A 53,847-nucleotide genomic window follows, 5' to 3' on the forward strand; every position below is an offset into this window, starting at 1 on the left:
TCCTGCTCGGCGTCCTGCCCGCCACCGGTTCCGGGGGCCTGATCAGGCCCCCGGAACCGGTGGACGAACAATAAAAGTGTTACCCATGTACCCGGGCAGAAGTGTTACCCATGTTTCCGGTTGCACAAAAGAACCTTTCTCGAAAGGTTTTTCCTTCCCCTTCCCCCCGGCCGCCGGAGGCATCTCTACTCCGGCTCGTCGGGGTCGTAGCGGAGGATGTCGCCGGGTTGGCAGTCCAGGGTCCGGCAGATGGCGTCCAGGGTGGTGAAGCGGATGGCCTTGGCCTTGCCGGTCTTGAGAATGGACAGGTTTTGCGGGGTGATGCCCACGGCGGCGGCCAGTTCCTTGGAGCTGGTCTTTTTCTTGGCCAGCATGACGTCGAGATCGATGATGATGCCCATGCCGCCCGCCTAGACCGTCAGTTCGTCGGTTTCGCGCAGCTTGCGCCCCTCGTCCATGATCCAGCTGACCAGGATGATGATCCCGGCGATGACCAGGTCGCGGATGTCGCCGGACTCCAGCGAAATGGTGATCAGGCGTTCGCCCGGCGGGTTGTGGATGGTAAGGATCAGGGTCAGCAGGGCCTCGTGGAACGGCATGAGGATCACGCCCGCCAGCATGGTCCAGCCGGTCCGGCGGATGTACTTGACCGTGTTGCCGGTGAAAATCTCACCTGCGGAAAACAGCCCGAACAGGCGCGCCAGCCACCACAGGCAGAGCATGGTCGGCACCAGCGGGATCAGGCTGACCGCCAGCCCCAGCCAGCGCTGGCCCCAGGGCAGCGGAAACGCCGGCGCGTGCGCCGCGTCCAGGCTGACGTTGTCCCTGACCAGCCCGATGATCGTGGTTGACCCGCCGTCCCCGAGCAAAACCTCTCCCCCGGAAAGCCACAGGGTGGCCACTATCACCGGGCTCAAGACGAACGCCGCTACGAATATGGCCCGGAACACCCGGGCAAATCTTTGTATACGCTGTTCCATGGGAAACTCCTTGCGTTTGGTGATTCCCTTTTGCGATGATTAATCATCGTTTGTCAATAACTATTTTATGTGAAACGGTGTTGTAAAATAATGACAGCCTGTGGGTGGGGCGGGGGGCCTTCTGCGGCGGGCACGGCCGACCGGCCCCGATCCGTGCGGATCGGGGCCGGTCTTGAATTGTCGTGGGGACGGTTGCGGGGATGCGGTCCGGATCAGCTGCGGTTCATGTCGTTTTCCACGACCTTGTACCGGACGCCGAGGTCCGTGCAGATCCGCTCCACGGCGATCAGGCCGCGATTGCGTTGCTCGTCCTCATCGCCGGGGCTGACGCCGACCATGATCAGCTGGGTGTCGTGGTCGTCGAGCGGGACCAGGGTCATCTCGAACCACCAGGTCCCGTCCTTTGCCTCGGCCCGGAGGAAATGCTTGGCCTCGTCCTTTTCGGTCACGGCGTAGTTGGTTTCCCCGTCCTCCCCGGCGATCCGCACGGCGGTGGTGTAGATGTCCCCGGCGCTGCGCGGGATCTCGGCGGTGATGGTCACGTTGTCGCCGTCGCTGGACGAGATGAGATAGACCACCAGCATGGCGGGGCACCCGGAAACGGCCGGGACGATCAGGAGCAGGAGACAGGCGAGCCAATGGCGCAAGGCAAACGGTGCAGGCATGGTCCCTCCTTGGCGAAAGAGGGGATGCTGCATTTCGAATACGCGTGATTCTGTATTGCCGCAAGAGGGCTGATGAAAAAAAGCGTTTCGGACACAAGGCAGGGGCCGGAGGCGCAAAAGGAAACCGGCCCCGGTCAATGAAGACCGGGGCCGGTTGGTAATGGCTAGGTTAGAAGCGCGGGGAGGCTTAGTACATGCCGCCCATGCCGCCCATTCCACCCATGCCGCCCATGCCGCCGGGCATGCCTGCGGGAGCGCTGTCCTTCGCGGGCTTGTCGGCGATGGCGCACTCGGTGGTCAGGAGCAGACCGGCCACGGAAGCGGCGTTCTGCAGGGCGGTGCGGGTGACCTTCTTCGGGTCGATGACACCGGCCTTGATCAGGTCCTCGTAGTTGTCGGTCGCGGCGTTGTAGCCGAAGCCGCCCTTGCCTTCCTTGATCTTCTCCACGACGATGGAACCTTCCAGACCGGCGTTGGCCGCGATCTGGCGCAGGGGCTCTTCCACGGCGCGGGCGATGATGTTGATACCGGCCTGTTCGTCGTCGTCGGCGGCCTTGACCTTGGCGCAGACCTTGCCGGAACGGGCCAGGACCACGCCGCCGCCGGGCACGATGCCTTCCTCGACAGCCGCGCGGGTGGCGTTCAGGGCGTCTTCCACGCGGGCCTTCTTTTCTTTCATCTCGGTTTCGGTGGCGGCACCGACGTTGATGACGGCCACGCCGCCCACGATCTTGGCCAGGCGCTCCTGGAGCTTCTCGCGGTCGTAGTCGGAGGTGGACTCGGCGATCTCGGCGCGGATCTGCTGGATGCGGCCCTTGATCTCGGCGGGCTTGCCGGCGCCGTCGACGATGACGGTGTTTTCCTTGTCCACGACGATGCGCTTGCAGGAACCGAGGTCGTTGACGGTCAGGTTCTCGATCTTGATGCCGAGGTCTTCGGAAACGACCTGGCCGCCGGTCAGGGTGGCGATATCCTTGAGCATGGCCTTGCGGCGCTCACCGAAGCCGGGGGCCTTGACGGCGACCACGTTCAGGGTGCCGCGCAGCTTGTTGACGACCAGGGTGGCCAGGGCCTCGCCCTCGATGTCTTCGGCGATGATGACCAGGGGTTTGGACATCTTGGCGCACTGCTCGAGCACGGGCAGCAGTTCCTTCATGTTGGAGACCTTCTTCTCGTTGATGAGAATCAGGGGCTCTTCCATCTCGCAGGTCATGCGCTCGGTGTTGGTGACAAAGTAGGGGGAGAGGTAGCCGCGGTCGAACTGCATGCCTTCGACGACGTCGAGGGTGGTCTCGAGGCCCTTGGCTTCCTCGACCGTGATGACGCCTTCCTTGCCGACCTTGTTCATGGCCTCGGCGATGATGTTGCCGATGGTGGCGTCGTTGTTGGCGGAAATGGTGCCGACCTGGGCGATCTCTTTCTGGTCGCGGGTGGGCTTGGCGACCTTCTCGAGCTCTTCGACGATGGCTTCGACGGCCTTGTCGATGCCGCGCTTGATGGACATGGGGGAGCGTCCGGCGGCGACCAGCTTCACGCCTTCGGTGAAGATGGCCTGGGCCAGGACCGTGGCGGTGGTGGTGCCGTCACCGGCGACGTCGGAAGTCTTGGAGGCGACTTCCTTGACCATCTGGGCGCCCATGTTCTCGAACTTGTCTTCCAGCTCGATCTCCTTGGCGACGGACACGCCGTCCTTGGTGATGACCGGGGAGCCGAAGGACTTCTCCATCACGACGTTGCGGCCCTTGGGTCCGAGGGTGACCTTGACCGCGTTGGCCAGCTTGTCCACACCCGCTTTCAGTTTTTCGCGGGCCTTGGCATCGAAAAGAATTTCTTTCGCCATGGTGTATTCTCCTTAAAAAGAATTGGAAATGGTGTTTTGTTGGAATGTGCCGCGGGGGAGCTATTCGACGATGGCGAGGATATCGTCCTCGCGCATGACCAAGTGCTCTTCGCCGTCGATGCTGATCTCGGTGCCCGCGTACTTGGCGAACAGGACGAGGTCGCCCTTCTTGACGGTGGGCTTCACGCGCTTGCCGTCTTCGTCCAGCTTGCCGGGGCCCACGGCCACGACTTCACCCTTCATGGGCTTTTCCTTGGCGGAATCCGGGATGTAGATGCCACCCGCGGTTTTCTCTTCCATTTCAAGACGCTTGACCAAAACGCGGTCATTCAGCGGTTTCAATTTCATCCTCTTATACCTCCAGAATGGATTTTCGAATTTTGCGCCGGACGACAGGTACCGCCCGGCTTGCAGTTACATAAACACGGCATGGCGGGTGTCAACCCGGACGGGTAAAAAAAATCGCGCTTCCGGACGGGGCCCGAAACCTGCGGCGTAAGTGGGGCCAGGGGAGCCCTACTTGCCGGATTCCTTGCGGAATTTTGCGAAAGGGAGGTCCATTTCCCGGATGTGCGCATCGAACCAGTCGGCCAGGGATCCGTGGATTTTCACCGGCGGGACGGACGTGCCGTTCATCAGCTCGGCCTCCACGCGGGTGATGTCGTCCAGGAACCGTTCGTGGGCGTCCTGCTGTTCGTCCAGCCCGGGGTAGTCGGCCTCGTCCATGAGGTTCTCCTCAAAGCTGAAGTGCTGCATGACCGAGTCCTTGAGATCGTTCATGATGTCGAGCATCTCATCGGTCTCGTCGTCGTCGAGCTGGCGGTACATGTCCGGCGACACCGCGTCGATGCGGCCGAGCATGGCGAAAAGGGCTTCGTGTTGGGCGTCGAGTTCGGAAATGCCCAGGGTGAGTTCGGGGGAAAATCCGGCCGGGTTCGGTTTGGCTGACATGCGTTTCTCCTGTAACGCTGGTTGCTTTTTTAGGCATCGTATACCGGGAATCCAGGAGCATGTCACGTACCCGCCGGGCTTTTTTAAGGGAAAGGGGGGGAGGCGCTCACGGCCGGTCGCGGGAGGGGGGCGGCGGGCGTCACAGAGTCGCCAGACAGACGTCACCGAATAGCGCGAAATCGTCATGCAGGCGGCGCGAAGCATCGGCCGGGCGGGCGTACAGTCCGGCAACCATATCAGGAGGAAGGAAATGGAAGATCGCCTCGCCGGTCCGCTGTTCAATCTGGATTCGCCCTTCAACGACCCTATCCGCCACACTCTTTTTTCCATGGTCAGGCGTCCCCTGGCCAAAGTGCTCCGACTCGACACGCTGAACTCGCTCTACTCGACCCTGCAGAAGGGGGAGTGCGACGGCTGTTTCGTGGACAAGGCCATGGACCTGCTCGGGGTGCGTTTCTCGGTGGACGGCCAGCCCGTCGGCCGGGTGCCGCGCACCGGGCCGCTGGTCGCGGTGTGCAACCATCCCTTCGGCGTGCTCGAAGGGCTCCTGCTCGTCCGGATCCTGCGCGAGGTCCGCTCGGACATCAAGATCATGGCCAACTTCATGCTCGGCATGATCCCGGAGATGGACGACCTGATCATCCAGGTGGACCCCTTCGGCGGGGCCGAGTCCTCGCGCAAGAACATCAAGGGGCTCAAGGCGTGCATGCGCTGGCTCAAGGACGGCGGCATGCTGGTGGTCTTCCCGGCGGGCGAGGTGTCCAGCCTGAAGGTCAAGAAGCGCCGCGTGGGCGACCCGCTCTGGAGCCCCATGATCGGGCGGATCATCCGCAAGACCGGGGCCGCGGCGCTGCCGGTCTTCTTCGACGGTCGCAACTCCGGCCTGTTCCAGACGCTCGGCCTCATCCACCCCCGGCTGCGCACCGTGCTCCTGCCCCACGAGAACCTGAAGCACGCCGCCCGCGACGTCATCGGCGTGCGCCTGGGCACGGTCATCGGCCAGGACAAGCTGGCCGAGCTTGACGGCGACCAGGCCGTGGTCGACTACCTGCGCTTCCGCACCTACCTCCTGCGCCGCGAGCGCAAGCCGCGCTTCCAGTTCAAGGGGCGCGAGTCCCAACGGCGCATGGACCCCATCGCCAATTCGCGCGGCAAGCACATCCTCGCCTCCGAGGTGGCCAGCCTGCCCGACGACAACGTCCTGCTGCACAACGGCGAATTCACCGTGTTCCACGCCGGGGCCGACGAGATTCCCCGGCTGCTGCGCGAGATCGGCATCCGCCGCGAGGAGACCTTCCGCCTGGTGGGCGAGGGCACGGGGCGGGCCATGGACATCGACAAATTCGACGACACCTACCGCCACCTGGTGCTCTGGAACCACCGGGAGCGCGAGGTGGCCGGGGCGTACCGCTTCGCCCTGACCGACGCGATCATGACCGCGCAGGGACCCGGCGGGCTGTACACCTCCACTCTGTTCAACTACCGCCCCGGCTTCCTGGAAGGGCTCGGCCCCGCCCTGGAGCTGGGCCGCTCCTTCGTGGTCCCCAAGTACCAGCGCAGCTACCAGCCGCTGCTGATGCTCTGGAAGGGGCTGGCCGAGTTCGTGGCCCGCAACCCCCGGTACTCCCGGCTGTTCGGCTGCGTCTCCATCTCCAGCGAATACTCCGTGGTCGCCCGCGAGCTCATCGTCGGCTTCATGGAGCGCCACTGTTCCCTGCCCGAGCTGGCCCGCATGGCCCTGCCCAAGCGGCCGCCCAAGGTCAAGCGCTTGAAGCGGCTGGACTTCTCCCTGCCCGAGGGGGTGTTCGACGACCCCGAGGACGTGGCCGACTTCGTGCGCGACGTGGAGGACGGCCGGTCCATCCCGGTGCTGCTCAAGCAGTACCTCAAGCTGGGCGGCAAGATCATCGGCTTCAACATGGACCCGGATTTCGGCAACTGCATGGACGGGCTCATCCTGGTGGATCTGCTCAAGTCCGATCCCAAGGTCCTGTCCCGGTTCATGGGCCGCGACGGAGTGGCCCGGTTCCACGCCGCCAACCGTTCCGTGCCGGTCGAGTCGGCGGAGCCGGTCCGGATCGGCGACGCGGCGGCCTGATCGGGATTCCGGCGGCGGGAGATCATCCGCCCGGCCGTGCCGGGCTTGGCTTTCCGGCGCGAACAGCATATATTGCCCCATGCGCAAGAACCTGATCCTCACGCCCCTGTTGATAGTCGCCCTGGTCCTCTTCGTCGGTTGCCGGCAGGGGGACGCCTTGTCGCCCGAAAAGGACGAGCCCGCGCCCGCCCCCCAGGCCGCGCAGAACGACGAAGCCGCCCCGGATGCGCCCCGCGTGCCCGACGGCTGCTCGCCCGAGTTCCGGGCCCTGTACGACAACGCGGTGGTGGAGCTGCACGGCGAAGGCTCCCTGGACATCGTCGTGGTCACCGATCCCCTGTGCTGGCACTGCCGGTTGGCCGACAAGCTCCTGCGGGAATACCCCAAGCTGTACGGCAAGTTGCGGCTCTCCTTTTTCCCGCGCCGCAGCTTCATCGGTTCGGACATGGCCGCCTGGGTCCTGGAGGACGCGGCGGGCACGGACCGTCTGCAGGAGCTGGTCAAGTTCGCCTACAGCGGCCTGAAGCAGCCCAAGACCCAGGACCTCATGGAGGCCCGGATGCTCGTCCTGGCCCAGTTCACCCAGGCCTTCCCGGAACTGCTCAAGGACACGACCATGGAACGGCTGTACGTGCGCCTGCAAAAGGAGCGCGAACCCCACGTGCTCGAGAGCGCCATGCTCGCCAAGGCGGCCCATCTGCCCGGCACGCCCATCCTGGTGGCGGGCGACAAGGTGGTCCTGGGCTTCGGCCCCGACGTCTGGCTCAAGGTCCTGGACGAAGCCCGGATGTGCAAGTAGGCGGGCTCCGGCCGATCCCCGGGTGAGGGCGGCCCGAGGCCATCGCCGATTTCCCCGTTGCACTTGCTTGCAGGTTCCTCGGCATTCCCATAGAAGGAAAACCATCGGTTTATCCGAGGAATTGTCGGAATGCCATGAAGCACGCGGCAACCACGTATCATCGTTATATCTTTCATCAGCCGATCTTCCTTCCGGAAGACGCGATGCCGGTGCGGTCGACGCGCCGCCTCAAGACAAGGAGATAGCCCCATGGCCGTTTCACATATTCCCCTGCCCACCCTCCGCGCGCGGTCCCTGCCCGCCATGCTCATCGCCCTGGCGCTGTTCGTCCTGCCGGGCGGCGCGTTCGCGGCGGGGGCGTCCGCCGAACCCTTCGACTACGCCGTGCTCAAGGGCAGGGCCCGCGCCCTGGCCGGGCAGGCGTACGCCGACCACGAGGGCGAGATCCCCGAGGCGGTCTCGAACATGACCTGGGACCAGTACCAGACCATTCACTTCAACAAGGACCACGCCCTGTGGCGCGGCCGGGATTCGAAATTCCAGGCCACGCTGTTTCATCTGGGCCTGTACTTCAAGCGGCCCGTGGCCCTCTATGCGCTGCATGACGGCAAGGCCGAACGGGTCGCCTACGACGCCGGGCTGTTCGACTACGGCAAGTCCGGCATCGACCCGGCCGGGCTCCCGGAGGACATGGGCTTCGCGGGCTTTCGCCTGCAATTCTCCCCGGACTGGGTGCGCGACGTGGTCGCCTTTCTGGGCGCGAGCTATTTCCGCGCCGTGGGCAAGGAGATGCAGTACGGCCTGTCCGCGCGCGGCCTGGCCGTGGACACCGCCCTGTCCCGGCCCGAGGAATTCCCGGCCTTCACCGCCTTCTGGCTGGAGCGGCCTAAGCCGGGCAGCAACACGGCCACGGTCTACGCGCTGCTGGATTCGCCGAGCGTCACCGGGGCCTACCGCTTCGACATCACCCCCGGCGACACGCTGGCCATGCGCGTGGACGCGGCCCTGTATCCGCGCAAGCCCATCGAGCGGCTGGGCATCGCGCCGCTGACCAGCATGTACATGGTCGGCGAGAACGACCGGCGCACGGGCTACGACTGGCGGCCGGAGATCCACGACTCGGACGGCCTGGCCCTGCACACCGGCTCGGGCGAGTGGCTCTGGCGGCCCCTGAACAACCCGCGATCCCTGCGCTTCAACACCTACATGGACGACAACCCCAAGGGGTTCGGCCTGTTGCAGCGCGACCAGAACTTCGACCACTACCAGGACGACGGCGTGTACTACGACAAGCGCCCCGGCCTGTGGGTCGTGCCGCGCGGCGGCTGGGGCAAGGGCGCGGTGGACCTGGTGGAGATTCCGACCCTGGACGAGACCTTCGACAACATCGTGGCCTTCTGGCACCCGGCCGAACCCGTGGTGCCAGGCCAGGAACTGCTCTACAGCTATGACCTCTACTGGGGCACAGCCTCGCCCGGGCCCAAGGAACTGGCCCGCGTGGTCGACACCTTCACCGGCCTGGGCGGCGCGGTGGGCAAACGGCGCACGCGCTACAGCAAGCGGTTCGTGGTTGACTTCTCGGGCGGCCCGCTGGCCGATCTGGCCAGGGACGCCCAGGTCAAGGCGTCCATCAGAACCTCGGCTGGAGAGGTCGAGCTGGCCACGGTCCTGCCGTTTCATGCCACGGGCGGCTACCGGGTCCGCTTCGACCTGGTCCCGCCCGACGAGACCGAGAACCCCATCAACCTGCGCATGATCCTGACCTCGGGCGGCAAGACCCTGTCCGAGACCTGGACCTACCAGTGGAGCCCGCCCCCGGCGAACCAGCGAGAGCTGCACAACGCCGGGCACCTGCAATAGGGCGCCGGACACAGGAAATGAAAAAGGGCCTCGTCTAGACAAGGCGTTCGGTAAAGGTGTGGACTTTTTGTCCAAGGAAATAAAACCCCCCAACTGTGCCAACAGGTTGGGGGGTTTTTTTCCCCAGCGCGGCATTATGTAGGAACAACACAAACACAATAAAAACAGCGGCCCACAGGAATGTGAGCCGCTGTTTTTTAATGTTGTCTACAACCCGGCCATCGCTTCTTCGTCAAGAGTGTGAAGAAACGCATCGGTAATCCAGGGACCGTCTTCTTCCAATTCCTCGGCGATCTCGAATAACTTGTCCTCATCAACCGAGGGGAAGGCTTCGCACAGCACCTCGTGGATATCGTAGGCCCCTTCATAGATGGGATACAAGTATCCACCTTCCCTCCCGCTCCAAGGCGAGCGGTCGACGGCCGGGGTATGGCGAGACACGAACCAGCTTTTGATGTGATCATCGGCCGTAGGGGGTGCGAAGTGCTTCAAAATCCTTTGCGGCAAGAAGCCGGCAAAGGCGGGCTCAAGCACTTCGACAAGATCGAAGTGGTAATCTGCCTCCTGGTTCGAGCAATGGGGGACCCTGTCGCCGTCTCCAGCGCCGAGATACCAATCCACGGCCCCATGGTAGTGGACATCCCTACATTCAGGGCATCTGAAGATCAACTGCCCCGGATCATGCCGATCCATGTAAAGATCGGGGGCATACCGGATCACCGCCACGCGGATAACACGTATTCCACCCGGGGTAGTAGACACTCCAAGCACTCGGGCGGGATCTTTTCTGCTGTCCTTTTCGGCGGCGTGCTTCTGGAGAAGCGACCAATTGGTGTAGCCATTTTGCTGGGCCACCTTGTCCAGCGCATGGCTGTGCGAGTAACCCAATAGTTGCTTCAACCGCTTGGCTTGCTTCTTCAGGGCCTGAACTTCTCTGGGAACAAAACGATGCATGATTCACCTTCTTCATCTGCGCCAATGAAATGCCCGTCCACAAACATCCCCTGGCTGATTCAGAAGGATGAACTTAGTCAGATGTGACGCAATGCTTTCAGGCTTCGCAACGTGGACGTGCAGGCATATGCCGATACCAAGTTGGAGAATAGCTCCCGATCCACAACCTGTCAAGACAGCCGCCCGCCAACGTTCGCAAAGCAACACCCTGTAAAAGAAAGATAAACTCTTCACCGGGATTTCAACAACTTGCGACAACATTTTGCCATCATTGACTTTTTTCAAAAACTGTGTCATACAATGGTCATCGAAGTCTCCAGGTCGAAACCATGCACAGTCAACACTTCCTGCTCGAAGCGCAGGCACGCAAAATATCCCTTCCGGAAGTCGCGGAGTGGGATGCCGAAACGGTTCGCGCCAAGTTCCAGGAACTGCGGTGGCCCGAGACCGGCGGGGATCCCGTATGCCCGAAATGCGGGTGCGTGGACTCGCACTACTACCTGAGGACCAGAGAGCAGTGGCGATGCAAGGGATGCGGCCACACATTTTCATTGACCAGCGGCACTTGGCTGGCTTCGACCAAGTTGCCTCTGAAGAAAATCCTGATCGGGATCGTCGCTCTGGCCAATGCCGTTAAGGGCATGTCGGCCTTGCAACTCATGCGGCACATGAACGTCCAGTACAAGACGGCCTACGTATTCTATCACCGCTTGCGGGAGGCCCTGTACGCCGCACGACCAGATATCGAAGCTTGGTCAGGCCAGGTCGAAATCGACGGGGCATACCTGAACCCGTCCACCAGGCTCGCCAACAAGAAGGAAGACCGCCCGGAAAAGTCCAAGCGGTCCAAGAAGCCATCCCGGTGCATTTTGGTGCTCCGTCAGCGGGGAAAAATCCGTGAGGGAGCCTTGCGCACCCTGACGTTCGTGATCGACACCGAGAACGCCGCAGACATCATGGATATCGTGGAGCAACAGCTCGTGCGGGGAACGGAAGTCATCACCGACCAGCATAGCGCCTATTCGGATCTCATGGCGTACTTCACCCATACCCAAGTCAACCACGACATCCATTTTGTCGGCCCGAGCGGTGAGAACACCAACCAGGCAGAATCCTACTTCAGCCGTCTCCGGCGCTTTGTCCGGGGACAGGTCCACCACCTCAGTGTGGAATATCTGGACTTGTACGCCAATGAAATCGCCTACCGGGAAGACATGCGACGGCTCGACAACCGGGAGACGTCTTTCGACATGATCACCAAACTGCTCTCCCTGGAGAGGGGGAAACCTCGTTTCCGGGGCTATTGGGATCGCACCAGCCGCAACGACGGCTTGGGATCGACCTTGGCCTTGGCGGCCTGACCCTTTAGCACCCATAGCGATTCGCCCGATTCCGTCTTCCCGACCTGGACCGTGATTCGGTACTGCGTCAAAGCGCACTTCACGCGTCTGCGGTAGTCCTGGAGCATCCGTTTCCGTCGCCGGACTTCATCGGTCACCTGTCGGGTGGTCAGTGGATCTTTGGCGGCCTTCAGAATATCGACGATCATCCGTTTCAGTTCCCCTTTGCCAAAACGGATCGTGTACACCTTGCGGGGCCGGGCGATTTCTTCGTCACGGGCCATACCCAACAGGACCATGGTACAGTCAAGGGTTTCGACTTCCTTCCGCTTGCGTTCAAGCTGGGCTTCCAGTTCGATGATTTCACTGGAAAGCTGCGACCGCTTCCTGCACAAGGCCACCAATACCGGCGATTTACGTGTTCTAATAGTCATGCCCCCATCGTATGACGAGGGCATGGTCTATCTCAAGATGAGCCTTGTGCGGCTCCTACATAATGCCGCCCCAGCGAGATGTCTTGCTGGGTTTTTTTAAGTTCTCAACTGGCGAAGGTGTTACAGTTGCAGAATTTCTTTATTTTAAGTATCCATCCGTCAATGGAAAGCTAATCACCAATCATTCTAGGGGCTAACCAATGAAGAGACTGCTATTCACCGTTCTTATTATTCTGCACATAACTAGCATTGCTCACGCCAGTGCTGTTGAAGACTTAAAGCAAGCGCAAGAAAGCGCATCCCAAGTGGGCGAAACCGCTAGTGAAATCTGGGATTATTCTCGCGAGTATGGACAGGCCATGGATAAGCACATGCAAGATGCTGAAAAAGCAAATATTGCGGCTGGAAGTATGGCACTCATGATGCTTGCATCTCATTTACAGTTTTCAGTTGGGACCATTGAGAAAACAATACTTCTATTTCTAGCCTTCTCCGAAGCACCGGAGAGTGTGCAAGGAAAACAAATCCTATACATTTTAAACTATCAAAAACAATCACTTAAGGGCTATCGGGAACAAATTTCAAATCTTGAAGATAGCTATGAACTGATGGATGAAAAAGGGAGAAAACTGTGCGAGAAAGGGGGCAAACAGTTAGATGGTGCAATCACTGATCTGAATCGTGCATTAGGGTGGAAATAGTTCCAAAAAACAAGCCGCACAAACTGTGAATTGTGCGACTTTTTATATTTAGTTTATTCGTTCAGCATAGGTCCACACCTATGCTGAACGCCTTGCCGTCTAGAGGCCCTTTTTCAATTCAATCCATTTGTCCACATACGGCGGATCGTATTCGGCGAACCGGTCGATGAGTTCGCCGGGGTCGGGGCTGGTCAGGGACATGCGCCGGTGGTCGGCCAGAAGGAAGCCCTCGGCGACCATGCTGTCCATGTGGTCGGTCAGGCAGGCGTAGTACCCGTTCACGTCGAGCAGGCCGCACGGCTTGGCAGGGTAGCCGAGCTGGTTCCAGGTCAAATGTTTGAGAGGCAATCCCGACCATTTGTTTGTGTGGAGCAAAATCAAAAGCAATCAAATGTCCATGTTGAGGATTCGAGCGCACACATAGTGCCGTTTTGGGTGCAAGGGGAGGGTCTGGGGTGGGATGGATATCAAAGGCAGCGGGAATTAGGGTGGTATCCCCATAATTCCTTTTTAGATGAATCCTCCAAGTCTAGATGCTCAGAGTAAAATTTTAAAAAATGGCTGACGAGAGGAATGAGGGCAACGGGATGATCGGGACGTTTTTTTTGCCAATTTGCGCAAGTTGATGGTTAGTCCATCTGATAATCACGTCCTGTCATTACACTATAAGATCGATTGAGGTCGCTGCCGGGACGTCTCCATACGCCTCCTGCGGCGTTGCGGTCTCCTGGCCTCTGTCAGCCTCCGGTGCTGCGGCCTCCGGTGCTGCGGCCTCCTGGCCGCTGTCGGCTTCCGGTGCAGCGGTGGTCTGGGGCTGGCCGGTTTCCGATGCGGCGGCCACGGGTTCGGTCACGGACTGTTTGCCTTCGGCTTCTGGCTGAGCCTCGGGCGCGGCCTTGTCCAAGCTCTTATCCAAGGCTTCCTGGGGCGAGGTTTCGTTCTCCAAAGCCTTCTGGCTTTCAGTGGCCATGGCCTCATCGGCCTTTTTCTCAATGTCTTCCCGGGCTTCTTCGAGTTTTTCGGTGTTGGTGTCCTTCACCTCGTTATCGACTATGGAATTGACAGCTTTAACGGCATCCTTAGCGTAACTCGGGTCACCAGTCAGCTCCACAAGTTTGCGGTATTTGGACAGCACTGCCTGCATTTGGTCGCGAAAGGAATTCTGCAAGGCCAGGCCTGTCTTGAGCCCTGCGATGTAGCGTGATTCCTCCCGGTAGGCGTGGACGAAATGCCCGGCCATTATATTGCTGGAATCCCAAACGGCATTGTGCGTATCAGCAGCTTCAACACTTTTGGTCGTGTCGGCCGCCTGCCGATTCACGCCCCCCAGTTTGAAGAGGGAAGTTGTTTGCTGTGCGCTTTCGATGCCAAATAGATCCATGCTGACCTCCAGGTGACAAACGACATGTTGATCATATCGACATGCGTTCATATATCTTTAGGCCGCCTGAATAAAAAGTTCGATTACAACCCTTTCTTTTTTTCAATCCACTTGTCCACCTGCGGCGGCTCGTAGTCCGCGAACAGGTCGATGAGTTTGCCGGGGTCGGGGCTGGTCAGGACCATGCGCCGGTGGTCGGCCACCAGGAAGCCCTCGCTGACCATACGGTCCATGTGCTCGGTCAGGCAGGCGTAGTAGCCGTTCACGTCGAGCAGGCCGCACGGCTTGGCGTGGTAGCCGAGTTGGTTCCAGGTCAGGACCTCGAAGAATTCCTCCAGGGTGCCGATGCCGCCGGGCAGGGCGATGAACGCGTCCGAGAAGTCGGCCATGAGCTGCTTGCGCTCGTGCATGGAGTTGACCACGTGGGACTCGGTCAGCCCCTGGTGGGCGATTTCCTTCTCCACCAGCCGCTTGGGGATGACCCCGATGACCTCGCCGCCCTCGGCCAGGCAGGTGTCGGCAAGGCGGCCCATGAGCCCGGTGGAGGACCCGCCGTAGACCAGGCCCAGCCCGCGCGCGGCCAGCTCGCGGCCGAGCGCCACGGCGGCGGCCACGTAGGCCGGGTTGTTGCCGGGGTTGGACCCCAGGTAGACGCAGATGCGTTTCAGCTCCCGGGTCATGCGACCGCCTTCATGGCCTTGCGCAGGTCTTCCACGAATTCGTCGACCATCGCCTCGGTGGTGGCCCAGGAGGTCATCCAGCGCACGGTCTGGTCGTGCTCGTTCCAGACGTAGAAGTAGTATTTCTTGAGCAGAATCTCGGTGGCCTCGGGCGGGATGTGGGCGAACAGGGAGTTGCAGTCCACGGTGCCCTTGATGGTCACGCCGTCGATGGCTCCGGCCTTTTCGGCCAGCCGTTTGGCCATGGCGTTGGCTTGCCTGGCGTTGGTCAGCCACAGGTCGTCCTTGAGGTAGGCCTCCAGCTGGGCCGAGACGAAGCGCATCTTGGAGACCAGCTGCATGGCCTGCTTGCGCAGGTAGGGGAATCCCTGGCCGATGTCCGGGTTGAGGAAGATCACGGCCTCGCCCATGAGGCAGCCGTTCTTGGTCCCGCCAAACGAGATGAAGTCCACATCGAGCGCGGTGGTCATGTCGAAGAACGAGCAGTCCAGCGCCGCACAGGCGTTGGCCAGGCGCGCGCCGTCCAGGTGCACCAGCAGGTCGCGGTCGTGGGCGAACTCCACCAGGTCCTCGATCTCCTTGAGGGTGTACAGCTTGCCCACCTCGGTGGGCTGGGTGATGGAGATGACCTTGGGCTGGGAGGCGTGCACGAAGCCGATGTGGCCGAGATAGGGGGCGATCATGCCGGGCGTGAGCTTGCCGTCCGGGGACGGGATGGGCACCAGCTTGATGCCGCCGAAGGCCTCGGGCGCGCCGCACTCGTCGTTGTTGATGTGGGCCTGCTCGGCGCAGAGCACCGAGTTGTAGGTATGGGTCACGGAGCGCAGTCCGAGCACGTTGGCCGCCGTGCCGGTGGTCACGTAGTGGATGCGCGCCTGGGACCCGAAGAATTCCTTGAACACCTCGTCGGTGTGTATGGACAACTCGTCGTCGCCGTAGGACTTGAGGTGGCCGGTGTTGACCCGGACCACGGCCTCCATGACCGCCGGGTGGGCCCCGGAGTTGTTGTCGCTGGCAAAGGATTTCAAATCGCTCATTTCTTGTCGCTCATTTATTGGTCCAGTCCGAGGAAGTCCCGGACCGCGTGGGTTTGTGTCAGGTACTCGGCCAGGGTTGCGTACCCCTTGGCCGCGGGGTGGACATTGTCGTAGTCCTCGAGGGCCGCTTTGTAGGTCCCGGATTCGCGCAGGAAGCCGATCACCGGGACGTGGGGCACGCCGAGCCGTTCGCATACGGACTCGAACCCCAGGGAAAGTTGGATGATGCGGTCGGTCCTGTCCTGGTCGCCCACGGGCATGGGGCCGATGAACAGGGTCGGGCCCAGCGCCTTGGCCTCGGCCAGGATGGCCTCGGCATTGTCGAAGGAGACCTTGGCGGGCACGTCGTTGGAGATGTCGGCCACGCCGAAGGAGAAGACCAGCCGGGAATTTTTGCCGGGCAGGAAGCGGCGCGTGACCTCCTCCTTCCAGCGGTCGCGGATCTTGGTCGTGGTGTTGGCGCGCACGCCGAGGTTGTACCAGGTCAGGTCCTGCCCCTGGCGCATCATGGCGGACGCGAGCCGTCCGGGCCAGCCCAGCCCGGCCTCGTCGCCGCAGCCGAGCGTCAGGGAATCGCCGATGAAAAAGGTGATCATGGTTCCCTCCTATTCCTTGATCCGCGCGGTCGCGGACCTGATGTCGATGGCGTAGGCGGCGGTGATGGCCAGGACCTTTTCGTTGTAGGGCATGGAGCGGCCCGCGTACTTGAGGGTGATCAGGTCGAGGGCGCGCAGCTTCTCGTCGCCGTCAAGCGGGCGCGGGGTGCCGTTGCCCATGACCGAGCGGAAGCGGTAGCCGAGCTCGCAGGCGTTGTCGTCGCTGGTCTTGAGCTCTATGTCCACGGCGGCGGAAAAGGCCATGGCTGCGCCGGAGTCGAGGCAGGCGGCCTTGCGGCCCCGCTTGCCCGAGTGGACGAAGAGGGTATCACCCTGAACCGCGAAATTCACGGGCACGCAGTGCGGGCCTTCGTCGTCGTTCAGGGCCAGCCAGACCACCTCGGCCTTGTCCAGGATGTCGGCCACCACGGCCTTGTCTTCGGTCACGCCTTTGCGCATCGTTTCCTCCGGTCTTTATTAAAAACGACAAACAGTCTAGTAATCACCCATGGACCCGATTGCAACCTCCGCACGTTCCATTTCCGTGATCATCCCGGTGTTCGGCGAGGCCGCGATCATCGACGGCACCGTCCGGCAGGTGCGCGCATCCGCCATGGGCCGCCCGGTGGAGATCGTGGTGGCCGACGGCGGGCCGGGCCACGCGACCCTGAAGGCCCTGCGCGAACCGGACGTCGCCGGAGTGCGCTGCCCGCCGGGCCGGGGCGTCCAGATGAACGCGGGCGCGGCCGTGGCCGGAGGGGACGTCCTGCTCTTCCTGCACGCGGACACCCGGCTGCCCGAGGGGTGGCCCGACGCCGTGGACCGCGCGCTCGACACCGCCTGCGACCTCGCCCGCGATTGCGTCCGGGCCGGGGCCTTTTCCCTGGCCATCGATTCCCCTCGCATCAGTCTGGCCGTGGTCGCCCGCTTCGCCAACCTGCGCTCGCGGATCGAGCGTGTGCCCTACGGCGACCAGGCCCCGTTTTTCGACGCCGGGCTGTTCCGCGAGCTGGGCGGGTTCGCCCCCATCCCGATCATGGAGGACGTGGAACTGTTCCGGCGGCTCAAGCGGCGGGGCGAGCCTGTTGCCATCCTGAAGGAGCGCGTCCTGACCTCCCCCCGGCGGTGGGAGCGGGACGGCGTGGCCCGGCGGACCCTGGGCAACTGGCGGCTGCGGCTGCGCTACGCCATGGGGGCCGCGCCCGAGGATCTGGCCCGCCGCTACCGGCCGGACGGGGAGGCGTGATGCGCGACTGCCTGCTGTTCTTCGTCCGCCATCCCGAGCCGGGGCGGGTCAAGACCCGGCTGGCCGGACCGGCCTCGCCCGAACTGGCGGCCCAATTCTATGCGGCCATGGCCGAGGGCCTGCTCGATCGGCTCGCGGGTGCGATCGACGCGGACCTGCTCGTCTGCTTCACGCCCCCATCCCGCGAAGCGGCCGTGCGCGCTTGGCTCGGAGAGGACCGCCTCTTCCTGGCCCAGCATGGCGCGGACCTGGGCGAGCGCATGGCGAACGGGTTCGCGGAGGCCTTCGCCATTGGCTACGACCGGGTGGTCCTGACCGGCAGCGACATCCCCGGCCTGACCCCCGCCATCGTCCGCTGGGGGCTCGACGCACTCACCCCGGAGCGGGCCGCCCTGGGGCCTGCCGAGGACGGCGGCTACTACCTGGTCGGCTTCCACCGCGACGGGTACGTCCCGGCCCTGTTCGACGAGGCGGGGTGGGGCGGTTCCGGGGTGTACGGGCGGGCGGTGGAGCGGCTGCGCGGGGCGGGCAGGGCTGTGGCCGAGCTCGACCGGCTGGCGGATCTGGATACCGTGGGCGGCTTGCGGACCATGCTCGATTCGCCAGACTGCCCCCTGGCCGGGCGCGCCCTGACCCTGGCCCGAAAAGTGGCCGGGCGCTGACCGGCGCGGAGAATCCACGGCATTTACAGGCGAAAGGCGACGGGTGTTGCCCTTCACGGGGATGCTGGTATACTCGCGCCTGTAATCCCCCAAAGGAGCACCCCATGACCCGACCCGAGGACAGGCCGCTGCCCATCCACTACGTACTCAGTTCCTTCGACAGGTTTTTCCGCCTGGAGGCGGCGGGCGGCATCGCGCTCATGGCCTGCACCATCGCGGCTCTGGTCTGGGCCAACTCGCCGTGGGCCGCGTCCTACGACAGCCTGTGGCAGACCCGGCTGACCGTGGGCGTGGGCGGCTGGGTGTTGTCCAAGCCCGCGCTGCTGTGGATCAACGACGGGCTCATGGCCATCTTCTTCTTTCTGGTGGGTCTGGAGATCAAGCGCGAACTGCTGGTGGGCGGGCTGTCCACCCCGAGCCGGACGATCATGCCCGTGGCCGCGGCCGTGGGCGGCATGATCGTGCCCGCGCTGATCTTCTTCGGCCTGAACGCGGGCCACGAGTCCATCGCGGGCTGGGGCATCCCCATGGCCACGGACATCGCCTTCGCGCTCGGCATCATGTCGCTGCTCGGCAGCCGCGTGCCGGTGGGGCTCAAGATCTTCCTGACCGCCGTGGCCATCGTGGACGACATCGGGGCCATCCTGGTCATCGCCATCTTCTACACCGCCTCCCTGAACCTGACGGCCCTGTTCGTCGGCCTGGCCGGGCTGGCGCTCATGGCCGTGCTCAACCTGCGCTGGCGCATCCGCCACTCCATCCCGTACCTGGTCCTCGGGGTGATCGTCTGGTTCGCCTTCCTCCTGTCCGGCATCCACGCAACCATCGCGGGCGTGCTGGCGGCCATGACCATCCCGGCCGGGACGCGCATGAACTGCGCCACCTTCGTCGCCGAACTGCGCGAGGCCGCCGAGGTCTTCGAGATGGCCATCACGCCGGGCAAGAGCGTGCTGACCAACAGGGAGCAGCAGATGGCCCTGCACGCCATGGAGCACGCCTACGAGGCCGCCACCACGCCGTTGCAGAACATCGAGCACGCCCTGCACCCGTGGGTCTCCTTCTTCATCATGCCGGTCTTCGCCCTGGCCAACGCGGGCGTGCGCCTGGACGCGGAGGTCTTCCGCGAACTGCTCACCCCGGTCTCGCTCGGCGTGTTCGTCGGCCTGGTGGTCGGCAAGCAGATCGGCGTCACCGGGGCGTGCTGGCTGGTCGACAGGCTCGGCCTGGCCGCCTTCCCGGACCGGACCACCCTGGTCCACCTGTGGGGCGCGTCCTGCCTGGCGGGCGTGGGCTTCACCATGTCCATCTTCATCGGCAACCTGGCCTTTGACGAGGGCACCTCCCTGGTGGCCCTGGCCAAAATCGCCATCCTGTTCGCCTCCCTGGTCTCGGGAGCGCTCGGCTTCCTGGTCCTCAAGTACGTGGCTCCGGCAAGTTCGGCGGACGGTCCGGAAACCATCTCCCAGGCGTAGGCCCCGTGCGGACGACGGCAAAGCCCCCGCCGGTCGATGACCGGCGGGGGCTTTTTATTGTCTCGCGCCGCGCGGCTAGCGCACGGTGTAGATGGTCGTGGTCCCGGAGACCTCGTTGCCCACGATCAGCAGGGCGGTTCCGGTGTGGCTCTCGGCGGCGGGCACGAAGTGGATGCCCTCGGGGCCGAGGTCCCCGGCCGTGCCCTTTTCCGGGTCGCCCGAGAAGTCGCGGTCCAGGCGGTAGGTCACGAAAGCGGGAGCCTTGGGGTTGGTGATGTCGAAGACCATAATCCCGCCCATGCGCTCCAGGCCCACGAACACGTAGGTCCGGCCGTCGACCATGCCGACCTCGGCGGACTCGGGTTCGCATCCCTTGTCGTCGGAGCGGTTGTCGAACTTGTTCTCCTCGTTGTTGGAGTTGAACCAGTCGGCGTGGTCGCGGGCCAGGATGCGCTCGAAGATGTCCCCGGAGTCGAAGACCAGCTTGCCGTTCTCGTCCCAGATGGAGAAGGAGCGGCCGCCGAACGCGACGATGCGGTCGTAGTCGCCGTCATGGTCCGTGTCGGACAGGTCCGGGATGGTCTTGAGCCGCCCCAGGGCCTTCTCGTCCTGCAACTTGGCCGCGTCCGGGAACGCCTTGGGATCGAGCTTGGCCTTGGCCAGCCGCTTCTCGTCGGCATAGTCGCCGTACTCGCGGGAGTCGCCCTCGTTGGCGGTGACGAAATAGTTGCGTCCGCCCATGGCGAAGGCGGACAGGCCGTCGGGCATGTAGGCCGAGTATACGGGCCAGTGCTTCAGGTTGACCGTCTTGTCCTTGTCGCTGGCGTCCATGACGAGTTTGGACCAGTCCTTGAGGCCGAGCGGCAGGATCCTGGTCACCTCGGCCCGCGCGAGGTCGACCACGGCCACGCTGTTGTTCTCCTGCAGGGTGACGAAGGCCAACCTGGAGTCCGGGGACACGGCGATGTACTCGGGCTCGAGGTCCTGGGCCACGGTGGAGCCGGGGTGGGAGATGCGCACGCCTTGGGCCCGGAGGCGTTCCTTGAGGGGATTGAAGGCGGTGAACTTGACGCTGTGGTTCACGGCCCCGTCCAGGCCGCCGGAGATGTCGATGACCGAGATCGAGCCTTCGGGGTCCACGGAATAATCATCGTTCGGCTCGCCCTCGCAGGCGGCCAGGATGTACTTGCCGTCGGGCGAGAAGGTGACCATATCGGGCAGGGAGCCCACCTGGAAGGCGGCCAGAACCTTGCCGGTGCGGTCCAACACGACCACGCGGCCGGGGGCCTGCTTGGGATCGGCCTCCACGGCCACGGCTATCAGGCCGTCGTGGTAGGCCACGGAGTTGGCCCCCTTGCCGTATCGGGAAAAGTCGAAGACGGCCTTCTTGAGCGGCTTGCGGATGTCCGTCACGTCGAGCACGTCGATGACGTTCTTGTGGGCGTTGACCACGTAGACCTGTTTGCCCACGGGATCGTAGGCCACGATCTCGGCGGCGGATTCGTTGAAGACGCCGGAGGCGTAGGTCCCGGCGGGTGTGAGTTCGAGTGCGAAGGCGTTGGCGGCCATGAGCAGGACGCTCAAGGCGGCGAAGAGAAGTCGTTGCATTCCATCCTCCTGGGCTGCGCTTGGGTTGGCGGTCGCGGGAGAAGAAGTATAGCACCGTCCGGTGACGGGACGGTGAATCGCGGGTGACGATTACACGGCGGCGGGGCGGCTAGAAGTCGATCAGCCCCAGGGGATCGAGCTCGGAGACCTCCACGCGCACGAAGGTGGCCACGTCGAAGAAGAGGTCCGAGGTGATCTCGGTCAGCCGCCATCGGCTGCCCGTGCCGAAGGAGTTCCACAGTTCGGTCTGGATGCCCTGGCGGACCTTGAAGGACACGGTGTCCACATCGGGGTCCGAGCCTTCCAGGTGGGTCTGCATGAGCGGCACCAGGCCGCAGGTGACGTGCTGCACGTCGATCAGTTCGGGGTCCTTGGTCATGGCTATTTTCCTATGCAGAACGAGTCGAATATGGAGTTGAGCACGTCGTTGGCCGCGATCTCGCCGGTGATGCCGGAGAGCACGTCGCAGGCGGTTTCCAGGCGCACGCTCAGGAGGTCGTAGGGGATTCCGGCGTCGGCGTCGGCGCTCAGGTCGGCCAGCTCAAGGTCGGCCTCGGCCAGCACAGCGGCCTGGCGGGCGTTGGGCGCGATCTCGTCCGGGTCGGGCTGGCCCGCCCCCTTGAGGATGCGCTCGCGGATGCGTGCGGCGAGGGTGTCCAGGCCCGCGCCGGTCTTGGCCGACACGGCCACGGTCTCGAAGCCGAGGGCCTTGAGCTGCGCGCCGTTGGCCTCGTCGAAACCGTCGAGGTCCGCCTTGTTCAGCACGGCCAGCCCCTTGTCCGGGCCGGTGCGCCGGGCGGCGTCCAGGGTGTCGTCGTCCACGGGCGCGGTGCCGTCCAGGAGAATCAGGACCAGGTCGGCCCGGTCCATGAGCTCGCGGCCCATGGTCAGCCCGGCGGCCTCCACGGCGTCGTCTGTGGCCCGCATGCCCGCGGTGTCGGCCAGGCGGATGGACAGCCCGTCCAGGTTCAGGGTCTCCTCCAGGTAGTCGCGGGTGGTGCCGGGCTGGTCCGTGACGATGGCCCGGTTGCGGCCGAGCAGTCCGTTCATCAGGCTCGACTTGCCCGCGTTGACCCGGCCCGCCAGCACGGCCAGGGCCCCCTCGCGCCAGGCGCGGGTACGGTCCACGGCCCGGAGCAGGGCGGCGATCTCGGTGCGCACGGATTCGACGGTGGATATCAGCTCCTCCGGCGAGAGGCATTCCACCTCCTCGTCCGGGAAGTCCACGGCCACGGCCAGTTGGGCGCGCAGCCCTTCGAGCCGGGCGCGCAGGTCCGCGATCTTGCGCCCGAGCAGGCCGGACAGCTTGACCTGGGCCAGGTGCATGGCCGCCTTGGTCGGGGCGTGGATCATCTCGGCCACGGCTTCGGCCTGGGACAGGTCCATGCGCCCGTTCATGAAGGCGCGGTAGGTGAACTCGCCGCGTTCGGCCAGGCGCGCGCCCCGGTTCAGGGCCTCCTGCAGCACCGCGCCGAGCACGGCCCGTCCGCCGTGGCAGTTGAGCTCGACCACGTCCTCGCCGGTGTAGGAGTTGGGGCCGGGCATGTAGGCGCAGAGCACGTCGTCCAGGTCCGCGCCATGCGCGTCGGCCACGCGGCCGTAATGCAGCCGGTAGGGCGTGAAATCGGTGAAGGCCGTGTTGGCCGGGCGGAACAGGGCGCGGGCGATGTCGCGGGCGTGCGAGCCGCTGATGCGGATGATGCCCACGCCGCCGTCGCCGGGCGGGGTGGCGATGGCCGCGATGGTGTCCTTTGCGTGCCTGGGGTTGAGCATGAGGATTCCTTACAGGAGCTTCGGTCGAATGGCAAAGCCGTTTCAGCCAAGAAAAAGGCCGCTCAAACGAGCGGCCTTCACGAAATCACAAGGCTTTCGAGGGTGGGGCGCCTGGGAAAATGTGCAGACGGCCCGCTCTCGGAAGCCGCACCCGCTAGTAGCGGGAGCGGCCGTTGTTCTTGCGGCTCTTCGGGACGATGAGCACGCGTTTCATGGGGCCGTCGCCCTTGGAGCGGGTGAAGACCGTCTCGTTGTCCTGCAGGGCCAGGTGGATGACCCGGCGGTGATAGGAGGACAGGGGCTTGGTGGACTGGGTCCGGCCCAGGCTGTCCGCCTTTTCGGCCAGGTGCCAGGCGATCTGCCTGAGCTTGTCGTCCTGGCGCTCGCGGTAGTCGCCGGTGTCGACCTGGATGCGCACCGAGGCCTCCATCTTGCGGGAGACCAGCCGGTTGACCAGGTACTGGATGGAGGACAGGGTCTGTCCCTCGCGGCCGATGATCAGGCCGGAGTTCTCCTCGTCGTCGATGAACACCTTGACCCGGTCGGACTCCAGGGTGACCTCCACGGTGGTCTCCCCCACGATGGGGGTCAGCAGCTCGCCCATGACCTCGCGTACGGCGTTCTCGAGGAGCGTCGGATCGAACTCGGACATGTCGGTGCGGGGACGCTCCTCGCGGTCTTCACGGTCCTCGCGAGGTTCGCGGGGTTCGCGCGGTTCGCGGACCTCACGCGGTTCGCGTGGCTTGCGCTCGCGGGGCTTGCGCTCCCGGGCCTTTTTCTCGCCCTTGGGCTGACGGGGTTTGCGGTCGCGGGGCTTGCGGGGAGCCTCGTCGGCCGGTTCGGGCCCGGCGACGTTGCCATTGATGTCGTTGTATTCCTCTTCGGGGATGAGGTTGCCGTTGGGCTCCTCGTCCACGACGGTTTCCAAGGACATTTCAACGATCTCGACGTCCTCGACGGTCTCTTCCTCGATCTCCCGGGGGGCCGCCTCGGGCGCCTTGGCCTCGCGCCTGGGCTGGCGCTTGGGCTTGGCGGGCTTGGCCTCGCCGTTGAGGATGTCGGAGGCGTTCACCTGGGCGCGGGGCCGGGCCTGAAGCTTGGCCTTTTTCACGCCCATGATGCCGAAGATGCCGGAAGAGCCCCCGGACAGGATTTCTATTTCCAGGCGTTCGCGCTGCAGATTGAAGTAGTCACATGCGCTTTCGATCGCTTCGTCCAGGTCCTTCCCCTGGAATTCTTTGAAGTCACTCATTCTCGTATCCTTCTCAAGCCGGGGTGATAAAGCCCCCCGGTGGCGTTAGTCGTTGCTCGCGGCGGCCGATACCTTGGATTTCCTGGCGATCATGAGCTGCTGTCCGATGGACAGGAGGTTGTTGAAGAGCCAGTAGATGACCAGGCCGGACGGGAACTGCAGGAACATGAAGGTGAAGATCAGCGGCATGAAGAGCATGATCTTCTGCTGCGTGGGATCGCCTGCGCTCGGGGTCATCCGTTGCTGCAGGAACATGGACGCGCCCATGACGATCGGCGAGATGTAGTACGGGTCCTTGGCGGACAGGTCGGCCAGCCAGGGCAGGTCGGTGAAGGGCAGGTGGGCGATGAACGGGGCGTGCCGCAGTTCCACCGCGCCGAGCAGGGCCTTGTACAGACCGAAGAAGACCGGAATCTGCACGACCATCGGCAGGCAGCCGCCCATTGGATTGACTTTGTACGTCTTGTACAAGGCCATGGTCTCCTGGTTGAGGCGCTGCTTGTCGTCGCCGTACTTCTCGCGCAGCTTGGCGACCATGGGTTGCAGCTTCTTCATCTTTTCCATGGAAGCGTAGCTCCTCTGGGACAGGGGCCAGAAGATCAGCTTGATGATAATGGTCAGGATGATGATGGCCACGCCGTAGTTGCCGATGTAGCTGTAGAAGAAGTTCAGGGCGACCAGCAGCGGTTTGGCCAGGAAGTCGAACCAGCCGAAGTTGACCGCGTCGGACAGGTCGTTGGGCATCTGGGCCAGCATCTTGCGATCCGTGGAACCGATGAAATAGGAGGTCTTCAGGGTCTTGGCCACGTTGGGCATGAAGGTGGCCTTGTCGGTCACGGCCATGCGGAAGATGTCGCCCTGCATGCCTGCGGACAGGGAGGCGTTCTCGGCCTTGGGCATGACCGCGAACAGGAAGTAGTTGGACTCGATGGCCCCCCACTTGAGGTCGGCCGGAGCGGACAGGCCGTCCTTGCGCAGGTCGTCGCGGTCGCTCAGCTCCTTGCGGGTGTCCTTGGTCAGGTAGGCTACGCGGGTCTGGTTGTAGCGGTCGTCCTCGTCGGACATGGACTTGGCCGCGGCGGTGAAGGACAGGGCGCCCTCGGCGCCGGTGCCGCTGAGGTTGGTGACCGTGGCTGCCTCATCGATGAGGTAGGAGTCGGGATGGAAGGTCAGCACCCGCTCGATGCGGTAGCCGTCCACCTGGCCGGAGAAGGTCAGGGTCTTGGTCCCGTCGGCCTCGGTCAGATTCAGGTCGGAGCCGGAAAAGGCCCACTTGCCGTGACGCCAGGTGTGGTATTCCTTGTCGTTCAGGGTCAGGATCAGCCCCAGCGGACCCTTGGCGAAGGCGTCGGGACCCACCAGGTCCACGAACGGGGAGTCCTGCTCGATGGTCTCGCGGTACTTCTTGAGGATGAACTTTTCGAGCACGCCGCCCTGGGAGTTGAACACGGCGGTGTACAGCGGGGTGTCCACCGTGACGGACACGCCGTCGGTGGGCACGAATTCGGAAACGGGAGCAGCTTCCGTGGCGGCTTTGGCTGCATCTTGGGAATTCTGGGTCAGGGCGGCCGTCTTCTGCTCGGCCTCGGCGGCCTTGCGGGCCATTTCCGCTTTTTGTTCCGCCGAGGGACCCGTGATGTACTGCCATCCGAAGAGGACAATGGCACTCAGGACCAGGGCAATTACAAGACGGATTTGCTCCTTCTTCTCCATGGGGTGAATCTCGCTTTGGTTTTGGAATCGGGCCAAACGGCCGGGACGGGGTCAAATCCCCCGCGGCAAAGAGGCTGGCAACGAAGGAGACGCCAAAGCGCAAGAAGGCTCCCCTTGGCGGCTCCATGGCGGGTCAGGGCTTCCTTCGCGTACTCGGAGCACGACGGATAGAACCTGCAGGCCGGGGGCAGCAAGGGGGAGACGAGTTTCTGGTAAAACCAAATGAGCGCCAGAAAAAGTGAGCGCATCATTTCCTCATTTAAGAGGCCGCCGCTTTTGAGCACAGACGGCTCAAAAGCGGGGTAAACTCTTCTGTGGCGAGGGCGAGGGTCAGCTGCTTGGCCTCAAGGTTCCGCTTCGGAACAACGACGATATCCAGAGGCAAATCAAAATCGAATTGATGCAGCCTGAAATACTCGCGCACCACCCTCTTTATACGGTTGCGCGCCACTGCGTGTCCCATCTTCTTACTGACAGTCAACCCCAGGCGGAGAGATCCGTCGGGGTCGCTGCGCTTGAGCATGAACAGGATGAAACTCTTCGTGAAATGCTTCTTGCCCTGCTCGTAACAAGCTGTGAATTGAGGGCTTTTGAGCAGCCGACGCTCCTTGTTCCAAGCTAGACGGCTAATCTCTTACGCCCTTTGGCGCGACGGCGGGCGAGCACCTTGCGGCCGTTTTTGGTGCGGGAACGCACCAGGAAACCGTGGGTTCTTTTGCGACGGCATTTGCTGGGCTGGTAAGTACGTTTCATATCTGTGATCTCCTGAAGAGTAAAATTTGCTGGAAGTTGCGTTGAACGGAAGCATATAACCGTTGGCCCGGAGACCGTCAAGCGGTATTTTAGCCGGTTTTCAGGGACCCTGCTTCCGGCCGGGCGGGTTTTCTGCTACAAGCTTTTTCACTGCTTGGCGAGCGAAAAATCGACTGGTTTCCAAATTGCCGCAGAACACACTATTAATGAATTATATATCGGAGGCGTTATGGACAAGCCCATCGACAACTACTGGACCCTGCATCTGAACGACCTTGCGGAACAACTCGAGAAGAACGGCTTCGACGTGCGCATGGCCGACTCCCTGGACGGCGCGCGCGACCTCGTGATCAACGAGATCCTGCCCGAACTCAAGCCCAGGACCGTGTCCTGGGGCGGGTCGACCACCCTGGCCGCCTCCGGGCTCTACGAATACCTGCGCGACAACCCGGACTATGAGGCCCTGGACACCTGGGACAGCAAGCTCTCGGCCGAGGAGAAGTACGAACTGCGCCGCCGGGCCCTGCTCGTTGACTGCTTCTTCACCGGGACCAACGCCGTGACCGAGGACGGGCACCTGGTCAACCTCGACATGTTCGGCAACCGCGTCGGGGCCATCACCTTCGGCCCGCGCAACGTGGTCCTGCTCATCTGCCGCAACAAGCTCGTGCCCGACCTTGAGCGGGCCATGGAGCGCATCAAGGAATACGTGGCCCCGGTCAACACCATGCGCCTGAACATGAAGACGCCCTGCGTCAAGACCGGCTACTGCATGGACTGCGCCTCCCCGGACCGCATCTGCAACGTCTGGACGATCACCGAAAAATCGTTCCCCAAAGGGCGCATCAAGATCGTTCTCATCAACGCGGACGAAGGCTTCTAGAAGGGGGGCGGGTGCCCCCGGCCCCCCATCCCCTCTTCCTTCCTAAACTTTTTGTGCCGCCTTCGGCGGGGTGTGGTGTGGAAAAGGGTGTTCGTTGTTTGTGCGTTATGGAGTCGGTTGTGAATAAGTTGTTCGTAAGTATGTTCGCAAGTTGTTCGGTGTTTGGAACATTGGCCCGGAGGGCTTGGTGATGGCCGGGAAACATCTTTCCGCAGAGCGCGGCTACCGGCGCATGGTCCGTCCGCGCGAGGGCGAGGTCCGGTTCCAGGTGGCCGTGGAGCAGACCGACCTGCTCGTGGTGGCCGAGCTCGATCTGCGCGACGAGATCGCCGCCTTCGTCTCCAAGGTGCGCGGCGAGATCAAGAACTGGATCCTGTTCCACCCGGAGTTCGCCGAGAGTCTCACGCCCGTGGCCGTGCCGGACACCGCGCCGGACGTCGTCCGGGCCATGGCGGCCGCCGCCGCGTCGTGCGGAGTGGGGCCCATGGCCGCCGTGGCCGGAGCCGTGGCCCAGGCCGTGGGCGAGGCGTTCGCCCCCCGCAGCCCGAACATCCTGGTGGAGAACGGCGGGGACACCTACTTGTGTTCCACGCGCGAGCGGGTGGTGGCCCTGCTGGCCGACCCCGAATCCGGGGCGTCGGTGGGGCTGCGGATCAAGGCCGACGCCTTTCCCGTGGCCCTGTGCGCGTCCAGCGGGACCATCGGTCACTCCCTGAGCCTGGGCAGCGGCGACCTGGTGGCCGTGCGCGCCCGGGACGCCCGGCTGGCCGACGCCGCGGCCACGGCCCTGGGCAACCTGCTGGGTTCCGAAAGGGACATGGACCGGGTGCTCAGGCGCGCCAGGGAACTGGCGGCCCACGGGCTGGACGGGGTCTTCGCCCAGTATGACGCCAAGGTGGCCGCCTGGGGCGATCTGGAACTGGTGGCCCTGGACTAGAGCAGCAGGCCGTATATCCACAGGTCGGTGAGCTTTCCCCACTTGCGGACCACGCCCTGGCGCAGCCCCTCCTGGCGGAAGCCCGTCTTTTCCAGCACCCGGCGCGAGGCCGGGTTCCAGCCGAAACAGGTGGCCGTGAGCTGTTCGATGACCGTGTTGCCGCGCATGTACCGGATCAGTTCCCCCAGGACCTCGGTGGCCAGCCCCTTGCCCCAGTGGGCCGGGCCGAGCCAGTAGCCCACCGTGGCGGTGTGCGACTCCACGTCCGTGCCCCGGATGGTCCCGCAACTGCCCGCCAGCTCCCCGTCGAGGAAGACCGCGAACTGCCACTTGTCCTTGCCCGCGCCGTCCCGCGACCAGTGGACCAGCCGCTCGGCCGCCGCCTCGTCAAAGGGGTGCGGGAATCGGAAGGAGGTGTTCCAGGATATTTCCCTGGTGTTCGCCACGGGCGGGATCAGGGGGATGTCCTCCATCCGCCAGGGGCGCAGATGACAGCGTTCGGTGTTCAGCCGGGTGTCCAGAAAGTCGTTCATGTCGTTTACTCCTGCCTTTGCATGACCGCGGCGAGCATGTCCCGCTCGCGTATGCGGATGATTCGGGTGTCGGCCGCGTCCCGGCCAACGGCCAGGAGTTCCTGATCGGCCAGGCCCTGGATGTACTGTTCGATCCGTTCCGGAGTGGTCACGAAGGTCTCGGCCAGGGTCTTGATCGTGGCGTCGTATTTCAGTTCGAGTTTGTTGCAGGTGGAGAAGAGGTCGAGGATGCGGACCACGCCCAACCCCACGGACGGGGCCTTCATGGCCTTGCGCGTGGTGGACTTGAGGCGGCCCACCAGGACGGTGATGATGGAGGCGATGACCTTGGGGGACTCGCGCATGAATTCGTCCAGGTCGTCGCGGGTGACCACGATGACCTTGGAGTCCTCCAGGGCGATGGCCGTGGCCGTGCGCACGCCGTCGTCCAGGAACAGGGCCATCTCGCCGAAGATGGAAATGGGCTTGAGGATGGCGAAGACCTTCTTGCGGTCCTCGATGGTCTTGGAAATCTCGATCTTGCCCTCGGTCAGGATGTACGCCGCGTCGCCCTTGCTGCCCTCGTTGAAGACCATGTTGTGCTTGAGTACGTTGCGCATCAGGTAGTTCCCGCGCGAAACCTGTTTCAACTGGACGTTCTGCTGGGTGATCATGGCCACGGCTGCGTTCCTCCCTTGCTTCCTGTGTATGCTTCATGCCCGGTGGCCGGCGGCGGTCACAGCCGGACCACCGAATTGCGGCCCGATTCCTTGGCCTTGTAGAGGGCCTCGTCCGCGCGCTTGAGCAGGTCGTTGATGGAATCCTCGGCGGCCAGGGCCGCCACCCCGATGGATACGGTCACGGTCAGGTCCCCGGCGTCGGTGGGGATGGGCCGGGTCGCGGCCATGGCTCGGATGCGCTCGGCCGCCTCCACGGCCTGCCCGGCGCGGGTCTCCACCAGCAGGGCGGCGAATTCCTCCCCGCCCATGCGGGCGAAGACGTCGTTCTGCCGGAAGTCGGCCCGGCAGCGCAGGGCGAAGGTGCGCAGGACCTCGTCCCCGGTGGCGTGACCGTGGGAGTCGTTGACCTCCTTGAAATAGTCGAGGTCGAACATGAGCAGGGCCAGGGGATGGCCGAACCGCTTGGCCCGCGCCAGTTCGTTCTTGGCCCTCTGGAAAAATGCGTGGCGGTTGTGGGCCCCGGTCAGCTGGTCGCGGGTGGCCATGCGTTGCAGGCGGGCCTCCAGACGCCGCTTCTCGGTCACGTCGTGGACGATGGAGTAGTGGAGCTGGCGGTGCCCCAGGGAGACCGGCCCGGTGAAGACCTCCACGTCCCTCCGGGTGCCGTCCTTGAGGGTGTGCACCTGCTTGAAATAGTTGCGCCGCTCCTCGGCCGCCTCCTTGAGCTCCCGGTACATCGCCTCGTCGGACATGCAGTCCAACTGGCTGATGGTCATGGAAACCATCTCCTCGTTGGTGTAGCCGTAGTACTGGCAGGCCGCCGGGTTGACGAACTGGATGGTTGAGTCCTGGGGGTCGTGCAGGATCATGACCGCCTTGTTCTCCTCGAAGAAGGCCCGGTGCAGTTCGTCGCGTTCCTCCATGGCCCGCGCCGCCTTCACCAGGTCCGTGACGTCCTGGAGGATGCCGTTGAAAAACCCGTCGGCATTCAGCCGCCCGGAGAGTTCGGCCCAGATGTGCGCGCCGTCCAGCCGGATCAGTTCGATGCGGAAGCGGTTCACCTCGCCGTCGCTTTGGAGCTTTTCCCACAGGCGTTCCCGGTCCTCCCGGTGGACGTAGTGTTGCAGTATGTTCAGCTTGTCCATCTGCCCGGAGGACTCGTAGCCCATGACGTTGGCGGCGTTCCGGTTGGCCTCGACGATGATCCCTTCGGGGCTGATCAGGAAGATGCCGACCAGGGCGTTCTCGAAGAGCTGGCGGTAGCGCCTCTCGCTCTCGGCCAGGGCCGCCTCCTTGCCCGCGATGTGCCGGAGCATGCCGTTGTGGGCGTCGATGACCTCGCCGATCTCGTCGTCGCTGCGCCAGTCCGCTTCGGTCCAGCGGCCGGTCTCGCCGGTGGTGCGGATGGCCGCGAGCAGGGCCTTGAGCGGGCGGCTCACGGTCCGGTTGAAGGCGTAGACCGCACCGGTCAGGGTGACGGCGATGATCAGCAGGAACTGGAGCATCTGCCACAGGAACTGCTGGCGGAACCGCTTCTCGGCAAAGGTGTGGGTATAGTGGATGGCCAGCCTGCCCATGTCCGCGCGGGTGCCGTCGGGCATGCGCCGGTAGATGTCCCGCCACAGGGTCCTGAGCCCCTCCACCCGGTCCTCGGGAGTGAGGCCGTAGGACAGGAAGAGGCTGCCGTTCTGGTCGTATATCTCGGCCCCGAGCATGGCGGGGTTGCTCGAGATGGTCGCCAGGGCGCTGACCATCTCTTCGGTCTGGTAGTTCCACAGCAGGCCGTCCAGCACGCGGCTGGTGGCCGTGGCGAAGACGCCGACGTCGGTGTCGATCTTGTCCATGATGTCCCGCCGGGTGAAGCGGGCGACCACGAGCATGAGCAGCAGACTGCCCACCAGCAGGGGCGGCAGGATGCGCACCAGGAACTTGAAGATCAGGGACCTGGCGGCCGGCACCCCGGGGGGCCGGGGTTTGTGCTCGGCGGCCTTCTCGGCCTGTTTGTCCGGCGGCGCGGCCATGGGCGGTCGGTCCTTAGGCCAGCTTGCTCTCCACACTGTGGAGCTTCTGGTTCATGCCGTCGCTGCGCCCCTTGCGGGCGTCCACCTTGATGGTCATGTACAGGCGGTCCGAATCCTTCGCCAGTTCGCGGTAGCAGGCGTCGACCACCCCCATGACCTCGGCCCATTCGCCTTCGATGCTGGTGCCCATGGGGCAGAGGCGGTATTTCAGGCCGGAGGCCTTGATGACGTTCAGGGCGCGGGAGACGTAGGCGCTCAGGCCGGAGCCGCCCTTGTCCAGGGGGAATATGGAAAGATCAATGATGACGGCCATGGAAAGGACCTCCTAGAGATTGATGATGCGTCCCTGTTTTAATCGAATAGTAGGCGCAGTGGAAGAATCGAATCAATTATTGTTTGGGCGTGTTCCGATATTTCCGGTCGGGCGCGGGGCGGAAGGGAGCGGGACGGACCGAGCTCGGCTCCAGGGGGGGGGGTTGCCGACCGCCAGCGCCCGTGGGCAGGGCGTTCTGTGATTTTTGTCACTTGTTCTCGGCAGGCCCTAGCGTGCCGATTCGCTTGAAAGTTTTTTAAAGTTGCCTATTGATTTTGTTTGTAAAGCGAGATACGACTTTGTTAATTAATTTTTCCGGGGGGTTATAGCACGAACTCGGAAAAAGAATGTTAATCGTGTCACGTTTTTGTTAATCGTGACAAAGAGACGGTTTAGGTCCGAGTTCGGGCTTGTGCCCGACGGTTATGGGGGGAATAACGGTGTTCTCCCATAACAGACTCATTTTATTACGGAGGTGTTCTATGAAATTTTCCGTAGGTCATGGCAAGGAAGGAGCCGTGGAACGGCTGGAAAAACGCGGCGTCTCTCGTCGTGATTTCATGAAGTTCTGCGGAACCGTGGCCGCAGTGATGGGCATGGGTCCGGCTTTCGCCCCGAAAGTCGCCGAGGCCCTCACCGCTGACAACAGGCCCGACGTGGTCTGGCTGCACAACGCTGAATGTACCGGTTGTTCCGAATCCATCCTGAGGACCGTCGAGCCTTACATCGACGCCCTCATCCTGGACTACATCTCGCTGGACTACCATGAGACCATCATGGCCGCCGCGGGTCATGCCGCAGAGAAGGCTCTGTGGGATACGGTCAACGCCGGTAATTTCGTGGCCGTCATCGAGGGCGGCGTTCCGACCGCTCCGGCCGGTACCGCCAACGAACCCGGCGCGTACGGCAAGGTCGGCGGCCACACCATGCTGGAGACCACCACCAAGGTCGTCAACGCGGCTGCCGCCACCATCACGTACGGCACCTGCGCTTCCTACGGCGGCGTGCAGAAGGCCGCCCCGAACCCGACCGCGGCCAAGGGCGTCGGCGAGCTGTTCCCGGGCAAGGCGTTCATCAACGTCCCCGGCTGCCCGCCCAACCCGTTCTCCCTGGTCGGCACCATCGTGCATTATCTCACCAAGGGTATCCCCGAGCTCGACGACGTCGGGCGTCCGGTTCCCTTCTATGGCGAGACCGTGCACGACAACTGCCCGAGGCAGGTGCATTTCGACGCTGATGAATTCGCGCCTTCCTTCGGTTCCGAAGAAGCCCGCAAGGGCTGGTGTCTGCGTAAGCTCGGTTGTCGTGGTCCCGAGACCTTCAACAACTGCCCCACTGTCAAGTTCAACCAGTACAACTGGCCTGTCCAGGCCGGCCACCCCTGCATCGGCTGCTCGCAGCCCGAGTTCTGGGACGGCGCGGACTGGGATGGCGAAACCTACTTCTACGCCGACCTCACCAATCTCTAATTGGTGGTCGGTACGGGTTTCGTACAACTAACGCAGACAGAATCAGAATTCTTAAGGAGGATACAATATGTCTGGTTGCTCCCCTAAAGCTGCCCCGATGGCGCATGGGAAACACGATGTCGTAGTTGATCCGGTCACCAGGATCGAGGGTCACCTGCGCATTGAGGCCGTGGTCGAAGATGGCAAAATCGTGGACGTCCGCAGCAGCTCCCAGCTGTTCCGCGGTCTCGAGATCATCCTGAAAGGCCGTGATCCCCGCGATGCCCAGCACTTCACCCAGCGCTCCTGCGGCGTCTGCACCTACGTGCACGCGCTCGCTTCCATCCGCTGCGTCGACAACGCCGTCGGCGTTGACAAGGTGCTGCCCCACAACGCCACCATCATCCGCAACCTGGTGATGGCCGCTCAGTTCATGCATGACCACATCGTGCATTTCTATCATCTGCATGCCCTGGACTTCGTCGACGTCACCGGCTGTCTGTCCGCCGACGTCAACAAGACCGCTGAAATCGCCGTCGCCGTCGCCAAGACCGTGCGCCCCGATCCCAAGATCGTCTCCACCAAGGAAGACCTTCAGAAGACCAAGGACACCGTCAAGAGCATCGTCGACTCCGGCCGTCTGGGCATCTTCACCAACGCTTACTTCCTCGGCGGCCACCCGGCTTACGTCCTGCCGCCCGAGGTCAACCTGCTGGCCACCAACCACTACCTGAACGCCCTGCACCTGCAGGTCAAGGCCGCTCGCGCCATGGCGGTGTTCGGTGCCAAGAACCCGCACACCCAGTTCACCGTCATGGGTGGCGTGACCTGCTACGAAGGTCTGACCGACAAGTACATCAACGACTTCCTGGCCCTGTATGCGGACATCAAGGACTTCATCCTCGATTGCTACATCCCGGACCTCATCGCCGTTGCCAGCTACTACAAGGACTGGGCCTCCATCGGCGGCACCACCAACTTCATGAGCTTCGGCGAATACCCGGCTCAGGGCGGCGAAGCCGATCTTAACTCCCGGTACATCAAGCCCGGCGTCATCTTCGATCGCAAGATCACCGACGTGAAAGCGTTTGATCCGACCAAGATCGAAGAGCACGTCAAGCACTCCTGGTACAAGGACAGCTCTCCGAAGCATCCCTACAACGGCGTCACCGATCCCATGTACACCAGCCTGGACGACAAGGCGAAGTACTCCTGGATGAAGGCCCCCCGCTACGACGGCAAGTCCACCGAAGTGGGCCCGCTGGCCACCTGTCTGGTCAACTACGGCCTGGGTCACCCCGAGTTCGTCAAGTACGTCAACTTCGTGCTCGGCAAACTGGAAGTCGGCCCCGAGGCCCTGTTCTCCACCCTGGGCCGCACCGGCGCCCGTGGTATCGAGTGCCTGATCACCTGCCTGAAGACCGAAGACATGGTCAACGATCTGAAGGAAAACATCGCCAAGGGCGACCTCGACATCTGCAAGGATTGGGATATGCCCTCCGAGGCGCAGGGCGTCGGTTTCGTCAACGCCCCCCGCGGCGGTCTGAGCCACTGGATCGACATCAAGGGCGGCAAGATCGACAACTTCCAGCTCGTGGTCCCGTCCACCTGGAACCTCGGTCCCCGTTGTGACAACAACCTGCCCGGCCCGACCGAAGAGGCCCTGCTGGACAACACCCCGATCGCCGATCCGGAACGCCCGGTCGAGATCCTGCGTACCGTCCACTCCTATGACCCCTGCATCGCCTGCGGCGTGCACGTCATCGACAACAAGACCGGTAACGTCAAAAAGTTCCGCGTCCTGTAGTCAAGGCAGGCGCTTACGCGCTGAAAAACAGAGGCCCGGCATATGCCGGGCCTCTTTTTTTAGTGCCTGCGGCGGCTTCGGATAGCCCACTCTGCAAAGCCTCGATTCGTGCGTGCGTGGGAGTGGATGGTTGCGGGTGTGGTGGGGGAAGGGTGCGCGGTGAGGCGGGGCGGTTTGACCTTTCGGGGGTTGTTGGCTACGGATTCGAGATGCGGAGAGAAGAGGAAAGAACGGGCCTTGTCGGGCGCGGGGCGCGGTATGTGAAGGCCGCGCCGTGGCCGTATGTGACCGGAGGCGGGGCGCTGTTGGCGGCCTTCGTGTTGAAGGGGGCCGGGGCGGCGCAGTGGGCCTCCGGGGACGTGTCCGGGGGCGCGGTGTTGTGCTGGTGGGGCGTCTGCTGGCTGGTGGTCGCCTTTTTCGCCATGGCCGACGGCGTGTCGCGGCATCGCGAGTACCGGCGGATCAAGGCCATGCTGCTCAAGTACGGGTTCAGCGAGCGCATCCTGAGGCCCCTGGCGCGGTCGCGCTGCCAGCGGGACGCTGCCCTGCACGCCGCCCGCGAGACCGGGCATCTGGATCGCGCCCGCGCCTACTTCCACGGGCTCGGCTACCGCTGGTACCACATCCTGCCCGACCTCGTGGTCCGCAACCCGCTGGCTTTCGCCAGTCCGACCTTTCTGCGCTCCTCGTTCCTGCCCGGAAAGAAGCAGCGGGCCTGACACGACCCGCATCGGAGATACCATGGGATACGTCTACCTGGCACTGGCCGTTGCCTGTGAAGTCATCGGCACCACGGCCCTCAAATCGAGCAATGGCTTTACCCGGCTCGGACCGAGCCTGGTGGTGGTCTTCGGATACGGCCTGTCCTTCTACCTCTTCGCCCAGGTCCTCAAGACCATCCCCATGGGCGTGGCCTACGCCATCTGGGCGGGACTCGGCATCGTGCTCATCTCCCTGGCCGGGGTGATCATCCACAAACAGTCCCTGGACCTCCCGGCCATGCTCGGCATGGGCCTCATCGTGGCCGGGGTGGCGGTCATCAACCTCTTCTCCAGGACCGTGGTCCGCTGATCCCCGCGCCCGTCGTGCAATGAAAAAAGCCCGGAACGCATTGCGTTCCGGGCCTCTTGCCGTCATGTCGGGATGGCTAGAGCATCTCGTGTTGATACTGCTCGCCGCCCAGGAGTTCGACCATGTCGCGCAGGATTTTCAGGGTCTCCTGGGCTTCCTTGGGATCAAGCTTGCGCAGGGCGAAACCGGCGTGAATGATGATGTAGTCGCCGATGGCCACTTCCTCGTCCATGAGCATGATGGAAGCCTGGACCGTGGTGTCGCCTTCGCCCACCTTGCAGGTGGCGACGCCGTCACTGATTTCAAGAATTTCTGCTGGTATCGCGAGGCACATAGATCTTCTCCGTTGCGGGGTTCTTGTCGGTCCGAAGGGTGTGGGAGCCCCCGGCGGCCTCCACTTCCTCGAGGACCAGGGCTTCCATTTGCGGCAGCCGGGCCTCGAGTTCCGGGGACAGGGCGGCGGACATGTCCTTGTAGTTGACCGGTTCGATGCCGAACAGGACCACGTCGTCCGGCACGTTGCCGATGATGCTACACTGGGCCAGCGTATCGAGCAAGTCGGTCTGGTGCAGGGAATTCTTGAAGGCGCACGCCTTGTTCAGGTCCTCGCCCAGCAGGCGGAAGATCTCGCCCGGTTCGCCTTCGTTGAGGACGATGTCCACGATGATCAGATAGTCCGACTCCATGATCGGGCCCATCAGCTTCAGGCCCAGGGTGCCGCCGTCGAGCACGGTGACGTTGTCGGAAAATACGTATTTCTGCTCGAGTTCCTCGGCCACCCGGACGCCGAATCCTTCGTCGGTGAACAGGATGTTGCCGACGCCCAGGATGAGAATGCGTTTATCTTTTTCAGGCATGGCTTTCACTTAGTAGAGAGCCAAGGTTTTCGCAAGGTCTAAAACGGAAATCCGTGCCCGGAACAGGGGTGCGCCGGCCCGCGAACGGGCTCAGCGCGTGGCGTAGTAGATGGAGCTGACCTGGCCGCCGGGCAGGGCCTGGCTGGACTTCACCTCGACCATGCGCCCGCCCGCCAGGGCCACCACCTGCTCCACGGCGTCCACCGGGATGGCGTGGGTTTCGCTGTAGGGCCGCGCGGCCGCCAGCGGGGGCTGCTTCCCGGGCCGGTCCGAGGCTGGGACGACCTGGACCGCAACGGCGCACTGGGCCGTGTCGGGGTTGGTCATGGGTCTGGCGAGATAGTCCAGGGCGGTGATGGCCAGCACGTAGCTTCCGGGCGCGGCCGGTGAGGCGGCCCGATAGTTCATGTCCACGGAGTCGCCCGGCTGGAGCACGGTCTGGGGCAGGTTCAGCCTTCCGTGGTTGTGCGCCATCTCGTCGGTGTCGAGGTTGTACCAGTGATGGACGAGGCGCACGGGCGTGTTGGTCCTCTGGTCCATGCCGATGGGGTGCCCGCCGGTGTTGGTCACGGTCACGGGCACGGTCAGCTTGGAGCCGTGCTCCATAGCCATGGCCTGCTCACCGGTCGACACGGCGCAGGCCAACCCCTCCTCGGGGTAGGTGTACACGGCCTGGGCGCTGGGGCAGTGGAAGGCGGCCAGCCCGCCGGGCTTGAGCACGCGGATGAACTCGGCGATGTATCGGATTCCCACGTGGGGCCGGATGTGCTGGAGCACGTGGGCGGTGTGGACCATGTCGAAGCTGCGGTCGCGGAACAGGGAGAGGTCGTCGGCCTCGTTGAGCCGGTACACGCAGCGCATGCCGAATTTGTTGAATTCCTTGGCTTTGGCGAGCATGGATGGGGCGATGTCCACCCCCACGCAGGTCTTGAAGTGGCCGCACAAGGCCTGCGTCAATCTTCCGACTCCGCAGCCGAAGTCCAGGGCGGAAGCCCGCCCCTCGGGGAGCCCGTTGGTCTCCATCCACTGGGCGATCCCCGCGATGTAGCTGCTGCCGGTCTCAAAAAATTCCTGTATATCCCAGGCGTTGTCTATCTTATCAGGGGATGAGGCCACGGCCCACAGGGGGTCTTCCTGGCCAAAGGTGTTCCAGTTCCGTTGCAGTTCCTTCAGGTACATACATGCTCTCCTTTTGCGTCCGGCGGATCATGTACGGACGTCCGGTAAAGCATTGCATGTCCCATGCCAGGAGAACGGAAGGGCAGGGGCGCGGGCCGGGACGCAATGTCCCGGCCCGCTGCGGGTTGCGGGTTAGATAATGGCCTCGATGAGCCGGGGGCCCTTGGCGCTCAGGGCGGCGCGCAGGGCGTCGGCAAAGGCCTGGGTGGTCTCGGCGCGCACGGCCTGGACGCCCATGCCCTCGGCGATGCGCACCCAGTCCAGCGACGGGTTGTGCAGGTCGAGCAGGGAGACGGCCTTGTCGCCCCCGGCCGCGGCCCGGACCATCTTGAGTTCCTGGTTGAGGACCGCGTACGAGCGGTTGGCGTAGAGCACGGTGACCACGTCCAGGTTCTCCCTGGCCTGGGTCCACAGGGCCTGCACGGTGTACATGCCGCTGCCGTCGCCCTCCAGGCAGACCACCTTGCGGCCGGGCGCGGCCACGGCGGCCCCGGTGGACAGCGGCAGGATGCCGCCGATGGCGCCGCCGGTCAGGGCCAGGTAGTCGTGGGGCGCGGCCGTGGCGAGCAGGTTCGCGTAGGGCAGGGTCGAGGTGATGCCCTCGTCGGTGACGATGGCGTTCTCGGGCAGGAGCGCGGCCACGGTGCGCAGGGCGGCCTCGGCGGTCAGCGGACCGTCGCCGGGCAGGGCGGGCGGGTCCAGGGGATACATGGCGCAGTCGGGCGAGGCGTCCACGGCGGAGGCCAGGTCGGCGAGGGCGGTGTTGCCGTCCTCGCTGGGGTGGGCCAGGGTCAGGATGGCGCAGTGGGGCGGTGTCAGCCAGCTTTCCTGTTCGGGATAGGCGAAGAAGGAGACCGGCGGTTCGGCGCCCACGAGAAGGAGCTGCTCGAACTCGTCGAGCCGGGCCAGGACGTCCCGGCCCCGGTAGGGCAGCCGCTCGACCACGGGCGCGCCCGCGCCGGAGCGCATGCGCGGGGTGAAGGTGTCGCAGAACAGGGTGGCCCCGGTCTTGGCAGCCACGCACCCGGCGGCGTGGAGGCCCTCGCCGTAGAGCACGGACCCACGCATGAGGATGGCGGTCTTCTTGCCGTTGGCCAGGGCCCTGGCCGCGGCCTCGACGGCGTCCGGAAACACCGGGGCGGGCCCCGGAGCCGGCAGGGCGGGCGCGGGGCGTTCGGCCGGGAGCCAGGCCGTGTCCGCAGGCAGGATCAGGGTGGCCACCTGGCCGGGGGCGACGCGCGCGGCGCGGACCGCCTCGGCGGCGTCCAGGGCCACGTTGCGGGAGCTGCGCGGGCGGCGGACCCAGTGGGAAATGGCCTCGGCGAAGCCCTCCACGTTGGAGGTCAGGGGCGCGTCGAAGCGCACGTGGTAGGTGGCGTGGTCGCCGACGATGTTGACCACCGGGGACTGGCCCTTGCGGGCGTTGTGCAGGTTGGCCATGCCGTTGGCGAAGCCGGGGCCGAGGTGCAGCAGGGTGCAGGCTGGTTTGCCGGTCATGCGGGCGTAGCCGTCGGCCGCGCCCGTGGCCACGCCCTCGAACAGGCAGAGCACTCCGCGCATGCCGGGGATGCGGTCCAGGGCGGAGACGAAGTGCATCTCCGAGGTGCCGGGGTTGGCGAAGCAGACTTCCACGCCGCTGTTGACCAGGGTGGCGAGCAGGCTGTCCGCGCCGTTGCAGTCGGTGCACTGGCCGGTTTCGCTGATTTCAGGGGTATGTTGAGGCATGATTCGACTCCTTTTTGCAGGTGTTGTGGAGTATGCGGTTCCGGGCGGGACCGGGGCGGGAATCCGAAGGGTCGGCGTCTCGTGGCGGGACGGGCGATCATTGGCGGGCACGGGGCCCGGCGGGAAAAAACAGTTTCCGCCATGAACGAGGGTAGCCAAGAGGGGGATGCGGGTCAAGCGGGTGCGCGGGAAATCATCGCCTGAAAAAAGAACGGCGGGCCGCGACGCATGGTCGCGGCCCGCCGGGAATGTTCGGATAGGCGGGGGTTACAGGTTGGCCAGCAGGAGCTCGCCGAATTCCTTGCAGCCCACCTGGGTGGCGCCGTTGATCTGGGCGGCCAGGTCCACGGTGACCTTCTTGGCGGCCAGGGTCTTCTCCACCGAGGCGTGGATCAGCGCGGCGGCTTCGGTCCAGCCGATGTGCTCCAGCAGCATGGCCCCGGACAGGATCAGGGAGCCGGGGTTGGCCAGGTCCTTGCCCGCGATGGTCGGGGCGGTGCCGTGGGTGGCCTCGAAGAAGGCCAGCTTCTCGCCCATGTTCACGCCGGGGGCCAGGCCGAGCCCGCCCACCTGTGCGGCCAGGGCGTCGGAGATGTAGTCGCCGTTCAGGTTGGTGGTGGCGAGCACCGAGTACTGCTCGGGGTACATGAGCACGTTCTGGAACATGGCGTCGGCGATGCGGTCCTTGATGATCACGCCCTCGCCGTCCTCGCCCTCGCGCACGACCCTGCCCTTGTACTCCTGCTCGGCCACTTCGTAGCCCCAGGCGCGGAAGCCGCCCTCGGTGGTCTTCATGATGTTGCCCTTGTGGACCAGGGTTACGGACGGCCTGCCGTCGGCGATGGCGAAGTCGAGGGCCTTTCTGACCAGACGCTTGGAGCCCGCCGGGGTGATGGGCTTGATGCCCACGCCGGCGGTGACGTCGATGTTCGCGCCGAGCTCGTCCACGAGAAATTCGATCAATTTCCTGGCTTCCGGGGAGCCGGACTGGTATTCAATACCGGCGTAGACGTCCTCGGTGTTTTCGCGGAACACGACCATGTCGACCAGGTCGGGACGCTTGACCGGGGACTCGATACCCTTGAAATACTTGATGGGACGAATGCAGGCGTAGAGGTCGAAGACCTGCCGCAGGGTGACGTTCAGGCTGCGGAAGCCCTTGCCCACCGGCGTGTTCAGCGGGCCCTTCATAGCCAGGTCGGCCTGGGCCAAGGCGTCCATGGTCGCCTTGGGCAGATGCTCGCCGGTCTCGGCGAAGGCCTTCTCGCCCGCCAGCAGCTCCTGCCAGTCGAGCTTGTTGGCCCCGCCGTAGGCCATCTCCACGGCCTTGTTCAGGACGGGGCGCGCGGCGGCCCAGACTTCGGGGCCGATGCCGTCACCTTCAATGTAATAGACAGTTCTGGTAGCCAATGGGTCCTCCTGGGGCAATGTGGTCGGGACTGTTGTGAAATGAAGAAGCGGACTATGACGCTTATTCGGCCGGATTGCAAGCGGCCCGGCCCCGGAAAAACCCGGCCGGGAGCGGGTTCCGGCCGGGGACATGACAGCAAGACGGATGATTGGAGACACGGTGCAGGCTGAAATCGAGATGGTCAAGGCGTTGTTGAGCGGGGGCGGCCGGGTGGTCGTCCTGACCGGGGCGGGGGTGTCCGCCGAGAGCGGTGTGCCCACCTTCCGGGGCCGCGACGGGCTGTGGAAGCACCACCGGGCCGAGGACCTGGCCCGGCCCGACGCCTTCGCCGCCCACCCGGAGCTGGTCTGGGAGTTCTACAACTGGCGGCGCAGGCTGGTGGGGGACTGCTCTCCCAACCCGGCGCACCTGGCCCTGGCGGCCATGGAGCGCCAGATACCGAATTTTCTTCTGATCACCCAGAACGTGGACGGCCTGCATACCCGGGCGGGCAGCCGCAAGATCGTCGAGATGCACGGCTCCCTGTGGCAGGTGCGCTGCACGGTCTGCACCCACGCCCGCGAGGACTTCTCCGAGCTGCCGCCGCTGCCGGACTGCCCGGTCTGCGGCCACCTGCTGCGCCCCGGCGTGGTCTGGTTCGGCGAGCCGCTCACGCCCGGCGTGCTCCGGCTGGCCATCGAGGCGATCGGCAAGGCGGACGTGTTCCTGGCCGTGGGCACCTCGGGCCTGGTCCAGCCCGCCGCGTCCTTCTACCAGCTGGCCAAGGACCACGGGGCCGTGACCGTGGAGATCAACCCCGAGCCGACCCCGAACACCGGGTTCATGGACTTCGCCCTGCACGGCCCGGCCGGGGAGATCCTGCCCGAGCTGGCCGCCGGGCTGGCGGAGTGACGGCATGCCGGACCGGATCTTCTTTGAACCGCTGGCTCCCGAGCGGGAGGCCGAGGCCCTGGCCCTGGTCCGGTCCGTGTTCGACGCCATGGTCGCTCCCGGTTTCTCCGAACAGGGGCGCGCCTCGTTCAACGACTACCTCGACAGGTTCGCCTTTTCCCGCCGGGAGGGCGAAGGGGTCGCCCTGGCCGCAGTGCGGGACGGCATCCTCGTGGGCGTCCTCGAGGTGGTGGGCGGCAACCATGTGGCGCTGTTCTTCGTCTCCCCAGACTGCCAGGGGCGCGGCGTGGGGAAGGAACTCATGCATCGGGCCGTCGAACGGTGCGGGCGAGACGACTCGGGCCCGGCGGCGTTGACGGTCAATGCCTCGCCCGGTTCGGTCAAGACGTACGCCGGGATGGGATTCGCCGCCGACGGCGGCGAGCGGGAGCGTGACGGCATCCGGTTCGTGCCCATGACGCTTCCCCTTCAGCCCCTGTGAAACCCGGCCCCGCTTGACGCCAAAGGCGGAAAGAGCGTAGGGGGTTTTTCTATGCAAACACCCATATCATACAACTACTTTTGTGGACGCGGGTGGCGTAACGTCAAGCGGCCCGATTCCTAGACGCGCGCTGAAGCGATCCGCTGCCGGTCCCGGCGGCGGCGTGCTTGCGCGCGCGTTTGGACATCGGAAAGCCGCTGGTTCGTTGCCAGCGGTTTTTTTCGTCAACGCGCACCGAATCGGGGAGCCGGGAAGCTTTCGCCCGTTTCGGCCCGGAACGCGCAACCGTTCGGAGGAACACCATGTCTGTGAAGAAGATCTTTTTGCCCCAGGACCAGATGCCCACCCGGTGGTACAACCCCATGCCGGACCTGCCCACGCCCATGGCTCCGCCGCTCAACCCGGAAACCATGGAGCCGCTCACCCCGGACATGCTCTCCCCTATCTTCCCGGATTCGCTCATCGCCCAGGAGATGAGCACGGACCGTTTCATCGACATCCCGCAGGAGGTCCTGGACGTCTACAAGATCTGGCGGCCCTCGCCGCTGGTGCGCGCCGACAGGCTGGAAAAGGCCATCGGGGCCAAGTGCAAGATTTTCTACAAGGACGAGTCCGTGTCCCCGGCGGGGTCGCACAAGCCCAACACCTCGGTGCCCCAGGCGTACTACAACAAGATGGAGGGCGTGACGCGGCTGGCCACCGAGACCGGAGCGGGTCAGTGGGGAACGGCCCTGTCGTTCGCCTGCGCCCAGTACGGCATGGAGTGCGTGGTCTACATGGTCAAGGTCTCCTACGAGCAGAAGCCGTACCGCAAGATGATCATCAACACCTACGGCGGGACCATCCACGCCTCGCCCTCGGAGCAGACCCGCACGGGCCGGGAGATGCTGGCCAAGGACCCGGACTGCAAGGGGTCGCTCGGCCTGGCCATCTCCGAGGCCGTGGAGGACGCGGCCACCCATGACGACACCAAGTACGCGCTCGGCTCGGTGCTCAACCACGTCATCATCCACCAGACCATCACCGGCCTGGAGGTCCAGAAGCAGCTCGCCATGATCGGCGAAAAGGCCACCCACCTGGTGGGCTGCGTGGGCGGCGGCTCCAACTTCGGCGGCCTGGTCCTGCCGTTTCTGCCGCAGAAGCTCGAAGGCGACCCGGTCCGGTTCATCGCGGTGGAGCCCAAGGCGTGCCCGACCCTGACGCGCGGCGAGTACCGCTACGACTTCGGCGACATGGCCCGGCTGACCCCGCTGGTCAAGATGCACACCTTGGGCCACGACTTCATGCCCGCGCCCATCCACGCGGGCGGCCTGCGCTACCACGGCGACGCGCCCATCGTCTGCAACATCGTCAACGAGGGGCTGTGCGAGCCGGTGGCCTACTTCCAGACCGAGTGCTTCGAGGCGGCCAAGCTGTTCATGCAGACCGAGGGCTTCCTGCCCGCGCCCGAGACCTCCCACGCCATCAAGGGGGCCATCGAGGCGGCCAGGACCGCCGGACCGGACGACGTCATCGTCTTCCTCTACTCGGGCCACGGCATGCTCGACCTGGCCTCGTACGACGCCTTCAACCAGGGGCTTCTGACCAACTTCGAGCTGCCCCAGCGCGACATCGAGGAGGCCCTCAAGGCCTGCCCGGTCGTCAAATAGCGGTCCGCGATCCCGCACCATCCCGCCCCCGGCCCGGAACTCCGCGCCGGGGGTTTTCGTGTTTCCTTGCAACAGGGCCGCGCCCCTGTTAATCATGGTGCCGTATTCATTGATCAAGGAGACGAATCATGCCGACCTTATGGAAGAGAATGTGTTGCGCCGCACTGCTTTTGGCCCTCCTGGCGGGGCTTGGCGCATGCGGGACCCACGAAGCCCCGGCCCCGAACGACAACGCCATCCGCCAGTCCCTGGTCGGCAAGACCTGGACCCTGCGCACGATCGTGTCCCGGGACTTCGACGACGATCCGGCGATGACCCTCAAGTTCAACGCCGACGGCACGGTGGAGGGATTCGGCGGGTGCAACGCCTTTACGGGCACCTACACCCTGACCGACAATTACCTCGAGTTCGGCCCGCTGGCCGCCACGCACAAGTCCTGCGGCCCGATTCCGGACGAGCGGGAGTACACCTACCTGACCTACCTGGCCTCGGTCCGCCGTCTGGATACCCAGACCGGGCCGGACGAACTCGTCCTGCTGACCGAGAACCAGAGCGAACTCAAGTTCACTTCCGGCGAATCCGGCGGCCTGTTCTGGTAATCCCGGCCCGTCTCAAGACGCAAAAAAACCGCCGGTCGCCCGAGAAGGGCGGCCGGCGGTTTCTGTTTGATCGGTCGGCCGAGCGGCTGCCCGCAACCTCCTATTTCTTTTATTTGAGCGACGCCTTCAGCCGCATGATCCGCTCATAGGACTGCTCGATGCGCGCCTCGGGGATGGTCCCGTCGTCCACCAGGGAGCGGACGGTCGCGTGGACCTTCTCGACGATGTGCTCGTCATAGGCGAGGTTGTTGCCGAACAGCAGGATGTCCGCGCCCGCCTCGATGGCCTGGCGGATGGCCTCCCTGCGTCCGTACTCGTCGGCGATGGCCCCCATGTTCATGTCGTCGGTGACGACCACGCCCTTGAAGCCGAGCTGGCCGCGCAGCAGATCAGTGATGACCTTTTTCGACAGGGTGGCCGGGTACTTGGGGTCGAGGTGGGCGTTGAAGATGTGGGCGGTCATGATCATGTCCACCTTGCCGCCTTGGATCAGCTCCCGGTAGGGGATCAACTCGGCCTCGGACCAGGTGCCGGTCACGTCGGTCAGCCCCTTGTGGGAGTCGGTCCCGGCCGAGCCGTGGCCCGGGAAGTGTTTGAGGCAGGAGAGCACGCCCGCCCGGTGCAGCTCGCCCATGAAGATGGAGGCGCATCGGGCCACCTGCTCGGGGTCGCCGGAGAAACTGCGGTCCAGCCTGCCGATGGCCGGGCTGTCCGGGTCGACGTTCACGTCCACCACCGGGGCGAAGTCGAGGTTGAAGCCCACGGACGAGAGGGTGGAGCCGACCATGAACCCGGCCGTGCGCACCTTGAATTCGCCGCCCGCGCACAGGTCGGCCGCGGACGGGGTCTCGTGGAAGCCGTATTCCTTCTTGAGCCGCTGGACCTTGCCGCCCTCCTGGTCCACGGCCATGAACAGGGGGATGGCCGCGTTGGCCTGGAGGTCGGCGATGAGCTTTTCGACTTGGGTCTTGGTCTTGATATTACGGCGTCCGTTGCCCCAGAACATGTCGTAGTCGAAGAGGATGATCCCGCCCAGGTGGCGCTCGCGGATATCGCGGACGATGGTCGAGTCCCTGTTCACGGAAAAGCCCCGGAATCCGGCAAGGATCATCTGGCCGATCATGGCATCCAGGTCGGCGGCGCGGGCGGGCGTCGGGCAGGGGAGCAGGCAGAGGGCCAGCAGGAGCAGGGCGGCGAGACGGATGCGCATGGCGGGACTCGTTGGGCTTGAAGGGTTGCGGGACCCCGCCAGCATAGGGTGGGCGGGCGCTCGGCGCAAGGACGAAACCGGTTTGCGCCGGACCGGATTTCCTATACATTGCGGCATGCACGTTCGCACCGCACATCCCGGATTCTTCCGCCGCGTCCTGCGCCACGCCTGGGTCGATCTCGTCCCGCTGGTGCGCGGGGAGGAGGCCGCCCCCCTGTCCAACCGGGAGGCCCAGCTGTGGGCGCTGGTCCTGACCTCGCGCCGTGTGCCGCACCGGTTGCGGCGCCTCCCGGCAGAGCGGGGCGGCGGGTTCGCGGTCATGGTCCAGGAGTGGTTCGCGGACCGCGCCGCTCGGGAGATCGAGCTCTATTTCGAAGAAAACCGCCCGGAGCCGGCCGGGACGGACCTGCCCGACCTGCGCCCCGTGGGCGGGCTGGAGCCGACCCTGTTCGGCCTGGCCCTGCTGGTGCTTTCCTACTGGGCCTACTCCCGGACCTACCCGAGCCTGGGGCTGTACCCGGACCTGTGGGTGAGACTCGGCAGCGCCGACGCCGGGGCCATCCTGTCGGGCCAGTGGTGGCGGCTGTGCACGGCCCTGACCCTGCACGCCGACGGGCCGCACGTGGCCGGGAACGCGGTCATCGGCGGGGTGTTCATCTGGCTGGCCGCGCGGCGGCTCGGGTCGGGCGCGGCCTGGATGCTGACCATGGTCTCCGGGGTGCTCGGCAACCTGTTCAACTCCCTGGTTCTGGGCGTCCATCACGACGCCATCGGCTTTTCCACGGCCACCTTCGGGGCGGCCGGGGTGCTGGCCGGGATCACCCCGTTCGGCGTGGGCGGCGGGCTGCACGGGCTGGGCAGCGGCTCGTGGCCCAAACGGTTCCTGCGCTTCACCCGCACGGCGCTCATCCCGTTCGGCGCGGGGCTCGGCCTGCTGGCCATGCTCGGCGCGGGCGACGGGGAAGGCAACACCGACCTGGGGGCGCACCTGTTCGGCTTCGCCTCGGGCCTGGGGCTGGGGGCGCTCACCGGATGGGCGGCCACCCGGCGCGGCCTGCCGGGCAAGGCGGCGGACTTCAGGCTCTACGTGGCGGCCCTTCTGCTGCCTGCGGCCGCCTGGGTCTGGGCCTGGCTGGCATGATTTCCGGGCTTGTGCTAGGCTGCCTTGATCGGTAAGGATGTCCCTCCAAAGCGTTTCATCAGGAGTTTCACGTGGCTGAGCCCGTCGTCGACATACAGGGTCTGAACTATTCGCCGGGCGGCCTGCCGGTGCTGGAGAACGTCGATCTGCGCATCGAGCGGGGCGACTACCTGGCCGTACTCGGCCCCAACGGCGGAGGCAAGTCCACCCTGCTCAAGCTCATGCTCGGGCTGGTCCGGCCCGACAGCGGCTCCATCCGCGTGCTCGGCCTGCGCCCGGGCGACGCCGGGGGGCGCATCGGCTACCTGCCCCAGCACACCGTGGTCGGGAGCTCCTTCCCCATCACCGTGCTCGAGGCGGTCTGCATGGGCACGGTCAAGCCCGGCTTCAAGGGTATGTCCGGCCGCCATTCCAAAATCGACCATGAAAAGGCGCGCCAGGCCCTGAAGAAGGTGGACATGCTCGACTATCAGGCGCGTGGCCTGGCCCGGCTGTCCGGCGGCCAGAAGCAGCGGGTGTTCATCGCCCGCGCCCTGGTGGACAACCCGGAACTGCTCCTGCTCGATGAGCCCACGGCCAGCGTGGACTCGGCCAGCCGCATCGCCCTGTTCTCCCTGCTCAGCGAATTGAACAAGGACATGACCGTGATCATGGTCAGCCACGACATTTCCTCCCTGGCCTCGGGTGTCAAGTCCGTGGCCTGCGTCAACCGGACGCTGCATTTCCACAAGGCTCCGGAGATCACCGACGACATGTTCACCATGACCTACGGCGGGTCCGGCGACCAGTGCTGCCCGGTGGAGCTGGTCACCCACGGCCACGTGCCGCACCGCGTGCTCGCCCCCCATGAGCGGGCCGACACGGTCACCGCCTCGGACAAGGACGGTGAGTCATGATGGATGTCTTAAGCTTCGACTTCATGCAGAACGCCCTGGCCGCCGGGCTGCTGGCCAGCCTCATCTGCGGGATCATCGGCTCCCTGGTGGTGGTCAACCGCATCGTCTTCATCTCCGGCGGCATCGCCCATGCTTCCTACGGCGGCGTGGGCCTGGCCTTCATCCTCGGCCTGCCGGTCCTGCCCGTGACCTCGGCCTTCACCGTGTGCATGGCCCTGATCATGGCCATGGTCACCCTGCGCGCCCGCGAGCGCGTGGACACGGTCATCGGCGTCATCTGGGCCTCGGGCATGGCGCTGGGCATCATCCTGCTCGACTTCACCCCCGGCTACAACGTGGACCTGATGAGCTACCTGTTCGGCTCCATCCTGGCCGTGCCGCGCTCCGACCTGTGGCTCATGGCCGTCCTGGCCGCCATCGTCATTGTCCTGGTCCTGGTCTTCTACCGGGGCTTCATGGTCATGAGCTTCGACGAGGAGTTTGCCCGCTCGCGCGGCGTGCCCGTCAATTTCCTGTATATCCTGCTCATCGTCATGGTCGGCCTGAGCGTGGTCATGATCATCCGCGTGGTCGGCCTCATCCTGGTCATCGCCCTGCTGACCATCCCGCCCTTCATCGCGGAGCGGCGGACCAGCTCGCTCAAGGTCATGATGGTCGTGTCCACGGTCCTGTCCGGCATATTCACGGTCACCGGGCTGATGTTCTCCTACGCGCTCGACATCACCTCGGGCGCGTCCATCATCGCCGTGGCCGCCGTCGGCTTCTTCATCTCCCTGCTCATCCCGCAGAAAACCGCATAGTTCGTAAGGGGTTGGTTTTTCCCATGGAATGGCTTTTGCAAATTGTCCGTAGCGGGTGTACATCTTTTCCTGGCCCAAGGCCCGACAACCGGCCCGGCGCATGACCATGGAATACAAAGACAAGCTCAAACAGGAAGGATACACCCGGTACCGGGGCGCGGTGGACGCCTCGGTGTACGAGTACTTCAACTGCGACTGTTCGTGGAAGGCCCAGTGGTACCTGAAAAAGGGCCACTACCGCTGCTGCGGCTGCAAGGAGCGGTGTGAAACCCGCGACCCCGAAGGGTTTCAGCTCTTCCTCGACCTGGGATAAGGCAACCAAGGAAGGACAATGCGACGCATCCTCATCGCCCTGAGCCTGGCCCTGGCCATGACCCTGGCAGTGGCCCCGGCCGACGCCTCGGACTACATGGACATGGACATCTGCCTCGGCAAGCAGATCCTGGGGCGCATCCTGTGCAAGGACCCCCAGGAGATCAACTACGTGGCCAAGGTCAAGGACAACATCTATCTGTTCTCCGTGTTCTACGCCAAGCAGGAAGCCCGCTTCGTGGTCGGCATCTCGGACAGCAAGATCCGCGTCCAGGGCAGGGAATTCCTCAAGCTCACCCGGACCATCCCCTACGAATTCAACAAGAGCACCAAGTGCGCCGTGGTCGAATACTCCTCCTCGGAATGCACCCGCACCGAGCCTCTCGTCTGCTGCTCCGAAAAGACCGAGGAGGACGTCAAGGAACAGAAGTTCTGGGACCGTCCCATCCCCGACCTGCTCGAGGAGGACCTCAAGAAGGCCCTGGAGGTCGCCCCCCCGGACGGGCAGCCCGCCCAGGGACAACCGCAGGGCGGGCAGGGCGCTCCGAGTGCGCCTCCGGCCCAATAGCCCGATTGAGAGCAACAGAAAAAGCCCCCGCAGTCTTTGCGAGGGCTTTTTTTGCGGGGCTCGTCCGAGAAAGGGCGCCCAAAAAAGAGGAAAGGAGAGGCGGGCCGGAGGCCGCCTACACCCGCCGCAGCCAGAGCAGGAGTGCGATGAGAGCGACGGTGGGGTAGAGGGGCCACCATATCTTGTAGACGATGCAGGCGGCGGCCACGCCGCCGAGGAGCAGGGCGTAGGCCCAGGCCTCGAGCATGCGCTTGAGGGAGCGCATGAGGTCGCCCGGGACGCCCTCGTGCCGGAACGGCTCCAGCGGAGAATCCATGGCATCCGGACCCGGCGCGGCGCGGCGGGAGGACTGGAGCTTGTTGCCGCAGCGGGCGCAGGCCAGGGTCTCGTCGGAGTTCTTGGCTCCGCATTTGGTGCAGGTGATCACAGGGCTGTTATGGCCGTCCGAAGGCGGAAAGGTCAAGGGGCGGCCCGGCCCTTCCATCCCGGCGCGGTTGGTGATAATGCTTTTGCAGGAAAATCGGAGATGGCGCAGCATCGCGCAACTCCCATGCGCTATTGAGGATAATCGGACCCATGAGCGAAGCACCCGCACGAGACACATCGAGGCCGGACAAGGAAACGCGTCTTGCCGCCTACCAGAAGAAGCTGCGCGCCCTGAAGGAGCGTTCCTCCCTGCGCGAGGTCATGGAGCGGGAGATGCTGCTGGCCGTGCTGGAGAACAACAGCCCGGCCATCAACGAGTACCCCATGCTCGAGGCCCAGCGGTGCAGCGTCGAGGAGCTGCTCTGCGGCCGGGCGGGGCATCCCGGGTACGAGTTCCTCCACGAGCGGGTCGGCCGGTTCCTCATCCTGCTGGCCCACTTCGACAAGGCGGTCAAGACCGGGGACGCCGACCGGCGCGAGGAGCTGGAAGCGACCCTGCTCAACACCGAGGCCGTGCTGGTCAAGTGCGCCCAGGGCGTCGTCTACGCCATGGCCTTGGTGACGGACAACTTCGAGGAACTGGTCCTGCGCTATTTCGGGAAGCAGAGCCTGGAGCAATACAGCGCGCTCATCGAGAAGCACCAGCTGGACCAGGCGTTCTGGAACGCCTTCGTGGAGGAGTTCGTGGCCAGCCGGGTGGAGGAGGCCCACCGGGAAATCCTGGAGGGCGAGAAGTACCAGATCGCCAAGGAGCGGACCTTTCTGGTCATCCGCTTCCTGTTCGACGACATCCTGTCCAAGCTCAACCCCACGGACCAGGATATTTCCAAGACGCGCATCCAGAACAGCTTCATCGCGGCCCGCGAGGAGGCCGAGGGCAGGGAGCGGGCCAAGCTGGTCCAGGCCATGCTGGTCAAGGGGGTGAAGCCCCTATCCCAGTTCGACAGTTTTTCGGCGGGCGAGCTGCTGCACGCGGCGCGCGTGACCTGCATGGACCCGGTGGCCGAGGAGTTCGAGACCCAGTACAAGGCCCGGGTGGCCGAGGCCGAGGCCGTTCGCCAGGGCGAGGCCGGGACGAAAACGCCCGAGGAGCGCGAGAGGGAGCAGGGCTGGTTCAAGTTCGTGCTGGATCAGTTGGTGGGGCTGGGCGTGGGCGCGTCCATCGCCATCGGCGTGACCAGCGAACACTTCTACAAGGCGCTGGAAACCGTGGTCCCGGACCAGATCAAGGGCATCCTGCCGTTCAAGAAGGACTTCAGCCTGCCGGTGCTCGAAAAGATTCTCTACTTCCTCCTGGAGAACCACTTCATCCAGATTCTCAAGGAATGCGGGCGCGAGGAGGGCGGCAAGATCCAGGTGCGCAGCGGCCGCGCCCGGCGCGTGCCCGCTTCGGCCGTGAACGACCTGCGCGGCATGTCCAAGATCCGCAAGAAGCAGCTGTTCGGCAACGACGTGACCAGGGAGGACACCCTGCTGTTCAAGCCCAAGACCGCCCAGCAGCTGAGCGAGGCCATGTCCATGCTCTCGCTCGAACCCGCCCTCCAGCGGGAGTTGGCCGAGCTGTGGAAGCGGGCCGTGTTCCGGGTGGACATCATGGTCCTGATCAACCTCGAACTGGTGGCCAGGGGAACGACCAACCTGACCGTCCGGCTGACCGAAATTCTCCAGAAATACGGCGTGCAAAAGACCGCCTGACCCGTTGCCGGGCGGCGGTCCGCATGGGGGCGTTGTTTCCGGCGCGGCTAGCGGCGGAAGACGATGGTCTTGTTGCCGTCCACGATGACCCGGTCCTCCAGGTGCCACTTCACCGCCCGGGCCAGGACGTGGCGTTCGATGTCGCCGCCCAGCCGCTTCAGGTCGTCCACGTCGTGGCTGTGGGTCACGCGGATGACGTCCTGCTCGATGATCGGGCCCTCGTCCAGCATCTCGGTGACGTAGTGGGCCGTGGCCCCGATGAGCTTGACGCCGCGCTCGTAGGCTCGGCGGTACGGGTCCGCGCCCACGAAGGCGGGCAGGAACGAGTGGTGGATGTTGATGATCCGGCCCGCGTAGCGCTTGACGAAGTCCGAGGTCAGGATCTGCATGTACCGGGCGAGCACGATGAGGTCGGCCTGGCCGTCCATGAGCTCGATGATGGTGTCCTCGGCCGCGACCTTGTCGCGCAGCGACGGCCCCACGGGCACGTGGTGGAAGGGCACGTCGAAGTTCTCGACCTCGCGCCGCAGGGTCGGGTGGTTGGAGATGACCATGGACACCTCGGTCTCCAGGTCGCCGCGCTTCGAGCGCCAGAGCAGCTCCATGAGGGCGTGGTCCACGTGGGAGCAGAGGATGACCATCTTCTTGGGCACCCACACGGGGTTCAGGGACCAGTCCATGACGAAGCCGTTCGTGACCTCCTCGGCGAACTCGCGGCGCAGGTCGTCCAGGCCGTCCATGTCCAGGCCGGGCAGAAAGAATTCGTTGCGCATGAAGAACCGGCCGCCCTCGGGGTCGGTGGAGTGCTGGTCCGAGTGGATGATGTTGGCGTTCTTGCGGTGCAGGAAGCCGGAAACGGCGGCGACGATGCCCGGCTGGTCCGGGCAGGTGATCAGCAGCCTGACGGTGCTTTCCTTGGATTCGGTCATGGTCTTGGTAGCCTTGATGTATGCTGAAAGATGTTCGGTCCGGCCGGAAAACGGCCCGGTCCGGGCGCAAGTTTGCGCTTTACCGCAAATGGCGGGTGAATAAAAGTCTTTTCCTCGCCTGCCGTCCGGTAGGGGTTGGCAAGGACGGCTTTCGGCAGTATAGGCAGGGCTGATTATTTTTCGACGACAACCACAAACGAGGATCGCATGTCTGAATCCGCTTTGCAGAAAGTGATGGATCACGCCTCGGCCGGGCTGGCCGCGCGCAAGGCCTTCTTCGACACCAAGGCGGAACTGGTGGTCGAGATCGCCCGGGCCATGGCGGTGTGCCTGGCCGGGGGCGGCAAGGTCATGTTCTGCGGCAACGGCGGGTCCGCCGCCGACAGCCAGCATCTGGCCGCCGAATTCACCAACCGGTTCCGCATGGAGCGGCCGCCCCTGCCGGGCCTGGCCCTGACCACCGACACCTCGGCCCTGACCGCCATCGGCAACGACTACAGCTTCGACGAAGTCTTCTCCAAGCAGCTCCTCGCCCTGGGACGGCCCGGCGACATCCTGGTGGGCCTGTCCACCTCGGGCACCAGCACCAACGTCATCCGGGCCATGCGCGA

General features: G+C 64.4%; 59 protein-coding genes (1 of these 59 only partly in view). 25 read left to right on the forward strand and 34 right to left on the reverse strand.

Translation table 11 applies throughout. The annotated features are described in order from the left end of the window. Positions 1 to 185 precede the first annotated feature (185 nt). From AB6M95_RS08990 to AB6M95_RS09015, 6 genes are all read right to left on the reverse strand, one after another. Positions 186 to 401 carry a helix-turn-helix domain-containing protein gene (locus AB6M95_RS08990; RefSeq protein ID WP_371386402.1) on the reverse strand — a complete coding sequence of 72 codons (216 nt, stop codon included), beginning with the start codon at positions 399 to 401 and terminating at the stop codon, positions 186 to 188. Between the two features lie 9 nt (positions 402 to 410). Continuing rightward, positions 411 to 980 carry a DUF2975 domain-containing protein gene (locus AB6M95_RS08995; protein ID WP_371386403.1) on the reverse strand — a complete coding sequence of 190 codons (570 nt, stop codon included), beginning with the start codon at positions 978 to 980 and terminating at the stop codon, positions 411 to 413. A 212-nt stretch (positions 981 to 1,192) separates the two neighbouring features. Beyond that, on the reverse strand, positions 1,193 to 1,645 hold the full coding sequence (locus AB6M95_RS09000; protein ID WP_371386404.1) for a hypothetical protein: 453 nt from the start codon (positions 1,643 to 1,645) through the stop codon (positions 1,193 to 1,195). Positions 1,646 to 1,832: 187 nt separating this feature from the next. Beyond that, positions 1,833 to 3,485 carry a chaperonin GroEL gene (gene groL / locus AB6M95_RS09005; protein ID WP_371386405.1) on the reverse strand — a complete coding sequence of 551 codons (1,653 nt, stop codon included), beginning with the start codon at positions 3,483 to 3,485 and terminating at the stop codon, positions 1,833 to 1,835. A 60-nt stretch (positions 3,486 to 3,545) separates the two neighbouring features. Beyond that, positions 3,546 to 3,833, reverse strand: a complete 288-nt coding sequence (groES, locus tag AB6M95_RS09010; protein ID WP_371386406.1) for a co-chaperone GroES — start codon at positions 3,831 to 3,833, stop codon at positions 3,546 to 3,548. A 168-nt stretch (positions 3,834 to 4,001) separates the two neighbouring features. Continuing rightward, positions 4,002 to 4,436, reverse strand: a complete 435-nt coding sequence (locus AB6M95_RS09015; protein WP_371386407.1) for a bacteriohemerythrin — start codon at positions 4,434 to 4,436, stop codon at positions 4,002 to 4,004. A gap of 250 nt (positions 4,437 to 4,686) precedes the next feature. Between AB6M95_RS09015 and AB6M95_RS09020 the strand changes: the two genes are divergently transcribed. From AB6M95_RS09020 to AB6M95_RS09030, 3 genes are all read left to right on the forward strand, one after another. After that, positions 4,687 to 6,534: a bifunctional lysophospholipid acyltransferase family protein/GNAT family N-acetyltransferase gene (locus AB6M95_RS09020; protein ID WP_371386408.1), complete on the forward strand. Its 1,848-nt coding sequence runs from the start codon at positions 4,687 to 4,689 to the stop codon at positions 6,532 to 6,534. Positions 6,535 to 6,613: 79 nt separating this feature from the next. Beyond that, positions 6,614 to 7,333: a DsbA family protein gene (locus AB6M95_RS09025; protein ID WP_371386409.1), complete on the forward strand. Its 720-nt coding sequence runs from the start codon at positions 6,614 to 6,616 to the stop codon at positions 7,331 to 7,333. A gap of 249 nt (positions 7,334 to 7,582) precedes the next feature. Then, positions 7,583 to 9,193 carry an OpgD/OpgG family glucan biosynthesis protein gene (locus AB6M95_RS09030; RefSeq protein WP_371386410.1) on the forward strand — a complete coding sequence of 537 codons (1,611 nt, stop codon included), beginning with the start codon at positions 7,583 to 7,585 and terminating at the stop codon, positions 9,191 to 9,193. Positions 9,194 to 9,400: 207 nt separating this feature from the next. Here AB6M95_RS09030 and AB6M95_RS09035 read toward each other — a convergent pair whose 3' ends face one another. After that, the gene (locus AB6M95_RS09035; RefSeq protein WP_371386411.1) at positions 9,401 to 10,147 is read right to left on the reverse strand and encodes a glyoxalase superfamily protein; all 747 of its coding nucleotides are present in this window, start codon (positions 10,145 to 10,147) and stop codon (positions 9,401 to 9,403) included. A 329-nt stretch (positions 10,148 to 10,476) separates the two neighbouring features. Between AB6M95_RS09035 and AB6M95_RS09040 the strand changes: the two genes are divergently transcribed. Further along, positions 10,477 to 11,508 (forward strand): IS1595 family transposase, encoded by a 1,032-nt coding sequence (locus AB6M95_RS09040; protein WP_371386412.1) that lies wholly within the window; start codon positions 10,477 to 10,479, stop codon positions 11,506 to 11,508. On the opposite strand, the gene AB6M95_RS09045 is transcribed toward AB6M95_RS09040, so the two are convergent. Beyond that, positions 11,448 to 11,921, reverse strand: coding sequence for a hypothetical protein (locus tag AB6M95_RS09045; protein WP_371386413.1), 474 nt, complete (start codon positions 11,919 to 11,921; stop codon positions 11,448 to 11,450). The genes AB6M95_RS09040 and AB6M95_RS09045 overlap by 61 nt on opposite strands. 200 nt (positions 11,922 to 12,121) lie before the next feature. On the opposite strand from AB6M95_RS09045, the gene AB6M95_RS09050 reads away from it, so the two are divergent. Continuing rightward, positions 12,122 to 12,622, forward strand: coding sequence for a flagellar hook assembly protein FlgD (locus AB6M95_RS09050; protein ID WP_371386414.1), 501 nt, complete (start codon positions 12,122 to 12,124; stop codon positions 12,620 to 12,622). A 99-nt stretch (positions 12,623 to 12,721) separates the two neighbouring features. Here AB6M95_RS09050 and AB6M95_RS09055 read toward each other — a convergent pair whose 3' ends face one another. The 6 genes from AB6M95_RS09055 to AB6M95_RS09080 form a co-directional block, all read right to left on the reverse strand. Next, positions 12,722 to 12,955 carry an LOG family protein gene (locus AB6M95_RS09055; protein ID WP_371386415.1) on the reverse strand — a complete coding sequence of 78 codons (234 nt, stop codon included), beginning with the start codon at positions 12,953 to 12,955 and terminating at the stop codon, positions 12,722 to 12,724. A 325-nt stretch (positions 12,956 to 13,280) separates the two neighbouring features. Next, the gene (locus tag AB6M95_RS09060; RefSeq protein ID WP_371386416.1) at positions 13,281 to 14,003 is read right to left on the reverse strand and encodes a hypothetical protein; all 723 of its coding nucleotides are present in this window, start codon (positions 14,001 to 14,003) and stop codon (positions 13,281 to 13,283) included. An 83-nt stretch (positions 14,004 to 14,086) separates the two neighbouring features. After that, a complete protein-coding gene (locus AB6M95_RS09065; RefSeq protein ID WP_371386417.1) occupies positions 14,087 to 14,683 on the reverse strand; it encodes an LOG family protein in 597 nt (198 codons plus the stop codon). Beyond that, positions 14,680 to 15,720, reverse strand: coding sequence for a threonine aldolase family protein (locus AB6M95_RS09070; RefSeq protein WP_371386418.1), 1,041 nt, complete (start codon positions 15,718 to 15,720; stop codon positions 14,680 to 14,682). The genes AB6M95_RS09065 and AB6M95_RS09070 overlap by 4 nt, the downstream gene beginning before the upstream one ends. 14 nt (positions 15,721 to 15,734) lie before the next feature. Continuing rightward, positions 15,735 to 16,316: a GDSL-type esterase/lipase family protein gene (locus tag AB6M95_RS09075; RefSeq protein ID WP_371386419.1), complete on the reverse strand. Its 582-nt coding sequence runs from the start codon at positions 16,314 to 16,316 to the stop codon at positions 15,735 to 15,737. Between the two features lie 9 nt (positions 16,317 to 16,325). Next, positions 16,326 to 16,775, reverse strand: coding sequence for a pyridoxamine 5'-phosphate oxidase family protein (locus tag AB6M95_RS09080; RefSeq protein WP_371386420.1), 450 nt, complete (start codon positions 16,773 to 16,775; stop codon positions 16,326 to 16,328). A 49-nt stretch (positions 16,776 to 16,824) separates the two neighbouring features. Between AB6M95_RS09080 and AB6M95_RS09085 the strand changes: the two genes are divergently transcribed. The 3 genes from AB6M95_RS09085 (at position 16,825) to nhaA (ending at position 19,696) form a co-directional block, all read left to right on the forward strand. After that, complete coding sequence (locus AB6M95_RS09085; RefSeq protein WP_371386421.1) at positions 16,825 to 17,562, forward strand: TIGR04283 family arsenosugar biosynthesis glycosyltransferase; 738 nt, start codon at positions 16,825 to 16,827, stop codon at positions 17,560 to 17,562. Beyond that, complete coding sequence (locus AB6M95_RS09090) at positions 17,562 to 18,224, forward strand: TIGR04282 family arsenosugar biosynthesis glycosyltransferase (RefSeq protein ID WP_371386422.1); 663 nt, start codon at positions 17,562 to 17,564, stop codon at positions 18,222 to 18,224. The genes AB6M95_RS09085 and AB6M95_RS09090 overlap by 1 nt, the downstream gene beginning before the upstream one ends. A 104-nt stretch (positions 18,225 to 18,328) precedes the next feature. After that, positions 18,329 to 19,696 carry a Na+/H+ antiporter NhaA gene (gene nhaA / locus AB6M95_RS09095; protein WP_371386423.1) on the forward strand — a complete coding sequence of 456 codons (1,368 nt, stop codon included), beginning with the start codon at positions 18,329 to 18,331 and terminating at the stop codon, positions 19,694 to 19,696. A gap of 75 nt (positions 19,697 to 19,771) precedes the next feature. Here nhaA and AB6M95_RS09100 read toward each other — a convergent pair whose 3' ends face one another. The 8 genes from AB6M95_RS09100 to rpmH all read right to left on the reverse strand — a co-directional run bounded on the left by AB6M95_RS09100 (position 19,772) and on the right by rpmH (position 26,795). Beyond that, the gene (locus tag AB6M95_RS09100; RefSeq protein ID WP_371386424.1) at positions 19,772 to 21,304 is read right to left on the reverse strand and encodes a choice-of-anchor I family protein; all 1,533 of its coding nucleotides are present in this window, start codon (positions 21,302 to 21,304) and stop codon (positions 19,772 to 19,774) included. Between the two features lie 109 nt (positions 21,305 to 21,413). Beyond that, entirely contained in the window at positions 21,414 to 21,683 is a 270-nt protein-coding gene (locus AB6M95_RS09105) for a hypothetical protein (protein WP_371386425.1), read from the reverse strand. Between the two features lie 2 nt (positions 21,684 to 21,685). Continuing rightward, positions 21,686 to 23,077, reverse strand: a complete 1,392-nt coding sequence (mnmE, locus tag AB6M95_RS09110) for a tRNA uridine-5-carboxymethylaminomethyl(34) synthesis GTPase MnmE (protein WP_371386426.1) — start codon at positions 23,075 to 23,077, stop codon at positions 21,686 to 21,688. A gap of 154 nt (positions 23,078 to 23,231) precedes the next feature. Further along, positions 23,232 to 24,329, reverse strand: coding sequence for a Jag family protein (locus AB6M95_RS09115; RefSeq protein WP_371386427.1), 1,098 nt, complete (start codon positions 24,327 to 24,329; stop codon positions 23,232 to 23,234). Positions 24,330 to 24,374: 45 nt separating this feature from the next. Continuing rightward, positions 24,375 to 26,042, reverse strand: coding sequence for a membrane protein insertase YidC (gene yidC, locus AB6M95_RS09120; protein ID WP_371386428.1), 1,668 nt, complete (start codon positions 26,040 to 26,042; stop codon positions 24,375 to 24,377). Continuing rightward, on the reverse strand, positions 26,012 to 26,293 hold the full coding sequence (yidD, locus tag AB6M95_RS09125) for a membrane protein insertion efficiency factor YidD (protein ID WP_371386459.1): 282 nt from the start codon (positions 26,291 to 26,293) through the stop codon (positions 26,012 to 26,014). Before yidD ends, yidC begins: the two co-directional genes overlap by 31 nt. A gap of 8 nt (positions 26,294 to 26,301) precedes the next feature. Continuing rightward, positions 26,302 to 26,673 (reverse strand): ribonuclease P protein component, encoded by a 372-nt coding sequence (gene rnpA, locus AB6M95_RS09130; protein WP_371386460.1) that lies wholly within the window; start codon positions 26,671 to 26,673, stop codon positions 26,302 to 26,304. Continuing rightward, complete coding sequence (rpmH, locus tag AB6M95_RS09135; RefSeq protein WP_071546398.1) at positions 26,661 to 26,795, reverse strand: 50S ribosomal protein L34; 135 nt, start codon at positions 26,793 to 26,795, stop codon at positions 26,661 to 26,663. Before rpmH ends, rnpA begins: the two co-directional genes overlap by 13 nt. Before the next feature lie 229 nt (positions 26,796 to 27,024). Between rpmH and AB6M95_RS09140 the strand changes: the two genes are divergently transcribed. Continuing rightward, on the forward strand, positions 27,025 to 27,678 hold the full coding sequence (locus tag AB6M95_RS09140) for a lactate utilization protein (protein WP_371386429.1): 654 nt from the start codon (positions 27,025 to 27,027) through the stop codon (positions 27,676 to 27,678). Between the two features lie 190 nt (positions 27,679 to 27,868). Next, entirely contained in the window at positions 27,869 to 28,615 is a 747-nt protein-coding gene (locus AB6M95_RS09145) for a UPF0280 family protein (RefSeq protein ID WP_371386430.1), read from the forward strand. Here the strand turns inward: AB6M95_RS09145 and AB6M95_RS09150 are convergent. The 4 genes from AB6M95_RS09150 to AB6M95_RS09165 form a co-directional block, all read right to left on the reverse strand. Beyond that, complete coding sequence (locus AB6M95_RS09150; protein ID WP_371386431.1) at positions 28,612 to 29,148, reverse strand: GNAT family N-acetyltransferase; 537 nt, start codon at positions 29,146 to 29,148, stop codon at positions 28,612 to 28,614. The two genes, AB6M95_RS09145 and AB6M95_RS09150, sit on opposite strands and share 4 nt — an antisense overlap. A 5-nt stretch (positions 29,149 to 29,153) precedes the next feature. Then, entirely contained in the window at positions 29,154 to 29,801 is a 648-nt protein-coding gene (locus AB6M95_RS09155; protein WP_371386461.1) for a Crp/Fnr family transcriptional regulator, read from the reverse strand. Between the two features lie 62 nt (positions 29,802 to 29,863). Next, on the reverse strand, positions 29,864 to 31,828 hold the full coding sequence (locus AB6M95_RS09160) for a diguanylate cyclase (RefSeq protein ID WP_371386432.1): 1,965 nt from the start codon (positions 31,826 to 31,828) through the stop codon (positions 29,864 to 29,866). A 13-nt stretch (positions 31,829 to 31,841) separates the two neighbouring features. Further along, the gene (locus tag AB6M95_RS09165; RefSeq protein ID WP_371386433.1) at positions 31,842 to 32,141 is read right to left on the reverse strand and encodes an MTH1187 family thiamine-binding protein; all 300 of its coding nucleotides are present in this window, start codon (positions 32,139 to 32,141) and stop codon (positions 31,842 to 31,844) included. A gap of 482 nt (positions 32,142 to 32,623) precedes the next feature. Between AB6M95_RS09165 and AB6M95_RS09170 the strand changes: the two genes are divergently transcribed. The 4 genes from AB6M95_RS09170 to AB6M95_RS09185 all read left to right on the forward strand — a co-directional run bounded on the left by AB6M95_RS09170 (position 32,624) and on the right by AB6M95_RS09185 (position 36,467). Further along, the gene (locus AB6M95_RS09170) at positions 32,624 to 33,610 is read left to right on the forward strand and encodes a hydrogenase small subunit (protein WP_371386434.1); all 987 of its coding nucleotides are present in this window, start codon (positions 32,624 to 32,626) and stop codon (positions 33,608 to 33,610) included. Between the two features lie 67 nt (positions 33,611 to 33,677). Further along, the gene (locus AB6M95_RS09175) at positions 33,678 to 35,396 is read left to right on the forward strand and encodes a nickel-dependent hydrogenase large subunit (RefSeq protein WP_371386435.1); all 1,719 of its coding nucleotides are present in this window, start codon (positions 33,678 to 33,680) and stop codon (positions 35,394 to 35,396) included. 305 nt (positions 35,397 to 35,701) lie between these two features. After that, on the forward strand, positions 35,702 to 36,115 hold the full coding sequence (locus tag AB6M95_RS09180; protein WP_371386436.1) for a hypothetical protein: 414 nt from the start codon (positions 35,702 to 35,704) through the stop codon (positions 36,113 to 36,115). A 22-nt stretch (positions 36,116 to 36,137) separates the two neighbouring features. Next, entirely contained in the window at positions 36,138 to 36,467 is a 330-nt protein-coding gene (locus AB6M95_RS09185) for a DMT family transporter (RefSeq protein ID WP_371386437.1), read from the forward strand. Positions 36,468 to 36,543: 76 nt separating this feature from the next. Here AB6M95_RS09185 and AB6M95_RS09190 read toward each other — a convergent pair whose 3' ends face one another. The 5 genes from AB6M95_RS09190 to icd form a co-directional block, all read right to left on the reverse strand. Continuing rightward, positions 36,544 to 36,801, reverse strand: a complete 258-nt coding sequence (locus AB6M95_RS09190) for a HypC/HybG/HupF family hydrogenase formation chaperone (protein WP_371386438.1) — start codon at positions 36,799 to 36,801, stop codon at positions 36,544 to 36,546. Beyond that, a complete protein-coding gene (locus AB6M95_RS09195) occupies positions 36,770 to 37,324 on the reverse strand; it encodes a HyaD/HybD family hydrogenase maturation endopeptidase (RefSeq protein ID WP_371386439.1) in 555 nt (184 codons plus the stop codon). The genes AB6M95_RS09190 and AB6M95_RS09195 overlap by 32 nt, the downstream gene beginning before the upstream one ends. Positions 37,325 to 37,414: 90 nt before the next feature. Beyond that, a complete protein-coding gene (locus AB6M95_RS09200; protein ID WP_371386440.1) occupies positions 37,415 to 38,503 on the reverse strand; it encodes a class I SAM-dependent methyltransferase in 1,089 nt (362 codons plus the stop codon). A 132-nt stretch (positions 38,504 to 38,635) separates the two neighbouring features. After that, a complete protein-coding gene (locus tag AB6M95_RS09205) occupies positions 38,636 to 40,228 on the reverse strand; it encodes an acetolactate synthase large subunit (protein ID WP_371386441.1) in 1,593 nt (530 codons plus the stop codon). Between the two features lie 267 nt (positions 40,229 to 40,495). Further along, positions 40,496 to 41,638 (reverse strand): NADP-dependent isocitrate dehydrogenase, encoded by a 1,143-nt coding sequence (gene icd, locus AB6M95_RS09210; protein ID WP_371386442.1) that lies wholly within the window; start codon positions 41,636 to 41,638, stop codon positions 40,496 to 40,498. A 160-nt stretch (positions 41,639 to 41,798) separates the two neighbouring features. Between icd and AB6M95_RS09215 the strand changes: the two genes are divergently transcribed. The 4 genes from AB6M95_RS09215 to AB6M95_RS09230 all read left to right on the forward strand — a co-directional run bounded on the left by AB6M95_RS09215 (position 41,799) and on the right by AB6M95_RS09230 (position 45,259). Beyond that, entirely contained in the window at positions 41,799 to 42,530 is a 732-nt protein-coding gene (locus tag AB6M95_RS09215; protein WP_371386443.1) for an SIR2 family NAD-dependent protein deacylase, read from the forward strand. 4 nt (positions 42,531 to 42,534) lie between these two features. Then, on the forward strand, positions 42,535 to 43,011 hold the full coding sequence (locus AB6M95_RS09220) for a GNAT family N-acetyltransferase (RefSeq protein ID WP_371386444.1): 477 nt from the start codon (positions 42,535 to 42,537) through the stop codon (positions 43,009 to 43,011). Positions 43,012 to 43,313: 302 nt separating this feature from the next. Next, positions 43,314 to 44,660: a TrpB-like pyridoxal phosphate-dependent enzyme gene (locus AB6M95_RS09225; protein ID WP_371386445.1), complete on the forward strand. Its 1,347-nt coding sequence runs from the start codon at positions 43,314 to 43,316 to the stop codon at positions 44,658 to 44,660. 128 nt (positions 44,661 to 44,788) lie between these two features. Further along, on the forward strand, positions 44,789 to 45,259 hold the full coding sequence (locus AB6M95_RS09230) for an META domain-containing protein (protein ID WP_371386446.1): 471 nt from the start codon (positions 44,789 to 44,791) through the stop codon (positions 45,257 to 45,259). Positions 45,260 to 45,368: 109 nt separating this feature from the next. Here AB6M95_RS09230 and AB6M95_RS09235 read toward each other — a convergent pair whose 3' ends face one another. After that, a complete protein-coding gene (locus tag AB6M95_RS09235) occupies positions 45,369 to 46,469 on the reverse strand; it encodes a glycoside hydrolase family 3 protein (protein WP_371386447.1) in 1,101 nt (366 codons plus the stop codon). 115 nt (positions 46,470 to 46,584) lie between these two features. On the opposite strand from AB6M95_RS09235, the gene AB6M95_RS09240 reads away from it, so the two are divergent. From AB6M95_RS09240 to AB6M95_RS09260, 5 genes are all read left to right on the forward strand, one after another. Then, complete coding sequence (locus tag AB6M95_RS09240; RefSeq protein ID WP_371386448.1) at positions 46,585 to 47,610, forward strand: rhomboid family intramembrane serine protease; 1,026 nt, start codon at positions 46,585 to 46,587, stop codon at positions 47,608 to 47,610. A gap of 71 nt (positions 47,611 to 47,681) precedes the next feature. Next, positions 47,682 to 48,506, forward strand: coding sequence for a metal ABC transporter ATP-binding protein (locus AB6M95_RS09245; protein WP_371386449.1), 825 nt, complete (start codon positions 47,682 to 47,684; stop codon positions 48,504 to 48,506). Beyond that, positions 48,503 to 49,306, forward strand: a complete 804-nt coding sequence (locus AB6M95_RS09250) for a metal ABC transporter permease (RefSeq protein ID WP_371386450.1) — start codon at positions 48,503 to 48,505, stop codon at positions 49,304 to 49,306. The genes AB6M95_RS09245 and AB6M95_RS09250 overlap by 4 nt, the downstream gene beginning before the upstream one ends. A 106-nt stretch (positions 49,307 to 49,412) precedes the next feature. Further along, on the forward strand, positions 49,413 to 49,619 hold the full coding sequence (locus AB6M95_RS09255; protein WP_071547142.1) for a DNA-binding protein: 207 nt from the start codon (positions 49,413 to 49,415) through the stop codon (positions 49,617 to 49,619). A gap of 18 nt (positions 49,620 to 49,637) precedes the next feature. Then, on the forward strand, positions 49,638 to 50,186 hold the full coding sequence (locus tag AB6M95_RS09260) for a hypothetical protein (RefSeq protein WP_371386451.1): 549 nt from the start codon (positions 49,638 to 49,640) through the stop codon (positions 50,184 to 50,186). Positions 50,187 to 50,301: 115 nt separating this feature from the next. Here AB6M95_RS09260 and AB6M95_RS09265 read toward each other — a convergent pair whose 3' ends face one another. Then, complete coding sequence (locus AB6M95_RS09265) at positions 50,302 to 50,613, reverse strand: zinc-ribbon domain-containing protein (RefSeq protein WP_371386452.1); 312 nt, start codon at positions 50,611 to 50,613, stop codon at positions 50,302 to 50,304. A gap of 149 nt (positions 50,614 to 50,762) precedes the next feature. Here AB6M95_RS09265 and AB6M95_RS09270 point away from each other — a divergent pair, with 149 nt between their 5' ends. Next, positions 50,763 to 52,307, forward strand: a complete 1,545-nt coding sequence (locus AB6M95_RS09270; protein ID WP_371386453.1) for a hypothetical protein — start codon at positions 50,763 to 50,765, stop codon at positions 52,305 to 52,307. Positions 52,308 to 52,354: 47 nt separating this feature from the next. On the opposite strand, the gene purU is transcribed toward AB6M95_RS09270, so the two are convergent. Next, positions 52,355 to 53,236, reverse strand: a complete 882-nt coding sequence (gene purU / locus AB6M95_RS09275; protein ID WP_371386454.1) for a formyltetrahydrofolate deformylase — start codon at positions 53,234 to 53,236, stop codon at positions 52,355 to 52,357. A gap of 207 nt (positions 53,237 to 53,443) precedes the next feature. On the opposite strand from purU, the gene AB6M95_RS09280 reads away from it, so the two are divergent. Continuing rightward, positions 53,444 to 53,847: the 5' portion of a D-sedoheptulose 7-phosphate isomerase gene (locus tag AB6M95_RS09280; protein WP_371386455.1), read on the forward strand. It continues 220 nt past the right edge of the window; the window shows 404 of its 624 coding nt (coding positions 1-404); its start codon is at positions 53,444 to 53,446; its stop codon lies beyond the right edge, outside the window.

Source organism: Pseudodesulfovibrio karagichevae (assembly GCF_041414475.1).
GTDB classification, from domain to species: Bacteria; Desulfobacterota; Desulfovibrionia; order Desulfovibrionales; family Desulfovibrionaceae; genus Pseudodesulfovibrio; species Pseudodesulfovibrio karagichevae.

Bases quoted from the DNA above. Each gene is read 5' to 3' on its own strand.
- AB6M95_RS08990 (WP_371386402.1), bottom strand. From the start codon at position 401: ATGGGCATCATCATCGATCTCGACGTCATGCTGGCCAAGAAAAAGACC.
- AB6M95_RS08995 (WP_371386403.1), bottom strand. From the start codon at position 980: ATGGAACAGCGTATACAAAGATTTGCCCGGGTGTTCCGGGCCATATTC.
- AB6M95_RS09000 (WP_371386404.1), bottom strand. From the start codon at position 1,645: ATGCCTGCACCGTTTGCCTTGCGCCATTGGCTCGCCTGTCTCCTGCTC.
- groL (WP_371386405.1), bottom strand. From the start codon at position 3,485: ATGGCGAAAGAAATTCTTTTCGATGCCAAGGCCCGCGAAAAACTGAAA.
- groES (WP_371386406.1), bottom strand. From the start codon at position 3,833: ATGAAATTGAAACCGCTGAATGACCGCGTTTTGGTCAAGCGTCTTGAA.
- AB6M95_RS09015 (WP_371386407.1), bottom strand. From the start codon at position 4,436: ATGTCAGCCAAACCGAACCCGGCCGGATTTTCCCCCGAACTCACCCTG.
- AB6M95_RS09020 (WP_371386408.1), top strand. From the start codon at position 4,687: ATGGAAGATCGCCTCGCCGGTCCGCTGTTCAATCTGGATTCGCCCTTC.
- AB6M95_RS09025 (WP_371386409.1), top strand. From the start codon at position 6,614: ATGCGCAAGAACCTGATCCTCACGCCCCTGTTGATAGTCGCCCTGGTC.
- AB6M95_RS09030 (WP_371386410.1), top strand. From the start codon at position 7,583: ATGGCCGTTTCACATATTCCCCTGCCCACCCTCCGCGCGCGGTCCCTG.
- AB6M95_RS09035 (WP_371386411.1), bottom strand. From the start codon at position 10,147: ATGCATCGTTTTGTTCCCAGAGAAGTTCAGGCCCTGAAGAAGCAAGCC.
- AB6M95_RS09040 (WP_371386412.1), top strand. From the start codon at position 10,477: ATGCACAGTCAACACTTCCTGCTCGAAGCGCAGGCACGCAAAATATCC.
- AB6M95_RS09045 (WP_371386413.1), bottom strand. From the start codon at position 11,921: ATGACTATTAGAACACGTAAATCGCCGGTATTGGTGGCCTTGTGCAGG.
- AB6M95_RS09050 (WP_371386414.1), top strand. From the start codon at position 12,122: ATGAAGAGACTGCTATTCACCGTTCTTATTATTCTGCACATAACTAGC.
- AB6M95_RS09060 (WP_371386416.1), bottom strand. From the start codon at position 14,003: ATGGATCTATTTGGCATCGAAAGCGCACAGCAAACAACTTCCCTCTTC.
- AB6M95_RS09065 (WP_371386417.1), bottom strand. From the start codon at position 14,683: ATGACCCGGGAGCTGAAACGCATCTGCGTCTACCTGGGGTCCAACCCC.
- AB6M95_RS09070 (WP_371386418.1), bottom strand. From the start codon at position 15,720: ATGAGCGATTTGAAATCCTTTGCCAGCGACAACAACTCCGGGGCCCAC.
- AB6M95_RS09075 (WP_371386419.1), bottom strand. From the start codon at position 16,316: ATGATCACCTTTTTCATCGGCGATTCCCTGACGCTCGGCTGCGGCGAC.
- AB6M95_RS09080 (WP_371386420.1), bottom strand. From the start codon at position 16,775: ATGCGCAAAGGCGTGACCGAAGACAAGGCCGTGGTGGCCGACATCCTG.
- AB6M95_RS09085 (WP_371386421.1), top strand. From the start codon at position 16,825: ATGGACCCGATTGCAACCTCCGCACGTTCCATTTCCGTGATCATCCCG.
- AB6M95_RS09090 (WP_371386422.1), top strand. From the start codon at position 17,562: ATGCGCGACTGCCTGCTGTTCTTCGTCCGCCATCCCGAGCCGGGGCGG.
- nhaA (WP_371386423.1), top strand. From the start codon at position 18,329: ATGACCCGACCCGAGGACAGGCCGCTGCCCATCCACTACGTACTCAGT.
- AB6M95_RS09100 (WP_371386424.1), bottom strand. From the start codon at position 21,304: ATGCAACGACTTCTCTTCGCCGCCTTGAGCGTCCTGCTCATGGCCGCC.
- AB6M95_RS09105 (WP_371386425.1), bottom strand. From the start codon at position 21,683: ATGACCAAGGACCCCGAACTGATCGACGTGCAGCACGTCACCTGCGGC.
- mnmE (WP_371386426.1), bottom strand. From the start codon at position 23,077: ATGCTCAACCCCAGGCACGCAAAGGACACCATCGCGGCCATCGCCACC.
- AB6M95_RS09115 (WP_371386427.1), bottom strand. From the start codon at position 24,329: ATGAGTGACTTCAAAGAATTCCAGGGGAAGGACCTGGACGAAGCGATC.
- yidC (WP_371386428.1), bottom strand. From the start codon at position 26,042: ATGGAGAAGAAGGAGCAAATCCGTCTTGTAATTGCCCTGGTCCTGAGT.
- yidD (WP_371386459.1), bottom strand. From the start codon at position 26,293: ATGATGCGCTCACTTTTTCTGGCGCTCATTTGGTTTTACCAGAAACTC.
- rpmH (WP_071546398.1), bottom strand. From the start codon at position 26,795: ATGAAACGTACTTACCAGCCCAGCAAATGCCGTCGCAAAAGAACCCAC.
- AB6M95_RS09140 (WP_371386429.1), top strand. From the start codon at position 27,025: ATGGACAAGCCCATCGACAACTACTGGACCCTGCATCTGAACGACCTT.
- AB6M95_RS09145 (WP_371386430.1), top strand. From the start codon at position 27,869: ATGGCCGGGAAACATCTTTCCGCAGAGCGCGGCTACCGGCGCATGGTC.
- AB6M95_RS09150 (WP_371386431.1), bottom strand. From the start codon at position 29,148: ATGAACGACTTTCTGGACACCCGGCTGAACACCGAACGCTGTCATCTG.
- AB6M95_RS09155 (WP_371386461.1), bottom strand. From the start codon at position 29,801: ATGATCACCCAGCAGAACGTCCAGTTGAAACAGGTTTCGCGCGGGAAC.
- AB6M95_RS09160 (WP_371386432.1), bottom strand. From the start codon at position 31,828: ATGGCCGCGCCGCCGGACAAACAGGCCGAGAAGGCCGCCGAGCACAAA.
- AB6M95_RS09165 (WP_371386433.1), bottom strand. From the start codon at position 32,141: ATGGCCGTCATCATTGATCTTTCCATATTCCCCCTGGACAAGGGCGGC.
- AB6M95_RS09170 (WP_371386434.1), top strand. From the start codon at position 32,624: ATGAAATTTTCCGTAGGTCATGGCAAGGAAGGAGCCGTGGAACGGCTG.
- AB6M95_RS09175 (WP_371386435.1), top strand. From the start codon at position 33,678: ATGTCTGGTTGCTCCCCTAAAGCTGCCCCGATGGCGCATGGGAAACAC.
- AB6M95_RS09185 (WP_371386437.1), top strand. From the start codon at position 36,138: ATGGGATACGTCTACCTGGCACTGGCCGTTGCCTGTGAAGTCATCGGC.
- AB6M95_RS09190 (WP_371386438.1), bottom strand. From the start codon at position 36,801: ATGTGCCTCGCGATACCAGCAGAAATTCTTGAAATCAGTGACGGCGTC.
- AB6M95_RS09195 (WP_371386439.1), bottom strand. From the start codon at position 37,324: ATGCCTGAAAAAGATAAACGCATTCTCATCCTGGGCGTCGGCAACATC.
- AB6M95_RS09200 (WP_371386440.1), bottom strand. From the start codon at position 38,503: ATGTACCTGAAGGAACTGCAACGGAACTGGAACACCTTTGGCCAGGAA.
- AB6M95_RS09205 (WP_371386441.1), bottom strand. From the start codon at position 40,228: ATGCCTCAACATACCCCTGAAATCAGCGAAACCGGCCAGTGCACCGAC.
- AB6M95_RS09220 (WP_371386444.1), top strand. From the start codon at position 42,535: ATGCCGGACCGGATCTTCTTTGAACCGCTGGCTCCCGAGCGGGAGGCC.
- AB6M95_RS09225 (WP_371386445.1), top strand. From the start codon at position 43,314: ATGTCTGTGAAGAAGATCTTTTTGCCCCAGGACCAGATGCCCACCCGG.
- AB6M95_RS09230 (WP_371386446.1), top strand. From the start codon at position 44,789: ATGCCGACCTTATGGAAGAGAATGTGTTGCGCCGCACTGCTTTTGGCC.
- AB6M95_RS09235 (WP_371386447.1), bottom strand. From the start codon at position 46,469: ATGCGCATCCGTCTCGCCGCCCTGCTCCTGCTGGCCCTCTGCCTGCTC.
- AB6M95_RS09240 (WP_371386448.1), top strand. From the start codon at position 46,585: ATGCACGTTCGCACCGCACATCCCGGATTCTTCCGCCGCGTCCTGCGC.
- AB6M95_RS09250 (WP_371386450.1), top strand. From the start codon at position 48,503: ATGATGGATGTCTTAAGCTTCGACTTCATGCAGAACGCCCTGGCCGCC.
- AB6M95_RS09255 (WP_071547142.1), top strand. From the start codon at position 49,413: ATGGAATACAAAGACAAGCTCAAACAGGAAGGATACACCCGGTACCGG.
- AB6M95_RS09260 (WP_371386451.1), top strand. From the start codon at position 49,638: ATGCGACGCATCCTCATCGCCCTGAGCCTGGCCCTGGCCATGACCCTG.
- AB6M95_RS09270 (WP_371386453.1), top strand. From the start codon at position 50,763: ATGAGCGAAGCACCCGCACGAGACACATCGAGGCCGGACAAGGAAACG.
- purU (WP_371386454.1), bottom strand. From the start codon at position 53,236: ATGACCGAATCCAAGGAAAGCACCGTCAGGCTGCTGATCACCTGCCCG.